Genomic DNA, 57,671 nt, shown 5'->3' with positions numbered 1-57,671 from the left:
ATTTTAAATCTGTTTTCGGATAACGTCAAATATGAAGTAGATGTATTTTGGAATTACTTGACTCCCGAACCTTCAATGCCAGATTACCGTTTTAAAGATGTTTTAACAACGGAAACACCAATTAATCAAGCAGTGAGTCGAGATAGTATTCCGATCGATTATGTCTTAAATCGTCTCCAAGAGACTACTGTTAAGAAGATTCTGGAAATTTTAGGTCGTCCTGATATTATCACTCAGTATTTTATGGAGCGATATTACTATTATCCAGTATCTCAATTTAGCAGTTGGGAACGCTTAGAAACTCCGGGAACAATTTACGCTTATTGGTCAAAATACCAAGTTTGGTTGCAAATAGAAAGCTATGAAAAAGGACGGCGTTGGTATAGCTTGATGGCAAAAGATTTAGCGCCATTAATTAACAAAGCTACTTACAATTTAGCGGTGATTCTTAGTGGATATAAAAGTCGTGTAGGACAGGTTAATAGCTTATTTCCAATTCGCAGTTTTCCGGGAGATATTCAAAGCTTTACTGATAAAGTTCAGCAAGAAATTATTGACCAAAGTCAATTAGCTGTTTTGATACATGGTGAACCGGGTACTGGTAAAACTGCGTGGACTCAAGCGGTAGCAAAAGAAATTTTGATGCCTTTGGGTTTTGTGATTTTTATTTTGGATCATGATGCAGTAGAAAATTTTATACCTCCGAGTTATTTGGAGCGAATTTGTCTGATCATTAATGAGGCGGATAATTTGGCTCAGGACCGGGGAAGTACGGCGGCTCAAGGTAATACTAGAACTGAGCATATTTTGAGTTTATTGGATGGTACTTTGTATCAAAGTGTGATTGAAGAAGGAGGTATTCAGCAACAACAAAAGTTTGTGGTTTTGTTGACTTGTAATACTACCGAAAGGTTAGATCCAGCAATGTTAAGGAAGGGAAGGATTGATTTGATGTATGAGTTTAATCACAAGTTTGTTTGAGTTTTTTGAACCGCAAAGAACGCGAAGGAGGAGAAAAAGGAGATTTGTTAGGTAAAAAAGATTTATTAGTTGTGATTTGAAAGGTAAATCTAGTGTGGATATTCGTAACCTGTTGAATCAAATTGCTGCACAAGAGATGCAGTTACAAGAGACTCAATTTCTTGCACCCTGCGTGCGTAGTGGTTTGGTTCGCACTAGGGTTGCCAATATTATTTATAGTTTTGCTCCCGAACCACAAAATTTTGAGGGGTGGGGAATTTTTCAGCCTGTTGATGGAAAGTTTGCCAAGGTGATTGATGAACCAAGTTTGCCACAATTGGCGGAGTATTTAAAGTTATTAAAACCTCTGCGGTTGCGCTTAGCTTATGCTTTGCAGGGGAAAACTTGGTTGGCTTATCCGGTGAATGAAAGTGATGCTTTACAACGTTTTGGTGTTGCTAAACCTTTGGCGGTGCATTTGGTGAGTGAGGGTGCTACTTTTGAACCAATTATTGCAAGGTTTGATGGTTGTTCTTGGTGGTTTGATGAGTGCGATCGCCGTCCCGATCCCCTAATCACTGAAACCCTAAAAGAACATCTAAAAAACTCTACTGCGCCAGCAGAATTAAGCTTTAAAGGTATGACACCGGAAATGCGATCGCTTTACCAATTAACCACTAAACAAACCCAAGAATTTGCCACAAAAATCGACGAAAAACGTCTGCAAAAAGCTTTAAAAATCGGTGGTGGAGAAATGCGTGAATTTCGCGATCGTCAAGATCATTGGGTAGTAGAATGGACAACTTCTGATGGTCAACGTCACACTTCAGCTATTTCTAAAAATGACTTAACTGTTATTAGTTCAGGAATTTGTTTGAGTGGACGCGATCGCGATTTTGATTTGCAATCTCTGGTTGGTGTAATGGAAAATCGGGATTAAGTACTGGGGACTGGGGACTGGGAAATAAATTATTTTTATTTCTCATGACTAATTTCCAATTCCCTATCCCCACTAATCCCTATTTTCCATCCCCAATCCCCAGTCCCTAGTCCCCAATCCCCAGTCCCTACTATGTCTATCTTCTTCCACGAACAACTATACAGAACCTCAGAAATAATGGCAAAAATTAAAGATTTTTCCATTACTATTTGTGGCGCAGGTGCGTTAGGTGCAAACATTACCGAAAATTTAGCACGATCGGGTTTTACTAACTTGAAAGTAATCGATCGCGATCGCATCGAAGAACGCAACCTTTCCACCCAACCATATTATCGCTCTGATGTTGGCGCTTTCAAAGCTAAAATTCTCGCCAACTCTCTTTATCGTGCTTTAGGAGTAAACGTAGACGCACAAACGAAAGAATTAACCGCTACAAATGCGGCGCAATTAATTTCTAGTAACTCCTTAGTTATTGATACCTTTGATAACAGTATCGCCAGAAAAGCAGTCAAAGATTACTGTGAAAAAGCTCATCTTTCTTGTTTGCACGTTGGACTAGCAGGAGACTACGCCGAGGTAATTTGGAATCAAGAATATCGCGTTCCTTCCCCTGCAAATGATGATGTCTGCGACTACCCTTTAGCACGCAATTTAGTTACCCTGGCTGTCGCCGTTGCTTGTGAAACAATTGTTACCTTCGTAGCTACAGGTAAACAAAACAATTTCACTGTTACTTTAGCAGATTTGGCAATCCAATCCTATCACTAATTATTCACAATAAAAAGTCCTGTAGTTACTAAAAACGACAGGACTAAAACACTAATTGGGGTAGAACAAAAGGAAATTACTTGCTAATATAATTCGCATTTCCCCAGAGTTTTAGTAACGTCGTTGTTGTCGATTGTTACCGCCCCAGCCGCCACCCGCAGAAGCTTTTCTATCTTCGCGAGGTTTAGCTTTATTCACTTTTAATTCGCGCCCCATCCACTCAGCGCCATCCAAAGATTCGATCGCAGCATCTTCTTCTGCATCTGTGGACATTTCCACAAAACCAAAACCTCTTGGACGATCTGTTTCCCGTTCTACTGGTAAGTGGACTCGCTTAACAGTTCCGTACTCTGCAAAGACATTTCTTAAATCTTCTTGAGTAACTGAGTAAGAAAGGTTGCCTACATAAATCGACATGAATGATCTCCGAAGCCAGAGTAGTCTAAATTACATATCAATTGAGATTCGGAGACAAGTCTGTCTATATTATCTGTAAATACTAAAAACACACGCCGTACCGAATTCAATCTCGCTACATCATCATAACATCAAATCAATAAATTTTTTGACTATAAAATTAAGTTTTATATCAATAAGTTAGCATTATTTAACCATGCTGGGATCGACATCTTTCAAGGTAGCGCAACCACTTAAAGCCATAGCTAAATCTAATTCATCCCTAAGCAGTTCTAAAACTTTTTGTACACCTAGTTGTCCATCAACAGCTAAACCCCATAATATAGGTCTTCCCAAAAGTACTGCTTTTGCTCCTAATGCTAAAGCTTTTAAAACATCAGTACCGCGACGAATTCCCCCATCCACCAAGATTTCTGCCCGATCTCCTACAGCAGCGACAACATCAATTAAAGCATCAATAGAAGCGATCGCACCATCCAATTGTCTCCCCCCATGATTAGAAACAATTATCGCTTTTGCGCCACATTCTACCGCCCGCAAAGCATCATCTCCCCGCAAGATTCCTTTTACTACTAAAGGTAGAGGCGAAATTGACTGTAACCATTCTAAATCTTGCCAAGTTAAAGCCGGGTTAAGCTGTTCTAAAAAATAAGTAAATAACCCAGACTCACCCGGATGATATGAAATTTCCAAATCAGTTATACTCGCTAAATTTGCCAGTTCCATCCCTGGAGGTAAAACAAATTGATTGCGTCTATCTTTTTCTCGTCTCCCTAAAACTGGTGCATCTACAGTTAAACATAATGCTTGATAACCTGCCTTATAAGCTCGTTCTACTAATGCTTTCGTCAAATTGCGATCGCGATGCACGTATAATTGAAACCAGCGCAAACTATCAACCGTCGCCACAGTTTCTAAAGTCTTAGTTGCCAAAGTACTTAATACCATTATCGTTCCCAAATCTCGCGCCGCTTTTGCCGTCGCCACCTCTCCTTCAGGATGCGCTAAACACTGAAAAGCCATCGGTGCAATTAAAATTGGCAGCGATAATTTTTCACCCAAAATAGTAGTACTTAAATCTCGTTGACTCACATCCACTAACATTCGCGGACGTAATTTATACCTATTAAAAGCCGCTCGATTATCCTTTAATGTTACTTCATCCCATGCCCCACTAGCATAATAATCAAATGCCATTGGCGATAAACGTGCTTGCGCTAGCGGTTCGTACTCAAATAAATTAATAAGTTTAACAGTCATTATTTCAATAATTCTCGGCTCATCATCAAATTATATCCTCGATCGAATTCCTATCAAATAAATTTTTGCTAACTTAGAACAGATAGTAAATTTAATCTAGTATATGCAAAAGTTTTTCTTAGCGATCGCCAGCACCACCACCACTTTTACCCTATTCCTCACCCTCCGTACATTCGCCATTCTCTCTCCTCAACCACCAGCCTTGCAAGTAGCTCAACAACCCAATTGTAAAGATCCGCAAACTCAATTAGAAATCAACACCTGTGCTGGCATAGAATATCGAAATGCCGACCAAAAACTCAATCAAGTTTACCAAAAATTACTCCTTAGATTACCAGCTTCCAGAAAACAAAAATTAATTTTAGCTCAAAGAGCTTGGATTACTTTTCGAGATGCGAATTGTGAATTTGAAAGAAGCCAATTTGAAGGCGGAACAATGGCTCCCGCAGCTAAAGCAGGTTGCCTAGCCAATTTAACAAAAACCCGGACAGCACAGATTGAAAAATATTTAGAAGCATCGACTTTATAAACCAGCATAAACTATAATATTCTTAGCTTTTTTAGCAAAGAAAACAGTCTTTTATGCCACAGAAACTCATTTGGGGAGTAATAGCTACTTCCACCTTTATTAGTACCAGTTTTTTCCTGGTAAACTCCCAAATCAATCCAATTTTAGCTCAGAATGTCCCCACTACCCAAGTCCTTTCCCAAATTAAAGGTAAAACGCAAGTACCGATATTTTTCCCCAATAAATTACCTTTTACCACCTCCGAAAAAATCTATTTTGACAGCGAAGTAACAGAAAAAGGCTACAGCGTTTCTTTCAATGCCATACCCAATTGTCAAGCAACAGCTTGTTATATTGGCTCAATTGAAGCCGAAAGAGGCGGCGAATTTATTCAGCCAGAAAGAGGGATAACTACAACATTTAAAAATGTGACTTTAGCCGGGGGAAATAAAGGAGTATTTCATAACGGCTGTGGCGCATATTGTACAGCTACCTTGGAGTGGAAAAATCAGGGAGTATTGTATCGAGTAGTTATTAAGAATGGAGAAGAAAAAGATGTAACTGCGATCGCTAATTCGGCAATTCAAGCCGGGAGACGTTAAATTTAAGTTAGGAAAATTAGGGAAGCGATCGCAAATTTCCCCTTAGCTGCTAAAGTTTAAGAATTGCGATCGCTCATTTCCCATCCATCGAGCAAAAACAGAATATCAAGGCTAAAACGCAGAATAGGAAAGCGTTTTAACTAATTTTACTTTAGGTTATATACCACTCTTTATTTATGCCTACTTACTTAATAAAAATGCACTTTACATTGTAAAATTTAGTAAAAAGACGCTACAGAAACTTTGTTACAGAATTTTACTATTTAAAAACTAATTATGTATATTTCCCAAAATTTCACCCCTATTTTGTTTAGCAACCACTAGAATTAAAGCTAAAATTCCCCATAAAACAATTATTAGTATGGTGTCTACCCATAGTAGTATTTCGTTATTTTATAAGACTTTAGTAGGTGCGATCGCTCTCACCTTACCCAGCCATCCCACCTTCATCTTACCAGCCGCAGCCCAGCCAATTATCCCAGCCAAAGATGGTACAGGCACAGTAGTAACGCCAAACAGCGGCAATCAATTTGATATTACTGGTGGAACTACCTCAAAAGATAATGCTAATTTATTTCATAGTTTTACTGAATTCGGATTAAGTCAAGGTCAAATTGCCAACTTCCTATCTCGACCAGAAATCCAGAATATTTTAGCCAGAATCAACGGTGGCAATGTTTCTTATATTAACGGATTGATTCGCATTACAGGAGGCAATTCTAACTTATTTTTAATGAATCCATCGGGAATTATCTTCGGAGCAAATGCTAGCTTAAACATTCCCGCAGCTTTTACAGCGACGACAGCGAATGGCATTGGATTTGGCAATAATTGGTTTAATGCAGTTGGAACTAATAATTATGCCGAATTAATCGGTAAACCAAACGCCTTTGCTTTCACAATGAATCAACCAGGAAACATTATTAATGCTGGAAATTTAGGAGTAGGATTAGGGCAAGATTTAACTTTACTTGCTGGCACGGTAATTAATACCGGACAACTAACAGCACCGGAAGGTAATATTACAATTGCGGCGGTTCCTGGTTCTAGTTTAGTGCGATTGAGTCAGCCAGGATACTTGCTTAGTTTAGAAATTGAACCAATGGGAAATAACGGCAATTTACCTAACAATTTCCCTTTGTCAATTGCATCTTTGCCGCAAATGTTAACCGGAGGAAGCGGGGTAAATGCCACAGGAGTAACAGTTAATCCAGATGGAACTATCCTATTAACTGGTTCTGGGATTAGTATTCCAGCAGATACAGGTATTACCGTTGTCACCGGGAATATTAACGCCAGCAGTTCAAAAACAGGCGGAACAGTACAAATTTTAGGTAATAAAGTTGGCTTATTGGCAGCAAATATTAATGCTTCTGGCGATAAAGGTGGTGGCAGAGTTTTAATTGGTGGTGACTTCCAAGGAAAAGGAACAATACCGAATGCTTCCCAAACAGTAATTAGTCAAGATTCTACGATTACTGCTAATGCTAATAATCAAGGAGATGGGGGAAGAGTAATAATTTGGGCAGACCAATTTACCGGATTTTTCGGCAATATATTAGCAAGGGGAGGAAAGGAAGCAGGTAATGGTGGATTTGTGGAAGTTTCCGGCAAGGAATTACTGATATTTAATGGGATGGTAGATGCGGGAGCAAATGTAGGAAACCCAGGTACTTTGTTGCTTGACCCGAAAAATATCACAATTAGTGATTCCACTTCTCCTATAGTGACTCTGCTTAATCCCAACCCTGTTACTAGCGGTGGCTTCGGCATTTCAGTTGCAGCAGTAGGCAGCGACCTGTTGGTTGGCGCTTGGCGTAACACATCTGGGGGATTTACAGGCGCAGGCCAAGCTTTTTTATTTGATAGTAGTGGAAATCTACTGTTGACTTTGGACAATCCCAACCCTATTACCAATAGTGGCTTCGGTTATTCAGTAGCAGCAGCAGGCAGCAATCTACTGGTTGGCGCTACTGGTAACACATCGGGAGGAATCTTAAAAGCAGGGCAAGCCTTTTTATTCAATAGTAGTGGAAATCTACTGTTGACCTTGGACAATCCCAACCCTGTCTTTCAGGGCTTCTTTGGTAATTCAGTAGCAGCATTAGGCAGCAACCTAGTTATTAGTGCTCCCTGGAACACATCATCGGGGGGCGTTTCAGGAGCAGGGCAAGCCTTTTTATTTGATACAAGTGGCACTCTGTTATTGACCCTGGATAATCCCAACCCTGTCATTAATGGCTATTTCGGTATTTCAGTAGCAGTAGCAGGCGACAACCTCCTAGTTGCCGCTTCTCAGAACACATCCGGGGGAGTCCCATTCGCAGGACAAGCCTTTTTATTCAATAGCAGTGGGAATCTGCTATTAACCTTGGACAATCCCAACCCTGTCACTTTTGGACACTTCGGCAATTCCATAAAAATAGTAGGCAACAACCTGCTGGTTGGCGCTTACGATAACACATCGGGAGGAGTCACAGAAGCAGGGCAAGCCTTTTTATTTGATAACAGTGGAAATCTGTTGTTGACTTTGGACAATCCTAACCCTGTCATTGATGGCGGTGTCGGCGCTTCCGTAGCAGCAATAGGCAACAACCTGCTGGTTGGCGCTCAAAATAACACATCCGGGGGAGTCTCACAAGCAGGGCAAGCCTTTTTATTTGATAGCAGTGGAAATCTGCTATTAACTTTGGACAACCCCAATCCTATTATTGGTGGCGGTTTCAGCTATTCAGTAGCAGCCGCAGGCAGCAACTTGATGGTTGGCGCTTGGCGGAACACATCCGGGGGAGTATCACAAGCAGGGCAAGCCTTTTTATTTTCTAGTTTTCCTCCGATTTTTGCAGATAACTCTAACTTAAATAGCACTATTTCCTTCAAAAATATCACCAACATCACCAACACTGGAACAGATGTAGTATTACAAGCAAACAATGACATCACCATAAATCAGCCAATTACTACCAACAACCCCACTGGAAATGGGGGTGCTATTACTTTCCAAGCAGGGCGCAGTATTCTGGTAAATGCTAACATCACCACTGATAACGGCAATTTAAATTTAATTGCTAATGAAACTGCGGCTAATGGAGTTATTAATGCTGAAAGAGATCCAGGTAATGCAGTTATCACTATCGCCTCTGGAGTGACGCTAGATTCTGGAACTGGAGATACAACAATTACCCTGAGTAATGGTGCTGGCTTAACGAATAATAGCTTTGGAGATATTACTTTATCAGGTACTATCAATGCCAACAATTTATCGATTGATAGTGCTGGTAATACCATATTGAACGGTAGTTTAAATGTTACTAACTTAACTACAGGTGCAGGTGGTACTACTAAAATTAACGTTGATATCACTACCACTGGCAACCAAACTTATAACAATGCTCTCACTTTAACTAACAGTATCGTTCTCACAACTACCAGTAACGGTAGTCTGACTTTTAATAAAACTATTGATGGAACAACTGCTGCTACAGAAAATTTAACCTTAAATAGTGGCACCGGAAACATTACTTTCAACCAAGCAGTTGGCAACACTACCCAACTGGGAAACATCATCGCCAACAGCAGTGGGGTCACCAATTTTAATGGCACTGTCAAAGCTACTACTCTCACCACAGATACAGATGGCACTACTAATATTAGTGGCGATATTACTACTACTGGCGACCAAAGTTACAGCGATGTTATCAGTTTAACTAATAGTGTTAGTCTGACGACCAATAACGCTAATCTTAACTTTAATAACACTATTGATGGAACAACTGCTGCTACAGAAAATTTAACCTTGAATAGTGGCACCGGAAATATTACTTTCAACCAAGCAGTTGGCAACACTACCCCCATTAACAACCTAATTATCACTAATGCCAATAACGTTACTACTAGTGCTATTACTGCTGCTAGCATTACTCAAACTGCAAGTAGTGGTACAACAAGTTTCCAGGGAGATTTAAACATCAATGGCGCTACAGGTATTAACCTCACTGGTAAATCATTCAATCTGAATGGCAATGTCACCACTACAAACGCTGGCGGTTTCACTATCAACAATAGCGAACCTTTGACTATTGATGCGAAGACAAATTTTAATTTAAATGGTGCGTTTAATCAAACTGGAACTGGTGCCGTTTCCTTAGCGGGAAATATTACCACAACTAATAATGATATTAACTTTACTGCGCCAGTAACCTTAACGGGAAATGTGAATTTGACTCCCGGAACTGGAACAATTTCCTTCGGTTCAACTTTATCAGCAGGCAATAATCCACTCTCTTTAACCGCCGGAGAAATAGATTTTAATGGTGCAGTAACGGGGAATAATACTATTTTACTTTCCCCTGCTACAGCAGAACAAAATATTGCTATTGGTGATTCTCAAAGTAGTGATGCTTTAGATTTAACTGCCACAGATATAGGGAATCTTCAAGATGGTTTTAGTTCAATTACTATTGGCAGAACCGATGGAATAGGAAGCATAATTGTTGCTAATTCTATCACTTTTAACGATCCAACAACTATTCAATCTTCTCAAGGATCGATCGCTCTCAACCAAAAAATAACAGGTACAGATAACGCCTCAATTACCCTCAACGCTGCTACCATCAACCTCAACGCAGATATCACCACCGCTAATCAGAATATTGCCATTAATGGTAATGCAATTCTCGGTAATGATATTAATATTAACTCTGGCACTGGTGCAGGTGACATTAGCTTTTCTGGCACAGTTGATGGCAATTACAACTTAACTGTTGATGCTGGAACGGGAAATGTTACATTTAATGATGCTGTTGGCAATACCAATCCTCTCACTAATTTAAATATCAACAGTCAAGATCTCAATATTAATTCCGTTACCAAAGTTGCCGGAAATATTGAACTTAAATCTACTGGCACACTCAACTTAAATAATACTGTAACAACTACTAATAATGGTAGTCTCACTCTCACAAATACAAAAGATTTAACTTTAAAAGCTGATAACTTTAATTTAGATGGCGCTTTTACTCAAAATGGTATTGGTTCTGTCTCTATTTCTGGGAATTTAAATACTACTAATGATGATATCAGTTTTAGTTCTCCAGTTACTTTAATTGGTAACACCAACTTTAATCCGGGAACTGCTAAAATTTCTTTTGGTTCTAGCTTGGAAGCAAGCAATTTTTCCTTAAATTTAAGAGCAGGTGAAATAGATTTTAATGGGTTGGTTAGTGGGACAAATACCTTAGCGATCGAACCAGCAACTCCCAATCAAAATATTGCTGTTGGTAGTTCGGTAGATAGCACAGATTTAGATTTAACTGCTGCCGAAATTGCTAATCTTCAAAATGGATTTAGTTCGATTACTATTGGCAGAACAGATAGCACTGGAACTGTCAATATAAATAGTATCACATTCAACGATCCGGTGATAATTCGATCGGGCAATGGAGCAATTAACCTGAATGGTAATTTAATAGGAATAAATAATGCTTCAATTACTTTAGATGCTTTAACAACTACCTTAAATGGAAATGTTACAACAGAAAATCAAAATATTGCGATCGGACAAGGCATTTTACTAGGTTCAAATGTCACAATCAGCACAAATACAGGCGATGGCGATATAACTTTTTCTGGTAAACTCGACGGAACGAAACAATTACAATTAAATGCAGGTACAGGTAATATCCGATTTAATGCTGCTGTCGGTAGTACCGATCCTTTAAGTAATTTGGATATTATTAATGCTAAAAATGTTTTTGTCTCTAGTGGAATTACAACTAATAATAGTTCCATCACTTTTAACTCACCTGTAATCCTCACCGAAGATGCTGTTCTCTCTACAGGAAATGGTAATATTACTCTTGGGAACACTTTAGATAGCGAAGCAGGGGAAACTAACAATTTAACTTTGAGTGTTGGCAGTGGTGATGTTAATTTTAACGGTGCAATTGGTGGCAGAACAAATCAACAACTTGGTGCTATCTCGATTGAAAGTGTTGCTAACTTAGCTGCTACTTCACCTATTAATGCTGACAGTTTGTACTCCACAGGAGGAACTGGAACAATTTCCTTACAAGGAAATATCATCACTACTGGAAATAATGGCGTAAATTTAACTACTAACGGTAATATCAATACGGCTAATATTACTTCAAATGGCAGCAATATTAGTTTGACTAGCAATAATGGTACTTTAACAACTGCTAATCTAGATGCTGCTTCGACTATGGGAAATGGCGGTGCGATCGCACTCTCTTCTCCTAATAATATTACCACAGGCAATCTAACCTCTAGTTCCTCTAATAATGTTGGCGGAAACATCACCGTCAACAGTCAAAATCGAATTGTAAACGCTGGAAATTTAGATGCTTCTGGTAATACTAAAGGGGGAAATATTACCGTAAAAGCACAAATTCAAATTACTACTAAACAGATTAATTCTAGTGCAGTTATCGGTGATGGTGGTAATATTTTGCTCGATCCAGATAACGATGTTCAAGTCGAATTTATCAACGCTCAAGGTGGAAGTAGCGGTAGCGGTGGTACGGTAGATATTACTACGAAAAACTTCTTCCGAGCAACGGGTAGTTTTAGCGATCGCAATGGACAAATTTCCAGTATTTCCACTGCTGGGGGAACTGGCGGTGGTGCAATTACAATTACCCATGCAGGTGGAGATGGAGGAAGTCCGATCGCACCTTTTATCATTGGAGATGCTAACAGTAATGGAACTGTTGGAGTAATTACTAGCGGAACATCTACCTTAACGCTAGGCGAAAATTTTCCCCGTTCTTTCTCGCGAGGTGATATTCGACTGGTGACTGACGACGGGATCGCACCGCAACCGCAACCCGAACCGCAACCGCAACCCGAACCACAACCGCAACCCGAACCGCAATCGCAACCCGAACCGCAATCGCAACCCGAACCGCAATCGCAACCCGAACCGCAATCGCAACCCGAACCGCAACCCGCACCACAACCGCAGCCGCCACCCGAACCACAACCGCAACCCGAACCGCCACCGCCACCCGCACCACAACCGCAACCCGAACCACCACCGCCACCGCCACCACCACAACCGCAACCCGAACCGCCACCGCCACCGCAACCCGAACCGCAACCACAGCAAGAAGTACAGCAGTTTAGCCAAGTAATTAGTCAAATAGATCGATCGCCCACATCCCAGGAAAAACCCACAACTCCAAAAATTACAACAAATTCCTCTGCCAGACTAGAACTAGACACAGCGATCGCTGCTGCTGAAGAAATTTTCATGGGAGAGTACAAAGCTTATTTAGGTCAATCAATTGTTAAGCAAACTTTATCAATAGCAGAAATTCAACAAACATTGCGAAAAAACGAACAGGAAACAGGTGTCAAAACTGGTTTAGTTTATATTGCATTCAATCGTCATAAATTAGGAATAAATAGTAATTTAATTTGTCCGTCATCTGAATTTAGCGGAAGTCTAGAGCAGACAGAAGAGCAACAGAAATTATGTACTCGCCACCCTGAAGATCGAGCACAAGTAATGTTATTAACTAGCAATAGCGAAAACATTAATTTGCCAATACCTGACACTAAACGACAGGAAGTAGAAGCTTTAGTTAAGGAAATGCGCTCTGGAATAACGACTCCTAATCGAGATATTGCTCCCGATCAATACCTGAATGCTGCTCAAAAATTATATCAATTAATCATTGCACCAATTGAGCCAACTTTAAAGAAAGAGGGAATCAAAACTATTGTCTTCATTTCAGATCCGGCGCTTCGCTCTCTGCCATTTGCAGCACTGCACGACGGAAAGCAATTTCTCATCGAAAAATATAGTCTTGGCATCATGCCCAGCTTTAGTTTAACAGTACCTCGCTACACTAATATTTCCCAAGCTCCGATTCTGGCAATGGGTGCATCAAAATTTCCTTATGCCCCAGAATTAAATCCTTTACCGGGAGTTCCGATCGAGTTAGTTAATATTACTAGTAATAACTCCTATCCAAATCAATCATTTATCAACGACAAATTTACCTGGGAAAACTTTATAACTCGCAGAAATACTGACAACTTTAAGATAATTCACTTAGCCACTCATGCTGAGTTTGAGCAAGGCGATCGCAACAATTCCTTTATTCAATTTTGGGATGCTAAATTGCGATTTTCGGAAAGAGAAAAATTGCAATTATTAGCCAACCAAGAAATAGAATTATTAGTTCTCTCAGCTTGCAATACAGCAGTAGGAGACGAACAAGCAGAATTAGGTTTTGCATCATTAGGATTACAAACTGGAGCCAAGTCCGCACTAGCAACTATTTGGTCTAGCAGCGATCTAGGCACAGTAGGATTAATGGTAGAATTCTATGCCCAATTAAAGCAAGGAAAAACTCGCGCTGAAGCTCTAAGAGAAGCTCAAATAGCTATATTAAAAGGAAACTTTTCCTTGGACTTGGAAAGACGACAACTTTTACTTTCTAGTGGTGAAAGACTATCGCTACCTCCAGAACTCAATCTCCAAAGAATAGACTTTTCTCATCCTTATTATTGGGCGGGATTTATGCTAATTGGTAATCCTTGGTAATCGCTATTTTAGATTACTATTTTTCCCGAAAACTTGGTAAATATTGACAGATTGTTCCCGTCCTTTCAGCTGTACACATTCAACAAATTCTGTAGAAAAATTATCTTTAATATATTGGTAGGTTTGTTCGTTAATTAAAATTCGACAACTGTTCCCCTGTAAGGATTTATTATAACTTTCCAAGCGAGCCGCTATGTTAACAGTATCGCCAATAGTTGTATAGTTCAATCTTTGACGAGAGCCTAAACTTCCGGCGACTACAGTTCCCGTAGCAATACCGACACGCATTATTACGATAGGAAGTCCTTTTTCTTGCCATTGTTGATTGAGTTGATGCAATTTTTCACCCATTTCTACAGCACAATTAACAGCGGCGATCGCATCTTTAGCAATTTCTTTTTCTGTAGTACTGGGAATAGGAACACCAAATACAGCCATTACCGCATCCCCAATAAATTTATCCACCACACCATCGTTATCTATAACTACCTGAGACATCACTTTCATATAATCATTGAGCCAAAACATTAAAGTTTCTGGATCGGTTTTTTCTGTAATACTCGTAAAACCTTTAATATCAGAAAATAGCACAGTCGCGGTCATTTTCTGCCCTAACAATTGTCCTTCTTTAACTAACTGATAGCGATCTCTCCAAACTGCTTGAGCAATTTTTGGGCTAACGTGCTGACCTAGTAAAGCCATTATTGTTAATCGATCTTTTCGCTCAACATAATTAATATAAATTGTGATCGTAATTCCCGCACCAACTAAAGCTAATAAAGAAGGGATAACTGGAATCCACCATCCGAAAAGAAAAGCAATATAACTACTACCAATAATCCCTACTCCCACCAAAAAAATACTAACTATTTTCCAGCGAATCCGTAATAAATTAAACCCTAGAATTGCTCCGATATACGACAAAAACCAAATCAACAATATTTCGCTTTTTTCCGACAAAGACTTAATTAAAGCACGCCCATCTAAAGCAGCACTAATAATTTGGCTACTCAGTTCCCCATGAATTTCTACTCCTGGTGTTGATTCAAAAGGAGTGAAAAAGTTATCTTTGACACTTTCTGCATTTGAACCAATTAAAACAATACGATCGCGAATTAACTCCCCAGAAACTCGATCGTTTAGTATATCACCGATCGAAACTGTGGGAAAAACTCGGCATTCCTTTTGTCGTTTTTTTCCTCGACATTTATGAGACCGAAAGTTTAATAAAATCTGTTGTCCACGCGCATCTATATTCACATAACCGCCGTAATTTCCTGACAATCGGAAAAACTTAGATTTTCCCAACTGATAAGTATTTAACTTTTTATCTATTTGTTCAGATTTAACTCCTTCTTTTTCTAAGTAAATCGCAGCTAATTTAGCCCCTAGACTAAAAAAAGTTTTTCCTTTTCTTTGAAAAGATATTAAACCGCGACGTACTTTACCATCAATATCAAATATAATAATGTTGCTAGTAGCAATTTGATTTAACTTTAGTAACTCAGGTGGAGGCGCAACTGAATATAGTGTTTTACTTCCACTAATTTTAGCAACTCCAATTAAGTTAGGCGTAGTTTTAAACACCGAAACTAATTCTTGATGTCCCGATTCTACAGGTAAATCTCGATAAATATCTAAACCGATTACTCTAGGCTGAAATTTTTTGATCTTCTGCAATAATTCTGCTAATTTGCGATCGGAAATAGGCCATTGACGCAAATCTTGAATATCTGATTCCGTCAGTTCAATCAACAAGATTCGAGACTCAGGTAATTCGTTTGGTCGCCAACGAAAAAAATTATCAAGTGTAGCTAACTCCAAAAGCTGCAAAAATCCCATTCCTCGTAATCCAATTACAAGTAAAGCTACTGTTGGTATGGTGATTAATACTCCCCGCCATTCACGCAAAAATTTCCGTAACTTTTGGAGTTTCATGTTCTTTCTTTTCACAGTTCGCTTTAATTAGTTGGTTTACAACAATCAATCAAGGGATAGGAAACTATTTCTGTTAAATTTTCTGCTTGGAGGAGTTCTTGCCACATAGTTGCTGCATTTGAATTCTTACCAGTTGTCGGTCTAAGTTCAGCTACAGTTTTCAGCGCATCGTACCAAAGATTGTTTTTTTGATAAACTCGCGCCTTTTCTAAAGGGTTAGGATTTCCTTGAATTTTAGCGATCGCTCCATTAGGCTCAACTCGCTTAATTAGCCCAACTCTTATTACATCTTCTGAGCGATCGTCATTCAATTTACAGTATAATGAAAAACGCCACTCATAATTGTTATTTATTTTTAAATATTCTCGATCTTTGGGAATTTGTATGCTGATAATACCGGGAACACCGCTTAACTCAAAAATTGTGCGATAAACTAATTTTTTGTCAGTGCGATCGTATAAAACAAATTCTCCCTTCTTAGCCTTTGTTTGCGGCACAAATACAAAAAAACTAGGAGATTTTTCCACCGTTAACCCCTCTTTGCGATCGGGAATTAATAACATTAACTCTGGCTTGACATCTGGATCTTGCAAACATCTTCCTCTAGTCGCACCACCGTCACTATTAACAGGCATATCGTCTGTATTTCTGATGCCGCCATCAACAGTAACAGGGTACTGGGAAATATCTTTGATTCCGTCAATAGCAGTAGAACCAAAAGCTAGCTTTAAAGGGAAAACCAGTAAGAAAATTGATAAATACAAGCAAAAATCTTTAGCAACCATTTAAAGTTTTCTCCTCCCGAAGCAATTTTCTGACAAATCACTTTCAAGACTGGTCGGTTTGCTCATACGTAGCCTGAAAAATATAAATCTTAGAACCCTGATGCCCCTACTTCGCTTACAGAATAATTCTTTTTTTTATATCCGACAAGGTAAAAGAGTTAATTAGCAATAATACTTATTGAGTCTAAACTTTGGCAAAATTAACTTCCCTCGCAACTGCTACCAATCTAGAACAGACAAGAAACGATTTGCCTGCAAAATTCAGCCACAGGGTCACACACTGAGGTAGTCTAGATCAAGTGATTTGATACGCTCCTTTGACAATAATTGCTTTATGTCCCCTGCTGTTTCCAGTCCGCCGCGCATTATTCGTATTGCCTCTCGCAAAAGTCAACTTGCCCTAGTGCAAACCTACTGGGTGCAAGAACAACTCCAGAAACACTTCCCAGATAGAAGCTTTGAAGTCCATGCCATGAGCACTCAAGGCGACAAAATCTTAGACGTTGCCTTAGCCAAAATTGGTGATAAAGGACTATTCACCAAAGAACTGGAACTGGGAATGATTAACAAAGAGACAGACTTTGCCGTTCATTCCTTAAAAGACCTGCCCACCAGACTACCAGAAGGCTTAATTTTAGGCTGCGTTACCGAAAGGGAAAACCCCGCCGATGCCTTAGTAGTGCATGAAAAATTCAAAGACAAGCAACTCGAAACCTTACCCGAAGGCGCAGTAGTGGGAACATCTTCCCTGCGGCGTTTAGCACAGTTGCGCCATCGCTTCCCTTACCTGACATTTAAAGACATTCGGGGGAACTTGAATACCCGACTAGCGAAGTTAGATGCTGGGGAGTTCGATGCCATAATTTTAGCAGTAGCGGGTTTACAAAGGTTGGGAATGAGCGATCGCATCCACCAAGTCATCCCCAGCGAAATCTCCCTTCACGCCGTCGGACAAGGCGCATTAGGCATCGAATGCCGTGCCGACGACACCGAAGTTCTCTCCCTGATCAAAGTATTAGAACACACACCAACCGCCCAACGCTGCTATGCCGAACGCGCCTTCTTGCGAGAACTAGAAGGTGGTTGTCAAGTACCCATTGGCGTAAACACCGTCATCGAAGGCGAACAACTAACCCTCACCGGAGTAGTTGCCAGCTTAGACGGACAACGACTAGTCAAAGATACTATTACCGGAAATGCTAACGATGCCGAACAAATGGGTACACAACTGGCACAGAAGTTGCGCCAACAGGGAGCCGCGGAAATTTTAGCCGAAATCTTCGCTGAAGTCGGACGGTGATATAAAGGTGATGAGTCATGAGTTTTTAATTCAATGACTGAGAACTCTACACTCATGACTCAGTAGTGCATTCGGGCAATTTACGCAGCTTGCTAGCAAATTCCCCAGCGAGAATGCAGTATTCTTTCTTGCTAAACTTCTGTAACGAACTATTTCAGGCAACCCCAAAAAAAAATGCGGATTCTATTTGTTGCAGCTGAAGCAGCCCCCCTAGCAAAAATAGGCGGTATGGGGGATGTCGTCGGTGCCCTGCCCAAAGTCCTCAGAAAAATGGGGCATGACGTTCGGCTCTTTATGCCTTACTATGGCTTCCTGCCGGACAAAATGGACATTCCCAAAGCCCCAATATGGAACGGCAGTGCTATGGGGCAAGACTTCGCTGTGTATCAGACTCTCTTCCCCAACAGCGATGTTCCCTTGTATTTATTCGGTCATCCAGCATTCTGGCCCCGACGGATTTATTTTGGAGAAGATGAAGACTGGCGGTTTACCTTGTTCGCCAATGGCGCAGCCGAGTTTGCCTGGAACTACTGGAAACCAGATATTATTCACTGCCATGACTGGCACACGGGTATGATTCCAGTGTGGATGAACGAAGATCCCACTATTAAAACAGTCTTTACGATTCACAACTTGGCATATCAAGGCCCTTGGCGTTGGCGTTTGGAGCAAATTACTTGGTGTCCTTGGTATATGCAAGGTGATAACACAATGGCAGCAGCAATTCTGTTTGCTGACAAAGTGAACACAGTTTCTCCTACTTATGCCGATCAAATCAAGACTCCGGCTCACGGTGAGCGGATGGAAGGTTTGTTATCTTATGTCAGTGGCAAGTTAAGCGGTATTCTCAACGGCATTGATACTACTAGTTACGACCCTGCTACAGACAAACACATCGCCAGAAACTTCTCAGTCGATAATATTGAAGAACGCCGCTTCAACAAAGTTGCTCTCCAAGAAGAAGTCGGTTTGGAAGTCAATGCTAATGCCTTTTTACTTGGCTTGGTGTCGCGGTTGGTAGAACAGAAGGGGATCGATCTGATGATTCAGATTTTAGACCGCTTCATGTCTTATACAGATTCTCAGTTTATCCTTTTGGGTTTGGGCGATCCTTACTACGAAAACCAAATGTGGCAAATTGCTTCTCGTTATCGTGGTCGGATGTCAGCTTATATCCTGCAAAGTGATTCTTTAGCCAGAAGGGTTTACGCTGGGACGGATGCTTTCTTAATGCCCAGCCGTTTTGAGCCTTGCGGCATTAGCCAAATGTTGGCAATGCGTTATGGTTCTGTGCCAGTTGTTCGGCGTACTGGTGGTTTGGTTGATACCGTTACCCACCATGAACCGACGGAGCACGCAGGTACAGGTTACTGTTTTGACCGCTACGAACCTTTAGACCTTTATACCTGTTTAGTTCGGGCGTGGGAAGCTTTCCGGTACAAGAAGGAATGGCGCGAACTGCAACAACGGGGAATGCGGATGGATTTCAGTTGGGATAAGTCCGCTGTTGAATACGAGAAGTTGTACCAATCTTTGATGATTTCTCCAGATCAACAACCAGAGTTAGCTAATGCTTAAGGTTCAGATGCAGTTGTGCTAATTTTTGTTGATTTTGGTTGACAAGTTAAGTGCGATCGCCTTTCGTGGTGCGATCGCATTTTATTTATGCTGGGGACTAGGGACTGGGGATTGGGTACTGGGGACTAGTAATGCACCATTTCACTATATTTTTATTTGGCGTTTGTTTCATTGCGATCGTTATCTTTATCCTCATCTCTATACTTATTAATTAAGCAGACAATTGCTAACGGAGTCACCGCAATACCGACAAACACATTGCAGGTGTAAAGACTAACTAAAACAGCCGCATTTGCTAAAGCATCTAGGATAAAATCAGTGTGCTTGCGCTTCATAAATGTGCCCTTCAAAACTCATATTTTTATGAAACAACACTCAATCACAAGTACAGTCACAAACAGATAAAACTAATTACCAATTTTTTCCCAACTTATTCCCAAGCTGTATTTAAGAACTTGTGATTTGCTGCGAAAACCGCCTCAGAATCAATTCTGAGGCTAATAGCTAAACTCCACTAAAGTGGACTGGAAATCATTAACCCTGTAGAGACGTTATATATAACGTCTCTACATTATTGGGAATTAAACCGATATGATATGATTCCCAGGCGAGCTTGGTAACTCAGCAGTTTGCTATACTGGGTAAAAATTGTTTCACCTTGAATATGTCTCGCTCTCTCAGGGTTCGTGTAGAATATATTGATAAAGTTAAACTGGCGCTTAAACGTAAAGGCTTTCCACGTCAGATAGACTTAGCTGAACAAATCAATATTTCTAAAAATACGGTTAACAAATTTTTCACTGGTAAAGTTATTGACCATTTAAACTTTATCGAAATTTGTACTAAGCTTTGTTTAAATTGGCAAGAAATTGCGGATTTAAGTGATTTTACTGAGACAACAGCACAAGAAACGGAAACTCAAACTGCACAACAAACGGTATCTGTCACGGTTGAAGTTAACAGTAATGTTGAGGCGAATTTAACAGATGACGACGTTACCGAGAGAAATGAAGCGACGGCAAAACGGGTGATTTTACAACAAGCAATTCCTAGTGTACCTGTTTGGAAGGGGCGCGATGAATTGCTGGAGAAATTAAAGGCTAAATTAACGGGTTTAGAAACTGATTCTTTGACGAGTTCGCCCAAGGTATTAGCAATAATTGGACAAGGGGGTATTGGTAAAACTAGTTTGGCGGTGAAACTTTTGGAGGCTGTTGGGGTTAATTTGAGATCCCCCCTAGCCCCCCTTAATAAGGGGAGGACTTGTGCTTTTGATTGTGTGATGTATTTTAAGGTGCAGGAGGGGACTAGTTTTGATGATGTGGCGGAGTTTCTGTTAGCTGGGTTGGGAATTGAAAGGGCGGAAACTTTGAAAAGTGCTGAGGAAAAAATTGGGAGAATTATTGCAGGTTTGGCAGAAAGTCGCTGTCTTTTGCTGTTGGATAACTTGGAAACTATTTTGCACCCTGCTAATGATTCTTGTAGTGCAGGCATCTTGCCTGCAAATGAAGAGGTAGAGGCAGGCAAGATGCCTACCCTACAAGCTAATGAAGAGGCAGGCAGGATGCCTACCCTACGGGCGCATAGAGCTATTGTGCCGGATTGGGGTAAATTGTTAAATGCTTTGGTTTATCAGCAGCATAATTCCCAAACAATTTTAACTAGTCGGGAAGTTCCGGCAGATTTGGCTGATTCCCGCTATGATGGGGCGGAACCTGATTCGGAATTGGTGCATATTGAAATAGTTTCGGGTGTGGATCTTGGGGCGGGTGTGGAGATTTTGCAACAGCGCCAATTGCGGGATAATTTATCAGATTTAGAGTGGGTTTCGCTTCGGGTTGAAGGTCATGTTTTTTTGTTAACTCAATTGGCGGCTATTGGTAAAGGTAAACCTGGATTTCTGCGGAAGCATCCCGAATTGGTGACGAAAAAAGCTGAACCGATTTTAACAGAACAGTTGGCAAGGCAAAGTGCTGCGGCGCGAGATTTACTCAAGCGGATGTGTGTTTTGCGCGTTCCTATCGATGTTCCAGGGTTGACTTTTTTGCGGTTATATACGGATGATATCGATAAAGATCACCGTTTTGAATTGGCAGCAATTTTAGAAGAACCTGCTGAATTGACTGAGGCAGAAATTAGGGAAACGGAAGGGATTTTAGAACGGTTAGTTGATAGTAGTTTGGTGCAGTGTCGCTACGATGAAGAGAAATGTGAGTTATTTTACGATCTGCATCGGGTGATTGTGGAGTTTTTGCAAGCAGATTGTCAAGAGGAATTGCCTAAGCTGCTGGAAAGTGTTTATAAGTTTTATTGCACTGGCAAGAATGTCGAAAATCCCCAAACTTTAGAGGATTTGCGCCCAGTTTTGGAAGCTCAATATTTTGCCTTTCAGTTGGGGAATTACAGCGAAGCTTACTATTTAATAAAGTCAGAATATCTCTACAGATGGGGAAACTGGAGTTTACTGCAAGAATTGTGTGAACAGATTTTACCCTATCTCGATGATGATGATCGTTCATACTGTCTCGGAGAAATAGGCTGTGTTCATCGTAATTCTGGCAGATGGGATGAAGCAGAAAAATGTTTTCTTGATGCTTTATCTCTTAGCCAAAAACAGGAAATTCAGGATGAAATTCCTACCTTTTTAGGGTATTTGGGAGATATTGAACGATTTCGCGGCAATTTGCATGAAGCAGAACGTCTGTATCGGCAATCTTTGGATTTGAGAACTCAATTAGGCGATCGGGCTGGGATGGCAGCAACTTGGCAATTTTTGGGATATATTGAACAAAATCGCGGCAATTGGGATGAAGCCGAACATCTCTTTCGGCAATCTTTGAATTTGAGAACTCAATTAGGCGATCGGGCTGGGGTGGCAGAAACTTGGAGACACTTGGGATATATTGAACAATTTCGCGGCAATTTGGATGAAGCAGAACGTCTGTATCGGCAATCTTTGGAAGTTAAAACTCAATTAGGCGATCGGGCTGGGATGGCAGCTGTTTGGGGAGTGTTGGGATATATTGAACAAAATCGCGGCAATTGGGAAGAAGCAGAACGTCTGTATCGGCAATCTTTGGAATTGAGAACTCAATTAGGCGATCGGGCTGGGATGGCAGCTGTTTGGGCATCGTTGGGAGATATTGAACAAAATCGCGGCAATTGGGAAGAAGCTGAACGTCTGTATCAGCAATCTTTGGAATTGAGAACTCAATTAGGCGATCGGGCTGGGATGGCAACTTCTTGGGGATTGTTGGGATATATTGAACAAAATCGCGGCAATTGGGATGAAGCTGAACGTCTGTATCGGCAATGTTTGGAAATTGAAACTCAATTAGGCGATCGGGCTGGGATGGCAGTTACTTGGGGAGTGTTGGGAGATATTGAACGAAAACGCGGCAATTGGGAAGAAGCTGAACGTCTGTATCAGCAATCTTTGGAATTGAGAACTCAATTAGGCGATCGGGCTGGGATGGCAGCTGTTTGGGGAGTGTTGGGATATATTGAACAAAATCGCGGCAATTGGGAAGAAGCTGAACGTCTGTATCGGCAATCTTTGGAATTGAGAACTCAATTAGGCGATCGGGCTGGGATGGCAGCTTCTTGGGGATTGTTGGGAGATATTGAACAAAATCGCGGCAATTGGGAAGAAGCTGAACGTCTGTATCGGCAATCTTTGGAATTGAGAACTCAATTAGGCGATCGGGCTGGGATGGCAACTTCTTGGGGAGTGTTGGGAGATATTGAACAAAATCGCGGCAATTGGGATGAAGCTGAACGTCTGTATCGGCAATGTTTGGAAATTGAAACTCAATTAGGCGATCGGGCTGGGATGGCAGTTACTTGGGGATTGTTGGGAGATATTGAACAAAATCGCGGCAATTGGGATGAAGCAGAACGTCTGTATCAGCAATGCTTGAGTCTTAGCACAGAACTAGGTTATCAAACTATGATAATAGGTTGCATAGGTGGTTTAGGTACGGTTGAACTTAAAAGAGGTAATTTAGATGCAGCAGAACCGCTGTTAAAAGAAGCTTTAGAAAAGATGCAAGAATTAGGAATGACTTCGAGTATTGCCGAGACTAACTACGATTTAGCCCAACTTTATCGTCAACGCAATAACACCGAACTCGCCCAACAACATTACAACACTGCCCATCAAATCTTTCAACAATTAAGTGCAGCAAAAGACTTAGAAAGAATTGAGAAAGAATGGGAGCATAATTAATCTAAATGAATGCAAAAACATTACTTGCTATCTTAGAAGCCAACAAATTTATGCGGACAAATGAAGAAATCGCTGCATTTGAAACCGCCTTAGCCGAATTTGCCAAAAATCCGAACAGCGAATACTTGCGAGAACTGCATTTAATTCTAAATGACGAATGCCAACAGCCAGAAGTAATGTTTAGCCTAATTCATTTCCTAGAATCTTTTGAAATCAAAGCCCAACTTCAGGCATTTCTTGATGTAGTTCCCCAATTAATACTTGACGCACCAGAATGGACAAAAATTATTCATTACCGCATTCTCAATGATGAATCAGCAACAACTATATATAAGGATATGTTGCAATCAGTTGACTTACCAACTCAAAATGTGGTCGAAAATTTGATTGAACAAATTAATCAGGAACATCAGCCTGTTAATGTGGGGTGAGAAATAGTCTTAGAAATTAAGGATAAGGAAAGTTATGATTTCCAAAACTTACTCACTCAGAGATGCAATTAATACTTTGAAAGAACATCGAGAAAAGCTAGAAGGCGAAATAGGTAAACAGAAGATCGATCGCTTATTGTTTAACCTCGAAGAAATTAGCTTAGATTTGGAAAGCATTTCCGAACAGATAATTGATGTAGCGAAAGGAGATAGCAAAAGAGAAAATCTTACAGAAATATTTGATTTTTTTCAGTATGGTTCTATACCTCACATTTTAGGACACTTGGAAGCGATCGAAGAACTACTGGAAAAAGAATCTAATGAAAGCGAAAGATCTGTTGATATTCCTTCGCTGCACCTGCCAAGTAACTAAGTATTTTCTGGCATAATCAAAGGAATCACTTCATTTCTATTCTTGCGGTAAATTAAAAAATCGCGATCGAAAGTTAAAATAGTACTTCCAGAATACTGTTCAGCCATCCGCACTAAACAAGCATCAGCCAAAGACATTGGTACAGACTGGTAACGAGTCATTAGTTCATTAATAATCTCAGCTTCTTCTTGCAAGCAGAAGGGTATTTGAATCAGTCCGCTGTTAACTAAAGCGATCGCCGCTTGCTGTCCAGGGTAAAAGTTTCGTAAGAGAAAACAAGCTTCTGAAAGTACTGCTTCACAAGTCAATAAAGGCGCTTTAATGGTTGTTAACTCTGTCGTTACCCATTGATGAAATTTGTCTCGACGATTGAGAGAAGCCACCAAAGGGCCAGTATCTAAAAGTACACGCTGCCTCATTCGTTTCCATACCTATCCAGATACTTTTTGTTAGTCGAAAGATCGCTTGGTGCATCAATACAACCTACCCATTTTTGGGCAAGGGTCAAAAAAGAAGCAGATTCCCTTTCGCTTAACTGTTGACTTAACGCACCCTGGATGTCGGGGATGCGGAGTGGGGGTGTCAAAAAAGAAGCAGATTCGCTTAACTGTTGATTAGAAGATTCTTCTGGCAAACTCTTAGATTGTAAAAATTCTACAAAATCTAAGACTTCTTGCTGTTTTTGTGGGGAAAGGGTTTGTAACTTTTGGATTACTAATTGTTCTATGCTCATAATTTTTGGCGCTAAAGCGCAACTACGTACTTTTTAACCACAGATTAACACAGATGTAAATGTAAATTTACTGTTGAATACAAACAGGAAAATCTAGTTGTAGGGTGTAACTTAATCTTTTCCCGGCAAATTCTTGAATTCACTCCAAAAACCCAGCCGGAGAAAGATGAAAAAACTCAGCTAATTTTTGCATTTGACTTGCCGTAAGTTCCCGTTCCCCACTCAGTACCTCAGACACCTGCGATTTACTTTCAAATATCCCAACCAAATCTTTTTCGGAAATATGATCTTCTTCCATCAAAGCTTTCAGCAAATTTATCCCTTTAAGCACTGGCATTGGTTCATGTTTTTGTTCATAATCATAAACTAAAGTGCCAAGCACATTCAAATAATCTCGGTCATCTTGGGTAATATTTCTGCGATCCAATATCGAATTAATCCGATTTTGAGTAGCGATTAACTCAGCCTCACAAGTAATTGGACGGGGAGGAAAAGTTGTAATTAATTCAATGTAATAGCTACTAGGTGTTTTCAAACCACTCGTCATTTTTCCAATTCTCCTTATCATATTCCGCATGAGTTAAAACATTGCGAATAAACACTATTTGGTACTCATAATCAACAAAAGTAATCAGACGATAATTATTTCCTCCAATATTAAAAACGGTAAAATTACCAACTAGATCGGCAGCAGGAAATACTTGACGTAATTCTACAAAATTTTGCCATTCAGCTTCACAGGTACGTTGATACCATAGCAATAAGCTAGACTCAGCGTTAGCATGATCTTCCCAAAATTCTCGCAATGCTTTTCGACTGATAACGCGCATTAGATCAATTACCTAAATGTTTGCTACAGATGCTTGGGAAAGGGCGGGTTTTGATTTTAATCATATAGCTGGGTATTTCAGACTTTTGGCTAAACCCGCCCCTACTTTATTTGTATCATTTAGTAATTAGCCAGATTATCCTTAACCAAAAACTTTGTAGAGACGTTATATGTAACGTCTCTACATAAGAAATCCCAATTCCTAGTCCACCTTCGATCGTCTCCCTCCTGCCTTCTTGCTACTGCACGCTACCTGGAGATGGTACGGGGATATTTACGGGTTGACTAGGTTGTACTATTCTTCCGGTGCCTGGGGGTACGGGGATGACGGCGGGTTTATTGCGATCGTCAGAAACTCCCGTTTCCCCTGGTGGTGGGGGTAGATTTGCCGGAAGATTGAAAGTTGGTTCTTGTCCGGTTTCTGGTACTACTAGCGGCGAGGAATTTTGATTGCTGGGTGAAGCGGGAGTTTCTGCTGTACCTACCATTTGCCGCAAGTAGGATTTGGGATCTTCTGCTACCCAGCCTAAATCGGAGTTATAGCGGATTTCAAAATGTAAATGGGCGGTTTCAATATCTGGATTCCCTGTGTTCCCAACGGTTCCTATTTGTTGACCTTGCCTTACTGGTTGTCCAGTAGTAACAGTAATACTACCCAAATGTGCATAGCGAGTTTGTTGTCCTTCTTGATGATTGAGAACTACTAAATAACCATAATCTCCGCGATCGCCAGCAAAAGCCACAATCCCATTCCCAGCAGCTAAAACTGGCGTACCTGGATTAGCCAGTAAATCTAACCCACTGTGAAAAAATACCTTGCGTGTACTGGGATGCAGCAGCCAACCATATCCTAAAGCTACAGGCGCTACTGTAGGTAAAGGATAACCTCTGAGATCGGTAGTCTCAATAAAATTATCGCTCCCGGCTGGCGACCAATTTACCCCTGGCAAAAAGACAGTTCGCAAATCTTCTTGACAGCCATTAGCTTCATATACCAACACATCTCGGACTCTATAAGCCGCCGCTACATCTCGCCAAGTTTGATTCGGTGGCACTTCTACCACTATGCCATTAAAAGGCGGAATAATGATTTCACTCCCCGCCCTTACCTCACCTCGTCTGATGCTGGGATTCATTCCCATCAAGGTAGCCGGAATCAGGTTATAAAGTCTGGCAATACTCTCAATTGTTTCCCCTGGCGCAACTAAATGTTTTTTTAGCCTGGATAAAGCTGGTACAGGACAGTTGAGGTTGCTAGGCTCTACTGCATTGGCTTTTATTCCGACAAGGGGAATATTGAGCGAGAAAAGTGCGAAAAGAAGGGTCAGTTGTCCTTTGTTAATTTTCATTTGCCAATTGTTCAATATCCTTCGCCATTTGTTATCGTCATTTTTCTATAGCCCTTTGTTCTGAGCTATTTTAGGTAGGACTGTCCCAGATCAGGCAGGTCGCCAGCAAAGAACAGGCTAAATTAGATTTAATTACTAGTTTGTGTTTGTTTGGGCATCATGAATTATGAGTTTATCTTTTAAACAACTGACTCTTTATTTAACTTTACTGAGTTTAGGGGGTGGGGCAGGGATCTTAGGCAACCGCTACCTACAATCAGAAAATCCTATCAGACAGACTGCCTCAATGACACCTGTAATTCCCCAACCTCTAACACCTCAGCCCAGTCCATCGTTAAGCAGAATCCCCATTTCACCGGGTAATGTTAATTTTATCGCCGAGGCTGCCCAAAAAGTTGGCCCCGCTGTGGTTCGGATTGATGCGGCGCGGAAAGTGGAAACTCGATTACCAGAATTGTTTCAAAACCCTCTATTTCGGGGGTTTTTTGGTAATGAAAAACCTGTGCCATCGGATGAACGGGTGGAACGGGGTACGGGATCTGGTGTAATTTTGTCTGGGGATGGGCGTTTGGTGACTAATGCTCATGTGGTTGCGGGAGCAGATATTGTCAGAGTAACGCTGAAGGATGGTCGCTCTCTGGATGGTCGTGTGATGGGTGTGGATCAACTTACTGATGTGGCGGTGGTGAAAATTGAGGCGAAGGATTTACCAACGGTAAGTTTGGGTAGTTCGCAAAATTTGGTTCCGGGAGAGTGGGCGATCGCGATCGGTAATCCTTTGGGTTTGGATAATACTGTGACTGTGGGCATTATCAGCGCCACGGGACGTTCTAGTTCCCAAGTCGGTGTCCCTGATAAAAGAGTTAATTTTATTCAAACTGATGCCGCTATTAACCCCGGAAATTCTGGGGGGCCTTTGTTAAACTCAAATGGCGAGGTAATTGGGATTAATACGGCGATTCGGGCGGGTGCTCAAGGGTTGGGTTTTGCGATTCCGATCGAAACTGCTCAAAGAGTCGCTAATCAACTGTTTGATAAAGGGCGTGTGGAACATCCTTTTCTAGGCGTTCAAATGGTGACTCTTTCTCCAGATATGAGACGCAAAATGCTGCAAGAAACTGACTTGAAAATTACTCAAGATCGAGGAGTCTTGATCGTTCGAGTTCTGGACAAATCGCCAGCGGAAAAAGCAGGTCTACGTGCAGGTGACATCATCGAAAAAATCGGCAACCTGACTGTTAAAGATACTACCGATGTTCAGCAAGTAGTCGAGTCTAGTGAGATTGGTACTGCCCTGGAAATGGAAGTGAACCGCAATGGTAAAAGACAAAAACTCCAAGTAAAAACAGGAGTTTATCCTAAACGGCTGAATTGAGATTGCGGACTTTAGATTCTCTAGTTAGTGTCTCTTGTGTTCTAGGCTAAGTAACTAGAGAATCTTAAATCTCAAATCCAAAATTAATCCGGTTTCACTTCCTAGAATAGCTACCGGGAGTACCATTAGTTTAAGGTGCTCAACCACCTGATTTTTCATCTTTGGCTGAGTCTGAGAGTGAATGCGACCCTAAAATGCTCTCTTCTAATTGCATCCTTTGTTCCATCTGGCGCAGAAAGTAGCCAGTCATCATCGCTGAAGCTAATAGTCCAGCCAAGTTTTCCCGATCTGTAGTAATTTCGACGTTAAAATGTTCCCCAGGCAACATCCCGACTAATCCTTGGACGTTCTGGGAAATAATTTGTTTGATTTCGGGACTGACTGACTTAGCTACACGCTCTAAAACCTCCGGCGATTGATGCTGGAGATAAGTCAATAACTCATTAGTTTGAGTATCTTGGGCGTTGCTGCTGAGATGGTTGGGGTTAAAGACCATGTGAATCCCACTTGTTTTACTACTACTAATTTAATCGATTTTGATCTGAAATATCGGGGACTGGGGACTGGGGACTGGGGATTGGGGATTGGGGACTGGGTAAGTTTTGAGGTTTCCTCTCCTCTGCCCCTCTGCCCCTCTGCCCCTCTGCCCCTCTGCCCCTCTGCCCTCTGCCCTCTGCCCTCTGCCCTCTGCCCCTCTGCCCCTTTGCTCAACTCTGTGCTGGTTGTTCGAGTACTTGGGGGAGTTCTTGGAGTTGGAAGTATTGGTAAAATTTATCTGTGACTTGGAGCCAGTACGATCGCCCGTCGGCTTGGCGGCGTTTGCGGACATAGCCTAATTCTACTAGTTCTTGTACTTGTTGGTAGGCTCCTGAACCTCTTAAGTCTACTAATTCTGTTTGGGAGATCGGACCTTTGAGGGCGATCGCTGCTAATGTACGTAAAGCTCCGACTCCTAGTTCTGGAGGGATTAAATTTTGCATCAGGTTGTGAAAGGTCGATCGCAGTTGTAAAGTGTAACCTTCTGGTGTTTCGACTACTTCTAATGCACTGTCTCGATGTGCGTAATCATGTATTAGTTCGATCAGTGCTTCTTTAACTTCGGTGCGATCGCAGCCAGCATACTCAGCGATTTCTGACAGGGAAAGTGGCTGACCTTTTAAATAAAGAATGGCTTCAATTTTAGTTGCTAAACGATGCGACATCTGATGTTTAAGTTAAATGTTACCATTTTCAAGAAACTGGTGTTTCTGGATATAGCATGATAGCATTTTCGCCATTGCTGACTACTATTTAAGCTAATTCTATTTTGTATTGATTACCCTTTTGTTGAAGTTTGAAACAACTACAGGATTTGAGAAATTTACTTAAGGTACTGCCTAAACCTAATTCTTTAATTACCGAACTGGGCGGTTTGCCATAGATATTGGTGAATTCTTTGCTTAAAGTATTAGGCGAAATATCTTCTTTGGTATTTTGCGACTTCATTTTTTTCATTAATTGAATCAAGGCTTTTTCTAATTTTTCTTTGCTGTCGATCGGTGCTAAAATATTTCCGTTGTTTGCGGTTCCGTTGCGATCGCTATTCCCTAAACCATTGCTATCATTGAGAACCACCTCTGGAGTTAAATTGTTGTTATTCCCTGATTTAGTTGCAGTTTTTGGTGCTTTTTCGCCAACAGTATTTTCTTGTTTGGCTATACTACATCTAGCTTGAAATAGTGCCGAGAAAACCGAGATTTTTGAGAGTCTTTCATCGATCGATTCTCGCTCTGACTGAAGCAAACTTTCTAATTGATTCATTAATATATCTAAACTGGGAATTTCTGTATTTAAGCTAATCGAGTAATGTTTAGTTTCTCCTGTGTGGCGATTTTCGACAATTAACTTTCCATCTTTACGGCGTACCCAATAAACAACTATACCATGATTTTGTAACTGATGACAAAGGTGCATAAATAAGCCATCAGAGGAACAAATAAATACTTCTTTAACGTGGGGATAGGTTTTAAAAATTGATGCGCCAAAAGCAATCATTTTGGCATCGGCGCTGTTTTTGCCATTGGGAACATGAATTAATTGATAACCGCGATCGTACAAATCAGCATCTTGTTTTGCCAGCGACGTATTTCGCCAATTGGCAAAAGCAAATTTAATTATCTGTGGGGATTGAGCTAAACTAACCAAAAACTTTTCTGCATTTAAGTCAATTTTTAGGTTTTCTACATCTAAAAGCAATACCGAAGGTACAGTTTCCGAAGCAGATAAAATTTCCCGATCGATTTGTATATCTGAGGGCAAAGTTTCTCGATCGTTTCTCTCAGTAAAAGCTGTGACTTCTGTCATTGATTCCGCTTCTAAATCTGTGCCAACGTCGGGCAGAGAAATTTCTGTAGTTGGCAATACAGAACTAGCTGTCTCTAAAAATTGTCGCCCACAATTTTTGCACAAATAATTTTGTCTGCCATTGCGACGACCATTTTTGCGGTAAGAAGTAGATTGGCATTGGGGACATTTCATGTTTATCCTCAAAGAAACTGTCCTGACTTAGTGCATCTTTCCCACATAATATAAAAAATGACGTTTTACAAATCTTAAAATAATGGCTAGAGATTTACGGGGATTTATTAAACTACTGGAAGAACGGGGACAATTACGGCGAATTTCGGCGTTGGTTGACCCAGATTTGGAAATTGCCGAGATTTCTAACCAAATGCTACAACGGGGTGGCCCTGCGTTATTATTTGAAAATGTTAAAGGTTCTCCTTTTCCTGTCGCTGTAAATTTAATGGGGACGGTAGAAAGGATTTGCTGGGCGATGAATATGCAGCATCCCTTAGAGTTGGAAGATTTAGGGAAAAAATTGGCGATGTTGCAACAACCAAAACCTCCGAAAAAAATTGCCCAGGCGGTAGAGTTTGGTAAAGTGTTGTTTGATGTGTTGAAGGCGAAACCAGGAAGGGATTTTTTCCCATCTTGTCAACAGGTGGTAATTCAAGGTGATGATTTAGATCTTAATCAAATTCCGATGATTCGCCCTTATTCAGGTGATGCGGGGAAGATTATCACTTTGGGATTGGTGATTACTAAAGATTGCGAAACGGGAACACCAAATGTGGGGGTTTATCGCTTGCAGTTGCAATCTCGCAACACTATGACTGTGCATTGGTTATCTGTGCGAGGTGGGGCGAGACATTTACGGAAGGCGGCGGAAAATGGGAAGAAGTTGGAAATTGCGATCGCACTAGGTGTAGATCCTCTAATTATTATGGCAGCTGCCACTCCCATTCCCGTAGATTTATCCGAGTGGTTATTTGCTGGATTATACGGTGGTTCTGGTGTTCCATTAGCGAAGTGTAAAACTGTAGATTTGGAAGTTCCCGCAGATTCGGAATTTGTTTTAGAAGGAACGATTACGCCAGGGGAAATGTTACCCGATGGCCCATTTGGGGATCACATGGGATATTATGGCGGGGTGGAAGATTCGCCATTGATTCGGTTTCAATGTGTGACGCATCGGAAAGATCCGATTTATTTGACGACTTTTAGCGGTCGTCCACCGAAGGAAGAAGCGATGATGGCGATCGCACTTAATCGCATTTACACCCCAATTTTACGCCAACAAGTCTCCGAAATTGTCGATTTCTTCCTGCCAATGGAAGCACTAAGTTACAAAGCAGCAATCATCTCCATTGATAAAGCATATCCCGGACAAGCAAGACGCGCCGCCTTAGCTTTTTGGAGTGCATTACCTCAATTTACCTACACCAAGTTCGTAATTGTCGTAGATAAAAATATCAATGTCCGCGATCCCCGCCAAGTTGTTTGGGCAATTTGTTCTAAAGTCGATCCAACCAGAGATGTTTTTATTCTGCCAAATACGCCTTTTGATAGTTTAGACTTTGCCAGTGAAAAAATAGGTTTAGGTGGACGCATGGGAATAGATGCAACTACCAAAATACCACCAGAAACCGAACACGAATGGGGCGCACCTTTAGAATCAGATCCCGGCATAGCGGCGATGGTAGAAAGACGCTGGGCGGAGTATGGTTTAGCAGATTTAGAACTAGGAGAAGTCGATCCAAATTTGTTTGGTTATGATGTGAAATAGATAGCTGAATTTACCCAAGTAATTGGGTGCTAATACCGTTTCAAGTCATTACATAGTTTCGGGTGGGTAGCTAGTCACTCCCACCCGCAGGGTAGATTGGGGAGAGTTGAAAAACTGTTCTCAATTAAAGCTATTTATCTTAATTCCACAACTTTTAAATAGCTTACAAAATGACATCATCTTATCCTGCCCAACAAACCCTTTATGACAAAGGCGGTATCCGAATCACTTCCACTTTATTGGAATACAAAAAGGTACACTATCGAATCCGTGATATCTATAAATTTCAATTAATTGAAGACAAAAAAACTGTTCAAGATTCTGACACGAATCAAGTAATTTTCGGATTATTATTTATAATAGTATCTCTCATACTTCATAATGTTTTAGGAATGATCGTAGGAATTGTATTGTTTATCATTGGTAGCAATAATAAAATTGAAGAAATTGATTACACTCTGCAAATTATTACTAATAAAGCTGAGGATATTAATATTACTCAAAAAAACAAAGATGAAATTAACGAAATCAAGAAAGCTTTGGAAAGAGCAATTTCTTTGTTGTCTTTTGGTCAATAAGGCAAGATTACCAATTCTCTGTAGAGACGTTATATATAACGTCTCTACAGCAAATTTGTATTAGAAGTTTAAAGTTTTGTCTTTTAAACGCAGATGATTTAATGAGATATTTCGATCGTGGCAAGAGATATAATGTTTCTAATGCGATCGCAGAGGTAAAACAATGCCTTCTCCATTTCCAGGCATGAATCCCTATTTAGAAAATCCTAGCTTATGGTCGGGTGTACATCACTGGTTAATTACTGAAATTGCCAGGTTTTTATCACCTAAATTACGTCCTAAATACATTGTTGCTGTGGAAGTACGAGTTTATGAAACTTTTGGGGAAAATTTGTTAGTTGGGGTTCCTGACGTAACTGTAAAACGTCAACGAAGTACAGTAAATCCCACTTCAACCAATGTTACTGTTGCTGCACCTCCAGCACAACCAATAACGGTAGAAGTTCCGGTTGCCGAAAGCATTAGACAGGGATATTTAGAAATTAGAGATGTGGATAAGAAAGAGGTAGTAACAGTAATCGAAATTCTTTCACCTGTGAATAAACGTCCTGGGGAGGGAAGGGAAGCATACACAGAAAAACAAAAGAAAATATTAGGGAGTTTGACGCATTTAGTAGAAATTGATTTATTGCGAAATTGGCAAGCGATGCCGTTTTCTAGTAATGGTATAGAAAGTGATTATCGGATTTTGGTTTGTCGTGGCGATCGTCGTCCTTCAGCAGATTTATATGCTTTTAATATACGAAATGCAATTCCTAATTTTCCCATTCCTTTAAGGTCGGAAGATGAAGAACCTGTGTTAGATTTACAGAATATATTGGATAATATTTATGATATTGCTGGTTATGATTTACAGATTAATTATAGTCGGGAATGTGTCGCAGCTTTATCAGAAATAAATGCAGCTTGGGTTGATGAAGTTTTGCAGGAACAAGGATTAAGATAATGATTGTGATGTTTGGCGATCGAACTTAGGCAGAGGTAAATAATGATTCAAGAATATATTCAGAAAGCAATGGAAGCGGCGCACTATGAAATGCTTGAGGAAGATGAAGGTTTTTATGGGGAAATTCCTGGCGCAACTGGCGTATGGGCAACAGGTAGAACTTTGGAAAGCTGTCGCCAGGAACTAAAATCCGGTCATCTATTGCATTCTGGCTCTGAAGGACAGCATAGTGAATTAACTGTTATTTCAGGTGACAGGTTAGATCAACTGAGAGATTTTTGCATTGCCGCAATAAGAAGTACGAAAATCTAAAAAATTGTAAGATTTATATGCTATTAGCAAGGAAGTATTTCTATGTTTCAATTCAAATATCCAGCAGTACAAAGTGACCCGCCTCTTTCTCCCAGAGAAACTTTGCCGACAATGTATGATTTACCTAGCGAAAACCCGGAGGAACCAGGATTGCCTGATGAATTTCATGATTTGCAACCTCAACTTTTGAGTTTTACTTTTCGTCCGCGACTGTTTTTTCCCGAACAATTGTTTTGCGGAAGTGACATGAATCTTTATTACGATGTGCGTCATCAAAACTGGTATAAACGACCAGATTGGTTTGGAGTTGTGGGAGTTCCCAGGCTTTATGATGGGGGAGATTTACGCCTGAGTTATGTAATTTGGCAAGAGGGAATTAGTCCTTTTGTTGTTGTAGAATTGCTGTCTCCGGGTACGGAAAAAGAAGATTTGGGAGAAACAAGTAGTAGTGTTAATCAACCTCCTACAAAGTGGGAAGTTTATGAGCGAATTTTGCGGGTTCCTTATTATGTGGTGTTCGATCGCTACACTGATACACTAAGAGTATTTAGTTTAGTTTCTGGTCGTTATCAAGAGTTAAATTTAACAACAGAATCAAAAGTTTGGATGCCTCCGTTGGAATTGGGTTTAGGATTGTGGCAAGGTGAATATCAAGGAATCAATCGTTTATGGTTGCGTTGGTATGATGAACAGGGAAATTTGATTTTGATGGATGCAGAAAGGGAAAAGCAACGTGCAGAAGTAGCGGAACAACGTGCTGAAGTAGCGGAACATCGGGCGGAAATTTTGGCTCAACGGTTGCGAGAGTTGGGAATTGAAATGTAGGATTTTTGGGAGTGCGATCGATTAACTTGATTTAAATTGAGAAGTGCGATCGTAGAATCAAACTCTTAGAATTCTACAGGGTTAATAATTGCACTTCAACTCCCAAAATATTAGCTGCATCTGCAAGTGTTTCGTCAGCCGTTACCAAACGCAGATTATTTGAAGCAGCAATTGCTAAATGTAGCGCATCTAGAGTGCGTAAAGGTGTATCAAAACGACCTATCCATTGCATCGCTTGCTGATAGTGAACTGATTCTAAATTGATCCGAGTATACAAACCTTCGTTGAGATGAATTTGAAATTGCTCAGTTATTTGTCTTGCTTGCTGTTCTGATATTTCTCCCATTCGCACTCGGCGGGATAATGCAGAAAACAGTTCTACTTCAACTAGCTGACTCAAGGCTGGTTGTTCTTCTATTACCAGTAATTCCCTAATAGCAATACTCAGCGCCTCTGGCAAATAGAAAGGAACAATAACACTGGTATCTAAGTAGATCAATAGCGATCCTCTTGTCTTAATTTGATTACTGTTTGACTCATAGGTTCACCCTTTAACTGAATAGAAGCGCGGAATTTATCCATTTCGCTTAACCATTGCTCTTTTGAGATCGGCGGTACTATTCTAGCTACTGGTTTTCCTGACTGTAGGAGTGTTACTTCTTCTCCTTTTGCTACTTTTTCCAGAATGGCTTGCAGGTTTTGGCTGGCTTCTTCAACAGTAATTTTAGACATTATAGTAGTGGTTATGGTACACCTTCAAGGCTACACCAATTGATCTGGGGATGAAAAGTGCGATCGCTTTTCTCGATCGATTAGCTTTAATTTGAGAAGTGCGATCGCTTCCATCTAACATCATAAGTCAGAAAATCCCAAAAATAGTAGTTGATTAGTTCCCGATCCGGTCAAAGTATAGGATACTGAAAGTCTGTCAATATTTTAGGCTCTATCTTGACTATGGATCTCCAGTTGAAAACTCAGATCAAGCAAAACTTAGAAACTTCTCTGCAAAAGTTCTTTCGCAACAAAGAAGTTAAACATTCCCATTTATTAGACTTGCTTTTTCCTCATGAAAGACGAATCAGGTCGTTAGTAGGTGGTTTAGAAACAAGTTTAGGTGTAGTTATTTGTAAACCGATCGCTGAAGTCCTAGCTAAGGCAAATGGTTTCATAGTCGAAGATAAAGACCTATTAATGCCTAACCCTTTTCCTGAACTTCTATCCCAAGAAGTTGAAGAACTTAAACAATCATTTAAAAATAATACATTAATGCCTACAGAAGAATATGTCAATAGGTTGAAAGAATCCGCACTGAAATCAGAGCGAGAAAATGTAAACTATGTTAATTCTGCTGCTAAAAAAACTGTAGATCTTTATTTATCTAAAGATGGAAAAGAATATGCTTTCGATCTCAAAAGTGTCCAAATTAATAAAAGAAGCGGTATCGATTTTAAACTACAACTAATTGATTGGTATTCCTATAGATTTTGTCAAGATCCTGCGGTAAATTTCACTGCTAAAATTGTCTTTCCTGTAAATCCTTACAAAGTAGATTGGTGGAAGCGACAAGGAGAAAAAGCTTATCCACTAGAAAAAGGCAAAGATGCTTGGGTGCAAGATGAATTTTGGGATTTTTGTTCAGGTAAAACAGACACTTGGGCGGAAATAATTGAAATTTTAGATGAGTTAGGCAAAGAGAATTTTGGAGAGCAATTTAAGGAAATATTTTATCGTTGAAGTGCAAAAAACTTAGTTTCAATAACTGATAAAGCACTAAGAATTGCTCGTCCCAAATGATATGCAAAATTAACGGGTACTGCATTGCCAATTTGTTCATATTTGGAACTTATACTACCCATAAATTCCCAATCATCAGGAAAGGTTTGAATTCTGGCATATTCTCTGACTGTAAAAGGTCTAGTTTCATCTGGATGACAGCGTTCTGTTTGCTTTTGTAATGGAGAAGTTGTCAGAGTCAAACTTGGTTCATTCCAAGAAATTCGGCGTGCCATTCCAGTTCTGCCACCTGTGAGATAATAGCTTTTTTTCATGTAACTTTTTTGCACATCTTCCGGCAAATCACGCCAGCAACCACCGGGAGGTACTAAAGCTAAAACGGCAGCTTTTTGGGGACTATATTTCATGCCTTCAGAAATAGGAACATCTTGCAAAGCATCCTTTAAAGTAAGAATTACCGGAGAAGGTTCCGGGAAACGAAATTGAATACTGGGAAGAGTGCCAACAATGATGATTCTTTCTCGCTTTTGGGGTACGTCGTAATTAACAGCATTAAGCAACTGATACTGAACTTTGTAACCTAATGATTCTAAAACAGATAGAATGATTTTTAAAGTTTTGCCTTTTTGATGACTGATTAAACCTCTAACATTTTCCGCTAAAAATATTTTCGGTTTTACTTCTTTAATACAGCGAGCAAATTCATAAAATAAAGTTCCGCGAGTATCTTCTAAACCTAAACCTTTGCCAGCATAACTAAAAGCTTGACAAGGAAATCCTCCGGTAACAACATCTGCACTCATTCCTTGAAAAGAAACTTGGGAAATGTCAGAGTGAATTACATTCCAGTTTGGGCGATTATGCCGCAGTGTAGCAATAGCATCTTTGTTAATTTCAATCAATGCTTTAGCGTCTAATCCTGCTTTTTCTAAACCTAGTGCTAAACCACCTGCACCAGCAAAAAGTTCGATGACAGTAGTACTACTAATTATTTCGGCTTTTTGCGGTTCAGTATATGGCAGAGGTGGTGGTTCAAATAAATTTAGCTGGATGTGCATGAAAGTAAATTTAATGTTGTTACAAGCTATATTTTATGATTTAAGCAGCTATATTAGCTAGTAAGCTGTTACGCATTTAAATCACTTATTAATGAGTAGGGTGCGTCAGACGGTAAAGCCTATGTAGAAAGGAAAATATCTAAATCTGACGCACCCTACAATATGACTTTTAAATGCGTAACAGCTTAACTCAACGATTGCAAGAATTGGGAATTGAAATGTAGATTGGAGAAGGCGATCGATTTAACTGGATTTAATAAGGTGCGATCGCTCCAGTTCTATTCCCAAAGTAATATGTAATCATGCTTAATCCATTTGATACAAATCCCTAGTATGACGCACTATCCCTACTAAATGTGGCAATTTATTTAGTAAAGGAACTTTGGAGCGCCAGAATTTTTATGTATCAACCAGAGGAATCAGAATTAAGAAAACCCGAAAAAACTACCGATATCCGAGTTACTGCTACTACAAAAATTTGGTCTTTAGCAACAGGAATGTTTGCTTTTTGGATGATTTTTTCACCAGCTAAAAGTAATGTTACTGTACCAGTTGTCATTGCTTCTAGCGCCGCAGCCGGGTCAGCTTTTGTCTGGCTTTCTGATGAAAAATTGTCAGATTCTTTAGAAGAAGAGCAAGTAGAAAAAATTGAAAGACGGCTGGATAAGTTAGAAACAATTGCGGCGGCTGAAGATTTTGAAATGTGGTTAACAACCAAATATATAGCATCAAGAAATTAGAACTAAAATTTAGTAGGGTGCGTCAGATAGTAAAATTTTGGAGATAATCACTAATTTTGAGTCTCTGACGCACCCTACAGCCTGATTAGTGCTGAAGCGCAACAACGTACCTGTACTTGTTAATTAATTAGAGATTCCTGCCTCTCGCAATCGTCGGTAACGTTTCGGTTTATTCTCAGGTAAAGGTGCAGCCATGAGTAAAACTCTATCTACTAGCCAAGGGGCAATTTTTTGACCCAAAACTGCTAAATGACTTTGCCATCCAATTAAAATTTCCGATCGTTCTTTTTCCAATCCAGTAATTAGAGATTGGGCAACTTTTTCGGTAGTGGTTGGTTGTACCCATTTGAACCATTGCAATTCTTTTACCATGTCGGTATCTGTTAGCGAAGGTAGCAAAGCTACTACGCGAATATTGTAGGGTGCTAACTCTCCTCGCAAAGCTTGGGTAAATCCTAAAATGGCAAATTTGGTAGCTGAATAAGTTGCCATTGTTGGTGCAGCGATTTTACCCATTAAGCTGGAAACATTAACAATTGTACCTTGTTTTTGGGCTGCCATGCGTCGGGCAATAATCCGCGTCATGGCATACATTCCCATCAAATTAATTGCGATTTCTTGCTGAACATTTGGCAAAGGAGACTTTAAGAAAGGTGATTGATGGGCAACTCCAGCACAGTTAATTAAAAGATGAATTGGGCCGTAATCTCGCCAAGCTTGGGCGATCGCAATATTCACCTTTACTAACTGCGATAAATCCAAAGGTAGCGCCACGACTTCCACACCTAAAAGCTCAATTTCGGCTGCAACTTCAGCTAAACGTTGGCGATCTCTGGCGACTAATAACAAGCGTTTTACGCCGTTTTTTGCTAGTTCTAGGGCGATCGCACGACCAATTCCACGAGAAGCTCCAGTAACTAGAGCCGTTTTTCCTTGAATATTCATAAAAACCTCCAGAGTAGAGGTCTCACACCACTTTTTGTCACCGAGTTGAAATATTTCGCTAACACAATCTCGGTAGGGAATGAGACAAAAATAACTCATGAATGACATCAAAAACTAAAGACATTTCTCAGAAACATCGCCAGGAACCTTATTTTCGTAAATTTTATCTGAGATCTGTCTTAGAGTTGGAATCAGAAAAGTTCAATGTTGATAGAAACTACCCAAAATAACCGAGTCAAGCACCAAAATTGTTAGCCATAGACATAGTAAACAACAACCAAGATGTTTCTCCTCCGCCTAGTGAAATGTAAACGTGGAGCCCTCAGAAAAACATCTTCAGGCAATTCTGGAATCACTCACAATGTAGAGCATGGGTAGTATATCTCCTAAAGTACGAGCGACATCAAGCCAGTCATAAGCACAGATTAGCAACTAAATCAAGAAATTGCAATATTTTTTTATGAAATTTCTGTGACGTTTATGTTACAAAAATGAGAAAAAATAATTGACTGAGTGCAAAGCTCTTGCTCAATCAGGAATCTGTAGGACGGGCATCTTGCCTGTCATCCCTAGTCACTACCAGTAACAGAGAGCTAGAGAGTATGATTTGTAGGAAGTTCAAAATAATTTGCCGGACAAAATCGGATGTCAACAGACAAATTACAATGGTATAAATCAGCCGTACAGTTGCGAGGTTCAGTTCTTCCGGCTGTTTTGCCCCGTGCCATATTTTGTGGCGCAATAGGCGTAATTGTTTCTGCAATGCACTATCAAGGATTAGCGGTATCTTTGCCTTTTCTGGGTAGTTTTATTCCCAATATTGTCTTAGGTTTACTGTTAGTTTTTCGGACTAACACAGCTTATGAAAGATTTTGGGAAGGACGTAAACTTTGGGGAATAATTACTAATACTACTCGGAACTTAGCCCGACAAATTTGGGTTTCGGTTGAAGAAAGAGAACCAGAAGACAGAGAGCGGAAAATTGCTACATTAAGGCTATTAGTTGCTTTTGCGATCGCCACTAAATTACACTTACGTTGCGAATCTATAAATCAAGAATTAGAAGGACTGATGAACCTAGAGCAGTATCAGAAACTCAAAGGCATGAATAATCCTCCCTTAGAAGTCGCTTTTTGGATTTCTGATTACTTACAATATCAGTACGAACGTAATTGTTTAAATAGCTATCAGTTAACTGCATTACAAACCTTAATCAATGAATTAGTAGATTGTCTAGGAGGCTGCGAACGTATTTTAAGAACACCAATTCCTCTGGCTTATGCCATTCATTTAAAACAGTTGCTACTACTTTACTGTTTGTCATTACCCTTACAAATGGTTGCTAATTTTGGTTGGTTTACTGGATTAGTTGTAATAATAATTAGCTTTACATTGCTAGGAATTGAAGAAATAGGGGTGGAAATTGAAAATCCTTTTGGTTATGATGAAAACGACTTACCATTAGATAATATCTGTGGCAATATGCGCCGTAATATTGAAGATTTAATTAGCTTGGCTCCCAGTGTTAGAAATGGGCAAGATTCTAAAACTTTTTCTGCCCAGCGATGGCAAATAGAAGGTTAGTAAAAGTGCTAACTTAAGTAAAAAAATGGACTGGACTACACCACTAAAATTCCTCCAAAATGACTTTATTCAACGCCTGAAAAAGCAAAAAGCTATGGCTCCCTCTTTGCTGGAAGCAAAAGTTCGCGGTTGTTATAGTGAAATGATTACTATTAGTGAAGAACAACTCACAGAAATTCAACACTTGTGCCAACATCAAGCCGAACAATTTGCTGAAAACCCACCTGAAGTACCTAATAAATATGAATTTTGGCTAGATTTTCAAGAACACTTCCAGCAAGAAGTTTATGAATATTTGCTGCGCGAACAACTAGTTGATGCTACTCTTAACTACTGCTTAGGAAATCAAGTGCGGAAACTAGAAATCGATCCCCTGGCTAATCTAGAATTAGATGAGGAAGGAAACTTAGGTAACGCAAGTAAGTTTACTTATATCTTAACTGAGATACCCAGAGTAAAAATCCAAGTTCATGTTTGCGATCGCCAAAGTTTTAACAGCCTCAAAAAAGACAAAGTTCGCTGGTGCGTCACCTCAAATGACCTAAAAAATTACCAAGTTTTACTATTTATGTGTTTATTGGGTTTTCCTGACACTTTCACCGCAGCAGAAATTCCCGCAATTTTCACAGGTTTTCTTCCCAGCAACCAAATTACATTTACTGGGCCAAAAACCTACCTAAAATTAACTGACTTACTTTATAGTGGAGGAATTGGTTGTTATTTCGCATCTTTTCAGAAAGCAAACATATCCCCAAAAGAACAAGTTTTCATCGCAGAAAATCTGCAAAACTTGCCAACTAATAATTCCTTAAATCAAGAAGTTGCTGGGTGGAAATCTGCCTACACTTTAACAGGACATAGTAACGCAATTAATAGTTTAGCCATCAGTTTAGGGCAAATTTTAGCTAGTGGAAGTCGCGGAGAAATTCGCCTTTGGGATCTAACCACTGGACAATTAATTAGCACTCTTTCAGAATATCCTTGGGTAAAAACTTGGGAAATAGACGAAATTAACGCTTTAGCTTTTAACCCGGACGATCGGACTTTAGTTAGCGGTGGTACAGACACAACTTTAAAAATTTGGCATCCGGGAGCAGAAGATTTAATTGATATTTTAGAACAGCATAATGGTGTAGTTCGTTGTTTAAGTTTTAATGCTAATGGACAAATTTTAGCTAGTGGTGGAGATGACAGAAAAATTTATTTATGGAACCGTCGCCAGCGAGAAGCATCTGGGACTATCTCTTGGGGTGATGGCGTTCCCCATTCCCTTACTTTTAGTCACGATGGACTTTTTATCGCCAGTGGTAGTTACCGCAAAATTAAAATTTGGTGCTTGCAAGATGAAACAGGATCGGAATCTCCTAGCGCCAAATTACTGCATACTTTAACTGCTCATTCTCACATTGTTACCGGATTAATCTTTTGCCCCGATCGGCAAACTTTAATTAGTAGCAGTCGCGATGGCACGATTAAACTTTGGCACTGGAAAACTGGGAAACTAATTCACACTATTAAAGAAGATACAGGTGCAATTTATGCGATCGCCCTCCACCCCAACGGAGAAATCATCGCCACAGGTAGCGAAGACAACACCCTCCGCCTCTGGCATCTAGCTACAGGAAAACTCCTGGGCATCTTCACCAGTCACACCCAACCCATAAACGCCGTCGCCTTCACCCCCGACGGACAAACCTTAGTCAGCGCCAGTCAAGATAAAACCATTAAAGTTTGGCAACGTAGTTGAAAGGCAGAACCCCCGCAAAAAAAAGATCGGAAAAAAACCAAATAAGGGGTTGACAGCTTAGGGGATAGTGGATATTATTATAAAGGTGTGAACGACAGGCGCGGCACACAAACGATACGCCCCCATCGTCTAGAGGCCTAGGACACCTCCCTTTCACGGAGGCGACGGGGATTCGAATTCCCCTGGGGGTATCGAAAAGAAAAACAAAGATAGGAAAGGCGAAAGAAAAAGAATTTCTTATCGCCTTTTGTTTATTTTAGGGGTAAATCTAATTTTAATCGTTGTTTGCCCCAAAGATTAACAATGCTTATTTTTCTGCTAATTTATCCAGCTTTTCTTTAAGTGTTAAATTGAATAAAGAACGTAGTAAAAACAACAGACACAACCCGGATAAAGCAAAAGCGATCGGCGCAAAAGCCCGATATTGTCCCAAAAGTAACACCGCACCACTGAGTAAAGTAAACCCAGTTAAACAAGCATAAATTAGGCTTTTAATCGCTAGGTGAATCCGTTTGAGAATGCGATCGCTAGCCTCAGACTTACTACGAAATTGTAACTCACCACTAGCAATTCTTTCCTCCCAGCGTTGCAGCACCAGTTGAGTTTTACTCGGTTGCTGTAACTTATATTTAATATAATCTCGCGTTTGTCTAGCTAATTCCCCAACACTATTAATTCGTCCTCTAGATAAAGTAATACTTTTCACAAAAGGTTGAGCCGCAGCAACTAAACTGTACTGGGGATCGAGAGTTCTTGCCACTCCATCCAAAGTAGTTAATGACTTGATAATATAAGTCATTTGTGCAGGTAATCGGAAAGGTTGTTGCTCAAACATTAGATACAACTCTTGGCGAATTTCCCCAAAAGCCTGCAAATCGATCGGTTTTTCCGTAAACTTATCTAATAAAAAAGCAATCAGTCTCTTCACCGGAGTCATATCAGCAACAGGCTCAATTAAACCCATATTAATTAAGCTGTCTAACACCGTAATTGTGTCCTTTCTTAAAACAGCAAAAAAAGTCTTTAGCATTTGATCTTTCGCCAAAGACTTAACCTCTGCCATCATGCCAAAATCATAAAAAATAATTCTTCCTGACAAACTAACAGCCATATTTCCCGGATGGGGATCGGCTTGAAAAAAACCATCAATTAACAATTGCTGTAAATAACAACAAATGCCGATTTGATTGATTCTTTTCACATTTAAACCGCAGGTTTCCAAAGTTTTCCTATCATCTATTTTAATTCCTGGGGCATATTCTAAAGTCAATACCTTCGTTGTAGTGTATTCCCAATAGACTTTGGGTACCCAAACATCAGGATTATTTTGGAAATTTTGGCGAAATCTGTCAGCGTTCTTACCTTCTTGAATGTAATCAATTTCTTGGTATAAAAGATTAAAAAACTCATTATAAATAGCTTCTAAATCATACTTAATTGTCCAAGGTAAATATCGCTGACAAAAATGTACTAATTGCCGGAGAATTTTGAAATCTAACTTAAATAAATTTTCTAATCCCGGACGTTGAACTTTCACAACTACCTCTTCTCCTGTATGTAGCCAAGCACGATGTACTTGACCTAAACTGGCAGCTGCGATCGGACGAAGTTCAAAATCACGATATAACACATAAATCGACTTACCTAACTCCAATTCAACTACCGAAATTGCCTCTTCTGCCGTAATTTGAGGAACCTTATCTTGCAATTCCGACAAAGCTTTCACATACTCCAAAGGCAACAAATCCGCACGAGTAGATAACGCCTGTCCAATTTTAATAAAAGTCGGCCCTAAATCCACTAAAGTTTCCTTCAACCACTCAGCCCGACGTTTTTTATCTATAGAAGACTTAGGAGAAAAAGTAGCATCCCACCACAAATAAAATATAAAAGTTATCGCAGCACTAAAAATATCGATCTGACGAGACAGCGGAGAATATTTCGGTCTTTGCCAGCGGGAAAGTTTTGGCGTATTTTGCTTAGCCGTTATTGCCATATAATTTAGTATCAGGAACTAAAGACTGGAGACTAAAGACTAGGGAAGCATAAAACCACACTCAAAGCCAACCAGCTTGAGGTTGAGTCAACTTCGGTTTTCGTCATTTAAGCTCACCAATCACCAATTCCTAGATTAAGTGATGAGAGTACAAAAGCAACATCAGAAAATCAAAGTATATTTATCCACCTGGCATTTGGGGTAAAGTTAACGTAAAGCAAGTTAACCATGACTGACGATCGCTCATCGGAGAGCTAGAAACAGTAATTGTCCCATTCAAATGTTCCACTAAACATTTGACCAAAGCTAATCCTAAACCAGTACCTTGAATTCCTCTTTGCATCACCCCTTCACCCCGCCGGAACTTCTCGAAAATATAGTCCTGCTCCGCTGGTGAAATACTAGAACCAATATTCGAGAGAGATAAAATAATTTCTGGCACTTTTTGATTCACTTCGTAAGTAGCACGCAAAACCACTTTTGTATCGGGTTCCGAGTACTTACCTGCATTGGTGAGCAATTCTTGGAGAATGCGGGTAATGCTCTCAGCATCGGTGTCGAATATTAGCGATCGCTTTGGTAAATGCACCTCCATATTTAATCCCTTCACCGACCACTTCTCAGTAAAAGACTGCTCTAACTTTTTGATAATCTCCCGAACATCAACCTTTTGTGGTTGCAAGCGCGATTTCTGCGTCTCCAACTCTTGTAAAGTCAGCAGATCGTTAATTAAATTAATCTCTAAATTACATTGTTGCTCTAAAATATCCAGATACCTTACCTGACGCTCAATTGTCAACCCTGGTTGACGTAACATACAAATTGCCATTCTCATACTTGCCAAAGGGTTTCGCATTTGGTCACTCATCGTACTGAGAAACTCATCTTTGAGCGCATTCAAACGACGTAACTGATCGATTTGTTGGCGAGTCTTTTCATACAGCTTAGCCTGAACCGACAAACTCCACTCCAACTGCGCCGTTCTTTCTTCCACCAAAGCAGAAGTTTGGCGCAAAGTCTGAAACTGGAGAACCGCAATACTCAGCTGAGCACTAACTAACTCCACCAACTCCAACTCCTCAGCTAGCCAAACACGAGATTGACGTTGTTGTAACGCCAAAAAACCCAATACAGTTCCTTGACTTTCCAAAGCAATCAACAGTAAATTTGGCATACTGTTAAAGTCAAAAACCGCCGCTACACACTCTCCAGAATCACTACAACCAATACAATGTTTGTTATTGAAAACTAACGGCTTAGGAGTATTGTGATAAGCCATTTGGCACAAATTACAGTCCGATAGCGAAAAAGACTGATTTATTGAACTTGGCGATTCCGAGGCTAAACTTGACCATTCATAAATCACAGTGGCTTTAGCTCTCGGAATTGGCTGTGGGGAACGGTTTTTTATCAGTGGATCTACGTATTTCAGTAATAAAATTAGACTCCGCTCGATTTGTAGAGTCCGCACTAAACCATCAACGGCTAGCTTGAGAATCGGATCTAGTTCCGTACAGCTACGGATAGCCATCGTTAACTGATTAAGCAAAGCTTGATGCCTTGATGTGTTGTCAAATTGTTTAGACAAATGAATTTGTGATATTGCCATTGCTGTTTAGTTTGACAAGGCTGAGAATTGTTGCTGTTTTCGATGCAGTCCGGCAGTAAGAACCAAATCCCAAAGGCAAAATTACCCGATTAACATTTAAACTGGTTTTAGAATAAATTAAGGTTAATTACAGTAGTTTGCTTTTGGTAACAATTACCAATGATAACTGTTCTCAAGCATTTAATCATCGGTAAATTCATCCTCCACTAACAACAAGTTCTCGAAGAGTTTTTTAGAAGATTAGCTAGCCAGATAAGTTTATTTGATATATTGATACTTCTGGTAGCAGGTTATTTATAAAATAAGCCAAGCTTATAGAAAGTGCTGAAAAGAACTTCCATCTGCTGACAGGACTGGCACTAGATTATCGTTTACCGGACAAATTTAGCATCCGTGTTTTCTCTATGATCGACTAAATTGGAGTACTCAGAACTGATATATTTCTACCTACGGCTGAACAGAGCGTTTCTTTTGGGCTTCTTTCAAAGCGATTTCGCTACTTTGGCGATACAAGACCTTTCGGTTTTGGGCTAATTTATAGCGATCGTCATTTGCTGGCACACTACTCATGAAATCCGAAGCCTTTTGCCACTTAGCAGCTATTTCTAACCACTGAGCCGGAGTTTTAGCCACTTGACCTGCCGCTACAGCTTGTTCTGCTAGTTTTACTGCTGCCACAAAGGGATCTTTCATGGGTAGGGAGACACTGGTTTCCTGAACCACAGGTTTAGCAGCAGAGATTTTCTGATTAGGGGATGATAGATTCGGCAAGGTGGCTGGGGAAGAATCTGACTTCTGCGCCGTTGTTTGACTGCCTTTTTGACTTAAATTGTGATACAAAGCCCAGCCAACTAATGAAATGGATAAACTGAATAAAGCGCCAACGATTATCCCTTGCCTCCATTGTTGTCGAGAGCGTTCCACTGGTGTTAAAGAAGCTTTCAAAGTCGGTTGTTTGCCCAAACTAAATTTTGGCTCCGACAGAGTTTCTGCCCAGCGATCCCAGAAATGACGCTTGGGTAACTTAATTTCCTCTACCCACAGCAATTGACTTTCCGGATCGCGGTTAATTTCTTCTACCCAGAGCAACTGCTGTTCTTGAATAATCCGACTATTGATTCGCGCCCTTCGGATATTGCGGGGGCTAATAGTGGTCAATATTTCCTGAATTTGCGGCACTAAGGTGGATTTTTCTAAGTTGTCCGCCTTTTCCGCTTCACATAGCAGTTGTAACAAGTCATTTTGCCGCACGGCTCTAGTTCTGACTCCGGTATCAGTCAGTTTGTCATTCAGTAGTTGAATGATGGCTGCTACGCTGCCGCTTCGTGCTTGCTTAGCAACGTTTTCTCTCGGATCTACCATTTTGGGATAAGCAGTTGTTCGCAAGTTGATCCTACAGTTTGGTTAAATGTTTATTCTAAAAGTAAATGCAAATAAACTTAACAGAGATTTTTTAGTTTAAGGTTACTATTGACCTCTGCAAATGGCAAGGTTAACACAGAAAGTACTCTTTTGCTTGAGGCACTCATGGGTAAAATTGTCGAAGTACTTCCCTCTGGGGCGGATTTAATTTCCCGAAGTCTCACCCTGGTTCAGGAAAAAATTACAGAAGCGATCGCCCAACGGGGAATTTGTACCATTGCCCTTTCCGGTGGCAGTACACCCAAAGCATTGTATGCAGCGATCGCTACTCAAAACCTGCCTTGGGAAAAAATTCATGTATTTTGGGGCGACGAACGCTACGTCCCACCAGACCATCCCGACAGCAATCAAAAAATGGCGCGACAAGCTTGGCTCGAGCGGGTAAATATTCCCAGCCGCAATATTCACCCCATGCCCACCGCTGCCGGAAATCCCACAGCTGACGCAGCACAACACCAAACCGAATTAGAAGAATTTTTCTCCCTATCAGCTGGAGAGTTACCAATTTTTGATATTGTTTTATTAGGAATGGGAGACGATGGGCATACTGCTTCTTTGTTTCCCTACACAGAGGCACTGCAAGTAAGCGATCGCCTAGTTACCGTAGGCAACAAAGACGGTCAACCTCGCTTAACCTTTACAGTACCTTTAATCAACAACGCTCGTTATGTGTTATTTATGGTTGCGGGTGTCAATAAACAGGCTGCTCTAGCCGAGGTTTTTGCCCAAGAAGCCGACGCGATCGCCTACCCAGCCCGACTGATTCAACCTCAAGGAGAACTTTGGTGGCTATTAGATGAATCAGCAGCCAGAAATCTCAATTTAGTTACCTCAGAATCATAATAAAATTTATTTAGGAGAGGAACTGGTAGCACCTAAATTCCACCACATCCCCTTGAAAATGACCTCTAGGTAAAAAACTACATGATTGTTTGTCCAAACTGCAATCACCAAAATCCAGATGGCGCAGTACAATGCGAAGCCTGCTACACGCCGTTACCAGCAACTACTAGTTGCCCTAACTGCGGTGCGCCAGTACAAACAGACGCTAGTTTCTGTGGTCAGTGCGGCTTTAGTCTCCAGAACGAAGCTGAAGCCGAAGCAGCAGAACCACAAACAGCTGCTCCCGCTACAGTAGCAATGGCTGCCGAGGCAGAGCCTTCAATCCCAGATTTGCCAGCACCCGATCCCTTGGTGCAGCCAGATCCCTTAGTGGTTAGTTCTTCTGTACCCGATCCCGAACCAGAAAATGTGAGTGTGGCAGCAAATGTCCCCCCATCTCCAGCACCATTTACCCCAGAGATGGCATCCCCTAGCAACCCCACACCAACACCAAATCAAGGCACTATTGCTCCGACTCGGATTCAGCAACAAACAGCTTTGCTGAATCACGTCCAAACTAAAACCAATATTGAATTGCCACAAAATTTATCAATTATTCATTTGGGAAAACCTAATGAGCAAATTCCCCCAGATATTGACGTTTCTGGATTTCCCAATTCCGAGGTAGTTTCCCGGGTTCACGCGGATATTCGCGTCGAGGGAGATGCCTACTATATTGAAGATGTGGGAAGCTCTAACGGAACTTACATTAACCATACGCCTTTACCAAAGGGTAATCGGCATCGATTGCGTCCTGGCGATCGCATTTCCCTTGGTAAAGGAGATCTTGTAACCTTCCTATTTCAGCTTTCCTAGTCGATCTGACCCAGAGTTAACCCTACCGATGTGATTACACTAAACCTACTACATCCGCTTCAGTCAATTCCCATTCAAAGCTGGACTTTTGAAGAGGAATCACTGATTCGGATCGGACGTGCCACCGACAATGATGTGATTCTTTATAGCGCCGTAGTCTCCCGCTACCATGTGGAACTGCGTCGTCAAGGTTCCCATTGGGAAGTAATTAATTTGGGTGCTAATGGCACATACTTAGAAGGTAAGCGCATCACTGAAGCACCGATCGGAGAAGGAGCAATGATTCGTTTAGCTCGCTCTGGCCCCCAAATCCAAATCCATCTAGGAAGCTCTGGTACAAAAGATGGACAAAAAATGACTTCGCAAAAACCAACATCAGCAGACAGCAAGCCGGAAAAATCCAGAGATACTTTAATTTATCCCAAAGGCGAACAACAAAAAGAAGATAGCACCCAAATTGATTATTAGTGGGAAAAAAAGGTGAGGGGGAAAAGGGCGGATTTTTTTCCCTCCTTGATCAAGATAGCGAAAACAGCATAACGTGAATTAATGTGGTGATGTGGCAATCATCACATCAATTTATTTCCATGCAGCTGAACGGCGCACCGCTTTACTCCCTATCTCTCAAAAGTGCAATTGACTCTCATACCCTGACAGTCTCTCCAGATACTCCTGTGATTGATGTACTACATCTGATGGCGCAGGTGCGAAGTAGTTGTCCAGTAGATACTTCGCCACAATTGTTAGAAACAGATGGGACTTCTGTGGAGGCTTTCAAAAGAGCTAGTTGTGCTTTGGTGATGGAAGATTCTCAGTTAGTCGGGATATTCACGGAAAGGGATATTGTGAGGCTAACGGCTATGGGAACGAACTTCCAGGATGTGAAGGTTGCTGATGTGATGTCTAGTCCGGTAATTAAGCTCACTGATTCGGATTCGCAAGATATTTTTACGGCTTTATCAGTGTTTCGGCAAAATCGGATTCGCCACTTACCAGTTTTAGATTCCCAAGGTCAACTGCTGGGACTGTTGACACCGAAGAGTATTCGCGCCTCTATGCAACCAGCTAATTTGTTGACGCGGTTGTGGTCTGTGGGTGATGTGATGACGACTCAGGTGATTCATGCACCAATGACTACTTCAGTGCTGAATTTAGCTCAGTTGATGGCAGAGTATCGGGTAAGTTGTGTGGTCATTACCCGGATTGAGGAGAAAACGACTTTAGATAGTGAGAATCATTTACAAAATTACATCGTACCGCTGGGAATTGTGACTGAGGGGGATATTGTCCAGTTTCGGGCTCTAGAACTGAATTTATCCCAAATGCAAGCTCAAGAGGTGATGAGTTCGCCGTTGTTTTGTTTAAGTCCTTCAGATTCTTTATGGATTGCTCATCAACAAATGCAGCAATGTCATGTCCGACGTTTGGTGGTGAAGGGTGTTCAGGGGGAATTGTTGGGTATTGTTTCTCAAACTAGCTTGTTGAAAGTTCTCGGCGCTACGGAAATGTATGGGGTGATTGAAGAGTTACAGCAAGCTGTGGATGAACGGACGACGGAATTAAGAGATGCTAATCAAAGGTTGCAACGGGAAATTTTTTCCCGGACATTGGCGGAAGTAGAATTGCAAAAGGCTCACGATGATTTGAAAAGGCAGGTTGAGGAACGCACTGCTGAGTTGAAAGCGGCTAATAAGTTGCTGAAACAGGATATTGTGAAACGGCAAAAGGTGGAGGAAGCTTTGCGCCGTCGAGAGGTGGAGTTGCAAGAAAAAGCGGCTCAGTTAGAAGCTACTTTACATCAATTGCGATCGACTCAAGCTTCGCTAATTCAAGCGGAAAAAATGTCTAGTTTGGGACAGTTAGTGGCGGGAATTGCTCACGAAATTAATAATCCAATTAGTTTTATTCATTGTAATTTGCCTTACGCTAGTCAGTATGCACGAGATTTATTAGATGTGGTGCAGCTTTATCAAAAGAATTATCCATCGCCCGTGCCAGAAATTCAAGTTAGGGCTGAAGAAATTGATTTGAATTTTGTCTTGGAAGATTTACTAAAATTACTGAGTTCGATGCAAATTGGGGCGGAAAGAATTCGTCAAATTGTGTTATCTTTGCGGAATTTCGCTTTGTTGGATCAAGCGGAAATGAAGCCTGTTGATTTACATGAGGGTATAGATAGTACTTTATCTCTGCTGCAAAATCGGTTGAAAGCTACTCCAGAACATCCGGGGATTTTGGTGATTAAGGAGTATGGGGATTTACCTCTGGTTGAGTGTTATGCTGGGCAGTTAAATCAGGTGTTTATGAATGTGCTGAATAATGCGATCGATGCTTTGGAAAAGGGTTATCCTGCTTGTTGTTCTGCGCCTTGTATTCGGATTCGGACTGAGTTGATTCAGGGTTTGGGGGAGGAGGCGGTCGCCGATCAATCTCCACGAAATTCTGCTGATTCGATCGATAAGTTTCCCTGGTTAGCTATTCGGATTCTTGATAATGGGCCAGGAATGACTAAGGATGTCAGGCGTAAACTTTTTGACCCTTTCTTTACCACTAAACCAGTAGGACAAGGAACTGGTTTAGGTTTATCAATTAGTTATCAGATTGTAGTCGAGAAACACGGAGGTCAATTAAAGTGTATTTCCGCACTAGGACAGGGTACAGAAATAGTGATTGAAATTCCTGTTAGGCAGAATAAATCTAGTTAGCAACCTTGTACTTTGGTAACTATACGATTGTAGTAATTGCCGAAGCATTCTTTAATTGATATGCTGGACATAAGCGGCGTAATGTCGTCAAAATTATACACACAAATATCTGCCCAATTTTATAGCGGTGATTACTTTAAATCTGTTACATCCTAGCCAGTCTACCCCGGTTCAAAGTTGGACTTTTGACGTTGAACCTGTAATTAAGATTGGTCGTTCCAAAGAGAATGATGTGGTGGTTCTGAGTTCTGTTGTATCTCGGAAACATATTGAGCTAGTGCATGATGGTTCGGAATGGGAAATTGTTAGTTTAGGTTCCAATGGAACTTATGTGAACGATCGTCCAGTGAAAAAGATTAAAGTTAATGATGGAATGATTGTCCGTTTAGGAAATTCTGGGCCAAAAATCCAAATTCAATTAGAGGTGGGAGATCCTGAGAAAGTTAGTCAGAAAACTGAGTCTAAGCGATCGTCTACCAATAATTCAGATCCGTCAAAAGATAAAATGACTTACTTAACTATTCCTCCAGAATAGTCGCGAAATAGTGCTTTTTCATCACTAATGCTACATTCACAAGTTCGGCTAAAATGTAGCATTACTGCCGAGGAAAGACCAGCCCATAAAGGTGTATCTACACTAGCTTTTCTTAATGCTTCGGCTGTCCAATCATTACAAGTTTTCAGGATTGAATAATTGCCATTCGCTGCATAAAACCCACTACTAGATAAGTGACCGTTGGCAATTCTAATTGGCTGATTCTGCGGGTTTAATTGAAAAGTATTTTGGATAAACTGCGTTAATTCTAAGTAATCTTTTCTAGTAACTTTGACACATTTAACTTCTCGATTTCGGGGGATTTCGGCAAATCCTTGGACAAGAATTGTGGAAGGAGTAGGTAAAAATAATGCTTTGATCGCAGTCACAAGATTTAATTCCGCCAAGGTGGGAGTTTGAATATAAAAATCCCTATCTCCCCAACCAAAAGTGAGATATTTATAATTAGCTGAAGTATCTTTGCCAATATCAGAAATGTTAATAAATTCCCGCCAATCAACTATTTCGTTGCTAACGGGAAGCACAATGTTTGTGTGCATTCCATCGTTAATAATGCAAACTGAAAAATTGCATTTTTCTTGGGTAATATTGCAGTTAATTACTGGAGTAAAATAACCAATAGCTAACAAGGTAAGCAAGGAAAGTTTACCCAAAAGAGAATAGTAGAAAATCCTTTTTAATCGAGGTTTTTTCTTTTGAATTGTTGATTTAGCTAGGGAATTGTTATTAAATATAGTCATGGTTAACAAAGATTAGTTTCTACCAGGGGATTGAATCTGATTGAGGATAGAGTAAAATTCAAGTATATTTTACTGTTATTTAAGAGGTTAGGAGGTAATTTATGAATACACAAGAATCAGTGATTAAGCAAAGTGAACTAATTAATATGTTGGTGCTCGATCGCCGCACCGCAGAAGAGTTAGGACGAGTAGACTCTTTGTGGTTAAATCCGCAAATTCATAAAGTATTAGGTTTAACTTGTAAGTCAGGTTTTTTGGGTAGCAGTAAACAGGGGGTAGTTTGGCAACAAATTGAATCATTTGGCGAACAGAGCATTTTAGTAAATATTAACCGGGATGAGTTTACTAATGTAGAAAAACCTGATGAAGTATATTCTTTAATTGGTCATGAAGTTTGGACGGATACTGGTAGTAAGGTTGGCAAGTTAGTAGATTATTTAATTGTCGCTGAAACTGGTGCGATCGCTAATTATTTGTTTAGTTCTAGCGGTTGGAAGGGAATTTTAGACGGTCTTTACATTTTACCTATTTCTAAGATTCAGAGTATCGGTAGTAAGCGGTTAATTGTGGAGGAAGCAACTTTTCAAGAACCACAGTTTTATTCAGAAGGTTTGAATCAAAAAGTAGGGCAAATTAAAGAGTTATTTCAGACAGATTTAGAGGAAACAAAACGCCATTTCAATTCTTTGGCGAAAGGAGCCCAGAGTATTGCGAAACAAGCAAAAGATAAGGCGAAAGATTTGGGCGATCGAGCAAAAGAACAACTTTCCGAGACTCAACAAAAATCGGAAAATCCTGCTTTACCGGAAGCGCCAGAGATTGTTGAAATTAAAGCTCAATTGATAGAAGATTCTGAGGATAAGGCAAAAGATTGAGTGGGGAAATTGGGGGAAGTGCGATCGGCATTTCTCCCAGTAAGTTGGAAAATATTTAGTTAGGAGAATTAGCTAATGACGGGAATTATCCAAGCAGTTGAAAAACGTTACTACTCCCCAGAGGAATATTTAGCATTGGAAGAAGCGGCGGAATACAAAAGCGAATATTACGATGGGGAGATTGTACCGATGACTGGTGGAACTACTAATCATAATCAAATTGCGGGAAATGTTTACATCGCATTAAGTCTTGCGTTAAAAGGACAAAACTATCGAGTTTTTATCGGTGATGTACGTTTATGGATACCTAAAAAACGAAGTTACACTTATCCAGATGTGATGGTAACTGCGGGAAAACCAGAATATTTTGAGCAAAGAAAGGATACTGTTACTAATCCTCAAGTAATTGTGGAGGTGTTATCTAAGTCTACTAAAGCTTACGATCGAGGTGGGAAGTTTCAGTTTTATCAGACAATTCCAAGTTTTCAAGAATATATTTTGATTGACCAAAGTCAGAGGTTTATTGAACAGTTTTCTAAACAGGAAAATAAGCGGTGGTCTTATTGTGTTTATGATGAGGAAGATTTGGCGTTAGTTTTTAGTTCTTTTGCGGTGGAAGTGTCTTTGGATGATGTTTATGATAAGGTTGATTTTGAGGCGGAAGAAATTGTGGATGAGTGAATAGGTTAGATTTTTTTTTACCGCAGATGAACGCAGATGTACAGGGGGGTTTTTGTGGGGGGTGCGATCGCTTTTTTTAACGCAGATGAATGCAGATGAACGCGGATGAACGCAGATGAGCAAAAAATTTATTGCTTTACTTATTTCTGTTTGTATTCTTCTTGGTAACGTTTGATAGCTGCTTTGAGTTTAGGGTTAAGTTCTGGGGGATTTTCAATTGCTGAGGTATCAATTTCCTAGTCTTTTTTGGAAAGTGCGATCGTTTCTGGTTGCAAAGGTGTTTCTGTCGCACTCTGCTAAACACTAATAAATTCTACTGGCAAGATGTCAACATTTCCCAAGTTATAGTTTAGTCGTTCAAACCCAATTACTTTACCATTGCGATCTTTCATCAGCAAAAGTTCTTCATCTGCTTCTTCTGCGATAAACTCCTTTTTAGGATCGTCAAACCAAACTGTCAGGGTTTTACCTAATTTATCGTAATAGATTTTCACGGGTTCCATACAGTTTCTCCTCTTTTGATTTTATCTGTTCGATAGGCGGTGATGATAAATCCTTCGCCATTTAAATGTCTAGCTACCACACAGATGAAATAAGGTGGATCGGATCTGTAATAAAGATATACTTCTGGATCTGATTGACTGCGGCGAATTTCTGTTGGTTGTTGCAAAGTTTGTTCGATCGCACTTTCTTGTCCCGCCATGTTTGGATGTTTGAATGTTACGATTTTAGCCCAGTAGGAAGCTGTAGTTCGGACTAATACGCCAAGGGGGGTAAGTATCTCAAAATAAGGCGGTTCTATTGGAGGTTGAGATGCGTCCATACTAGGTTGTTTTAATGAAAAATTACGATCGCATTTTATTTAATTTAACTTCAAACGATCAAAAGGATCTAGATGTTTAAATAGTAGCAGAGCGATCGCTTTATTCCTTTCCCCATATTTCTGGTAGAGGATTTACCCAAGAAATTGGTACAGAAATCACATCTAAAGTTTCCCCATTTTGAAATACTTCTAGAGTATATCCTGCTTCTGGTTGATGTTTTGTTGGTTGTAAATGATCTAATACAACTCCTTTATCACCTTTTTTCACAGGACTATTAGGAACATCTTGTTTGAGTTCTACCCACTGAAATAATGTTGCTGTTGTTATCATTCTCATTATTTTAGTTTAAGTGTCTGAACAACTAATTCTGGCTCTTGGTGTAAAAGTTGAGTTTGATAGGCGCGATCGACATTTAAGATGAAGCATTTTCTAAGAATTCGGTAATAGTGGAGATCGGTATAAAAACTGAAAGCTCATTATCTTTTAACGGAATAAAACCGTATTTCAAATAAAACTCTTTTACTGGCTGATTTTTAGCATCAACTATGACGGCAAATATTGCCACTTCGGAAGATAGGCGAACTGCTTTACGAAAGCACTCCATAAGAAGTTCTTCCCCTAGTCCTCTACCCTGCATTGCCAAAGCTACAGCAAGTCTAGATAAGCGCATCGCTGGGACAGGATAGCGGGGTATTCCTCGCTGATAATTTGCAGGTAGAGACTCTCGTTTAATTTCAGCCATACCTACAGAGTAATAGCCATATACATCTCTGTTTCCATCTTCAGAAATTGCCACAAAGGTTTTAGCAATTCCTCTTCTATCATTTTGCCTTGCATACTTTTTCAGATACTCATTTAACTCTGGTACACCGCAGTCAAAATTTTCCCTATTAACTGAGTCATCATCTATAGAGCAAAAAGTCCATTCCATTGTTTACCACTTGCCATATTTTTCTTGATGTTTTTTAATAGCTGCTTTCAGTGCTTCGTTAGGTTCGGGGGGGTTTTCCAGGGCTGAAGTAAAGATTTCCCAGTCTTT

55 protein-coding genes and 1 tRNA gene (2 of these 56 cut by a window edge) are annotated in these 57,671 nt (G+C 40.4%); 29 read left to right on the top strand and 27 right to left on the bottom strand.

What is annotated here, in order from left to right; all coding sequences use genetic code 11:
* The 3 genes from ACE1B6_RS02860 to ACE1B6_RS02850 form a co-directional block, all read left to right on the top strand.
* Positions 1-981 carry the 3' portion of an ATP-binding protein gene (locus ACE1B6_RS02860; protein WP_413255722.1) on the top strand. It extends 228 nt beyond the left edge of the window, so the window shows 981 of its 1,209 coding nt (coding positions 229-1,209); its start codon lies beyond the left edge, outside the window; its stop codon occupies positions 979-981.
* A 136-nt stretch (positions 982-1,117) separates the two neighbouring features.
* Positions 1,118-1,900: a hypothetical protein gene (locus ACE1B6_RS02855; RefSeq protein WP_459562961.1), complete on the top strand. Its 783-nt coding sequence runs from the start codon at positions 1,118-1,120 to the stop codon at positions 1,898-1,900.
* Between the two features lie 132 nt (positions 1,901-2,032).
* Positions 2,033-2,668 carry a ThiF family adenylyltransferase gene (locus ACE1B6_RS02850; RefSeq protein ID WP_413255720.1) on the top strand — a complete coding sequence of 212 codons (636 nt, stop codon included), beginning with the start codon at positions 2,033-2,035 and terminating at the stop codon, positions 2,666-2,668.
* A 111-nt stretch (positions 2,669-2,779) separates the two neighbouring features.
* Here ACE1B6_RS02850 and ACE1B6_RS02845 read toward each other — a convergent pair whose 3' ends face one another.
* Together ACE1B6_RS02845 and ACE1B6_RS02840 are read right to left on the bottom strand one after the other, a co-directional pair.
* Positions 2,780-3,085: an RNA recognition motif domain-containing protein gene (locus ACE1B6_RS02845; RefSeq protein WP_413255719.1), complete on the bottom strand. Its 306-nt coding sequence runs from the start codon at positions 3,083-3,085 to the stop codon at positions 2,780-2,782.
* Positions 3,086-3,271: 186 nt separating this feature from the next.
* Positions 3,272-4,345, bottom strand: coding sequence for an alpha-hydroxy acid oxidase (locus tag ACE1B6_RS02840; protein WP_413255718.1), 1,074 nt, complete (start codon positions 4,343-4,345; stop codon positions 3,272-3,274).
* 103 nt (positions 4,346-4,448) lie between these two features.
* On the opposite strand from ACE1B6_RS02840, the gene ACE1B6_RS02835 reads away from it, so the two are divergent.
* The 3 genes from ACE1B6_RS02835 (at position 4,449) to ACE1B6_RS02825 (ending at position 14,030) form a co-directional block, all read left to right on the top strand.
* Entirely contained in the window at positions 4,449-4,874 is a 426-nt protein-coding gene (locus ACE1B6_RS02835) for a lysozyme inhibitor LprI family protein (RefSeq protein ID WP_413255717.1), read from the top strand.
* 53 nt (positions 4,875-4,927) lie between these two features.
* On the top strand, positions 4,928-5,455 hold the full coding sequence (locus tag ACE1B6_RS02830) for a hypothetical protein (RefSeq protein ID WP_413255716.1): 528 nt from the start codon (positions 4,928-4,930) through the stop codon (positions 5,453-5,455).
* Between the two features lie 361 nt (positions 5,456-5,816).
* A complete protein-coding gene (locus tag ACE1B6_RS02825; RefSeq protein WP_413255715.1) occupies positions 5,817-14,030 on the top strand; it encodes a CHAT domain-containing protein in 8,214 nt (2,737 codons plus the stop codon).
* Positions 14,031-14,033: 3 nt separating this feature from the next.
* Here the strand turns inward: ACE1B6_RS02825 and ACE1B6_RS02820 are convergent, their stop codons facing one another.
* Both ACE1B6_RS02820 and ACE1B6_RS02815 read right to left on the bottom strand, forming a co-directional pair.
* On the bottom strand, positions 14,034-15,968 hold the full coding sequence (locus tag ACE1B6_RS02820) for a CHASE2 domain-containing protein (protein WP_413255714.1): 1,935 nt from the start codon (positions 15,966-15,968) through the stop codon (positions 14,034-14,036).
* Positions 15,969-15,991: 23 nt separating this feature from the next.
* Positions 15,992-16,753 (bottom strand): DUF928 domain-containing protein, encoded by a 762-nt coding sequence (locus tag ACE1B6_RS02815; protein ID WP_413255713.1) that lies wholly within the window; start codon positions 16,751-16,753, stop codon positions 15,992-15,994.
* Between the two features lie 334 nt (positions 16,754-17,087).
* Here ACE1B6_RS02815 and hemC point away from each other — a divergent pair, with 334 nt between their 5' ends.
* Both hemC and glgA read left to right on the top strand, forming a co-directional pair.
* Entirely contained in the window at positions 17,088-18,053 is a 966-nt protein-coding gene (hemC, locus tag ACE1B6_RS02810) for a hydroxymethylbilane synthase (protein ID WP_413255712.1), read from the top strand.
* A 174-nt stretch (positions 18,054-18,227) separates the two neighbouring features.
* Positions 18,228-19,631 (top strand): glycogen synthase GlgA, encoded by a 1,404-nt coding sequence (gene glgA / locus ACE1B6_RS02805; RefSeq protein WP_413255711.1) that lies wholly within the window; start codon positions 18,228-18,230, stop codon positions 19,629-19,631.
* Between the two features lie 152 nt (positions 19,632-19,783).
* Here glgA and ACE1B6_RS02800 read toward each other — a convergent pair whose 3' ends face one another.
* On the bottom strand, positions 19,784-19,966 hold the full coding sequence (locus tag ACE1B6_RS02800) for a hypothetical protein (protein ID WP_413255710.1): 183 nt from the start codon (positions 19,964-19,966) through the stop codon (positions 19,784-19,786).
* A 329-nt stretch (positions 19,967-20,295) separates the two neighbouring features.
* On the opposite strand from ACE1B6_RS02800, the gene ACE1B6_RS02795 reads away from it, so the two are divergent.
* The 3 genes from ACE1B6_RS02795 to ACE1B6_RS02785 are packed head-to-tail and all read left to right on the top strand — an operon-like array spanning position 20,296 to position 24,663.
* On the top strand, positions 20,296-23,859 hold the full coding sequence (locus ACE1B6_RS02795; protein ID WP_413255709.1) for a tetratricopeptide repeat protein: 3,564 nt from the start codon (positions 20,296-20,298) through the stop codon (positions 23,857-23,859).
* Positions 23,860-23,864: 5 nt separating this feature from the next.
* Positions 23,865-24,290, top strand: a complete 426-nt coding sequence (locus ACE1B6_RS02790) for an Imm30 family immunity protein (RefSeq protein WP_413255708.1) — start codon at positions 23,865-23,867, stop codon at positions 24,288-24,290.
* Between the two features lie 34 nt (positions 24,291-24,324).
* Complete coding sequence (locus ACE1B6_RS02785) at positions 24,325-24,663, top strand: hypothetical protein (protein ID WP_413255707.1); 339 nt, start codon at positions 24,325-24,327, stop codon at positions 24,661-24,663.
* On the opposite strand, the gene ACE1B6_RS02780 is transcribed toward ACE1B6_RS02785, so the two are convergent.
* The 5 genes from ACE1B6_RS02780 to ACE1B6_RS02760 form a co-directional block, all read right to left on the bottom strand.
* On the bottom strand, positions 24,660-25,082 hold the full coding sequence (locus ACE1B6_RS02780) for a type II toxin-antitoxin system VapC family toxin (protein ID WP_413255706.1): 423 nt from the start codon (positions 25,080-25,082) through the stop codon (positions 24,660-24,662). The genes ACE1B6_RS02785 and ACE1B6_RS02780 overlap by 4 nt on opposite strands.
* Positions 25,079-25,396, bottom strand: coding sequence for a DUF2281 domain-containing protein (locus ACE1B6_RS02775; protein ID WP_413255705.1), 318 nt, complete (start codon positions 25,394-25,396; stop codon positions 25,079-25,081). The genes ACE1B6_RS02780 and ACE1B6_RS02775 overlap by 4 nt, the downstream gene beginning before the upstream one ends.
* A gap of 139 nt (positions 25,397-25,535) precedes the next feature.
* The gene (locus ACE1B6_RS02770; RefSeq protein ID WP_413255704.1) at positions 25,536-25,943 is read right to left on the bottom strand and encodes a helix-turn-helix domain-containing protein; all 408 of its coding nucleotides are present in this window, start codon (positions 25,941-25,943) and stop codon (positions 25,536-25,538) included.
* The gene (locus ACE1B6_RS02765; RefSeq protein WP_413255703.1) at positions 25,918-26,226 is read right to left on the bottom strand and encodes a type II toxin-antitoxin system HigB family toxin; all 309 of its coding nucleotides are present in this window, start codon (positions 26,224-26,226) and stop codon (positions 25,918-25,920) included. The genes ACE1B6_RS02770 and ACE1B6_RS02765 overlap by 26 nt, the downstream gene beginning before the upstream one ends.
* Before the next feature lie 238 nt (positions 26,227-26,464).
* Positions 26,465-27,574 carry a LysM peptidoglycan-binding domain-containing M23 family metallopeptidase gene (locus ACE1B6_RS02760; protein ID WP_413255702.1) on the bottom strand — a complete coding sequence of 370 codons (1,110 nt, stop codon included), beginning with the start codon at positions 27,572-27,574 and terminating at the stop codon, positions 26,465-26,467.
* A 166-nt stretch (positions 27,575-27,740) separates the two neighbouring features.
* On the opposite strand from ACE1B6_RS02760, the gene ACE1B6_RS02755 reads away from it, so the two are divergent.
* On the top strand, positions 27,741-28,949 hold the full coding sequence (locus ACE1B6_RS02755) for an HhoA/HhoB/HtrA family serine endopeptidase (protein WP_413255701.1): 1,209 nt from the start codon (positions 27,741-27,743) through the stop codon (positions 28,947-28,949).
* A 139-nt stretch (positions 28,950-29,088) separates the two neighbouring features.
* Here the strand turns inward: ACE1B6_RS02755 and ACE1B6_RS02750 are convergent, their stop codons facing one another.
* The 3 genes from ACE1B6_RS02750 to ACE1B6_RS02740 all read right to left on the bottom strand — a co-directional run bounded on the left by ACE1B6_RS02750 (position 29,089) and on the right by ACE1B6_RS02740 (position 31,466).
* Complete coding sequence (locus ACE1B6_RS02750; RefSeq protein WP_413255700.1) at positions 29,089-29,445, bottom strand: DUF760 domain-containing protein; 357 nt, start codon at positions 29,443-29,445, stop codon at positions 29,089-29,091.
* Between the two features lie 211 nt (positions 29,446-29,656).
* Positions 29,657-30,151 (bottom strand): SMC-Scp complex subunit ScpB, encoded by a 495-nt coding sequence (scpB, locus tag ACE1B6_RS02745; protein ID WP_413255699.1) that lies wholly within the window; start codon positions 30,149-30,151, stop codon positions 29,657-29,659.
* A gap of 88 nt (positions 30,152-30,239) precedes the next feature.
* Positions 30,240-31,466, bottom strand: a complete 1,227-nt coding sequence (locus ACE1B6_RS02740; RefSeq protein ID WP_413255698.1) for an IS1/IS1595 family N-terminal zinc-binding domain-containing protein — start codon at positions 31,464-31,466, stop codon at positions 30,240-30,242.
* A gap of 82 nt (positions 31,467-31,548) precedes the next feature.
* On the opposite strand from ACE1B6_RS02740, the gene ACE1B6_RS02735 reads away from it, so the two are divergent.
* The 5 genes from ACE1B6_RS02735 to ACE1B6_RS02715 all read left to right on the top strand — a co-directional run bounded on the left by ACE1B6_RS02735 (position 31,549) and on the right by ACE1B6_RS02715 (position 35,718).
* The gene (locus ACE1B6_RS02735) at positions 31,549-33,057 is read left to right on the top strand and encodes a UbiD family decarboxylase (RefSeq protein WP_413255697.1); all 1,509 of its coding nucleotides are present in this window, start codon (positions 31,549-31,551) and stop codon (positions 33,055-33,057) included.
* 170 nt (positions 33,058-33,227) lie between these two features.
* Entirely contained in the window at positions 33,228-33,635 is a 408-nt protein-coding gene (locus tag ACE1B6_RS02730; RefSeq protein ID WP_413255696.1) for a DUF6232 family protein, read from the top strand.
* Positions 33,636-33,798: 163 nt separating this feature from the next.
* Complete coding sequence (locus tag ACE1B6_RS02725; protein WP_413255695.1) at positions 33,799-34,581, top strand: DUF4058 family protein; 783 nt, start codon at positions 33,799-33,801, stop codon at positions 34,579-34,581.
* Positions 34,582-34,623: 42 nt separating this feature from the next.
* Positions 34,624-34,893 (top strand): type II toxin-antitoxin system HicB family antitoxin, encoded by a 270-nt coding sequence (locus ACE1B6_RS02720; RefSeq protein ID WP_413255694.1) that lies wholly within the window; start codon positions 34,624-34,626, stop codon positions 34,891-34,893.
* Positions 34,894-34,935: 42 nt separating this feature from the next.
* Positions 34,936-35,718 carry a Uma2 family endonuclease gene (locus ACE1B6_RS02715; protein ID WP_413255693.1) on the top strand — a complete coding sequence of 261 codons (783 nt, stop codon included), beginning with the start codon at positions 34,936-34,938 and terminating at the stop codon, positions 35,716-35,718.
* A 73-nt stretch (positions 35,719-35,791) separates the two neighbouring features.
* On the opposite strand, the gene ACE1B6_RS02710 is transcribed toward ACE1B6_RS02715, so the two are convergent.
* From ACE1B6_RS02710 to ACE1B6_RS02700, 3 genes are read right to left on the bottom strand one after another with little or no spacing between them, the layout of a single operon-like run.
* Positions 35,792-36,217: a type II toxin-antitoxin system VapC family toxin gene (locus ACE1B6_RS02710; protein WP_413255692.1), complete on the bottom strand. Its 426-nt coding sequence runs from the start codon at positions 36,215-36,217 to the stop codon at positions 35,792-35,794.
* Complete coding sequence (locus ACE1B6_RS02705) at positions 36,214-36,450, bottom strand: type II toxin-antitoxin system Phd/YefM family antitoxin (RefSeq protein WP_413255691.1); 237 nt, start codon at positions 36,448-36,450, stop codon at positions 36,214-36,216. Before ACE1B6_RS02705 ends, ACE1B6_RS02710 begins: the two co-directional genes overlap by 4 nt.
* Positions 36,443-36,574, bottom strand: coding sequence for a hypothetical protein (locus tag ACE1B6_RS02700; RefSeq protein WP_413255690.1), 132 nt, complete (start codon positions 36,572-36,574; stop codon positions 36,443-36,445). Before ACE1B6_RS02700 ends, ACE1B6_RS02705 begins: the two co-directional genes overlap by 8 nt.
* 98 nt (positions 36,575-36,672) lie before the next feature.
* On the opposite strand from ACE1B6_RS02700, the gene ACE1B6_RS02695 reads away from it, so the two are divergent.
* Positions 36,673-37,452 carry a TdeIII family type II restriction endonuclease gene (locus ACE1B6_RS02695; protein ID WP_413255689.1) on the top strand — a complete coding sequence of 260 codons (780 nt, stop codon included), beginning with the start codon at positions 36,673-36,675 and terminating at the stop codon, positions 37,450-37,452.
* Here ACE1B6_RS02695 and ACE1B6_RS02690 read toward each other — a convergent pair.
* A complete protein-coding gene (locus ACE1B6_RS02690; protein ID WP_413255688.1) occupies positions 37,443-38,510 on the bottom strand; it encodes a DNA cytosine methyltransferase in 1,068 nt (355 codons plus the stop codon). The two genes, ACE1B6_RS02695 and ACE1B6_RS02690, sit on opposite strands and share 10 nt — an antisense overlap.
* 401 nt (positions 38,511-38,911) lie before the next feature.
* Between ACE1B6_RS02690 and ACE1B6_RS02685 the strand changes: the two genes are divergently transcribed.
* The gene (locus tag ACE1B6_RS02685; RefSeq protein WP_413255687.1) at positions 38,912-39,250 is read left to right on the top strand and encodes a hypothetical protein; all 339 of its coding nucleotides are present in this window, start codon (positions 38,912-38,914) and stop codon (positions 39,248-39,250) included.
* Positions 39,251-39,373: 123 nt separating this feature from the next.
* Here ACE1B6_RS02685 and ACE1B6_RS02680 read toward each other — a convergent pair whose 3' ends face one another.
* The gene (locus ACE1B6_RS02680) at positions 39,374-40,195 is read right to left on the bottom strand and encodes an SDR family NAD(P)-dependent oxidoreductase (RefSeq protein WP_413255686.1); all 822 of its coding nucleotides are present in this window, start codon (positions 40,193-40,195) and stop codon (positions 39,374-39,376) included.
* 645 nt (positions 40,196-40,840) lie between these two features.
* On the opposite strand from ACE1B6_RS02680, the gene ACE1B6_RS02675 reads away from it, so the two are divergent.
* The 3 genes from ACE1B6_RS02675 to ACE1B6_RS02665 all read left to right on the top strand — a co-directional run bounded on the left by ACE1B6_RS02675 (position 40,841) and on the right by ACE1B6_RS02665 (position 43,717).
* Positions 40,841-41,779: a bestrophin family protein gene (locus tag ACE1B6_RS02675; protein ID WP_413255685.1), complete on the top strand. Its 939-nt coding sequence runs from the start codon at positions 40,841-40,843 to the stop codon at positions 41,777-41,779.
* A gap of 25 nt (positions 41,780-41,804) precedes the next feature.
* On the top strand, positions 41,805-43,526 hold the full coding sequence (locus tag ACE1B6_RS02670; protein ID WP_413255684.1) for a WD40 repeat domain-containing protein: 1,722 nt from the start codon (positions 41,805-41,807) through the stop codon (positions 43,524-43,526).
* A 118-nt stretch (positions 43,527-43,644) separates the two neighbouring features.
* A tRNA-Glu gene (locus ACE1B6_RS02665) sits at positions 43,645-43,717 on the top strand.
* A 116-nt stretch (positions 43,718-43,833) separates the two neighbouring features.
* Here the strand turns inward: ACE1B6_RS02665 and ACE1B6_RS02660 are convergent.
* From ACE1B6_RS02660 to ACE1B6_RS02650, 3 genes are all read right to left on the bottom strand, one after another.
* Complete coding sequence (locus tag ACE1B6_RS02660; RefSeq protein ID WP_413255683.1) at positions 43,834-45,522, bottom strand: ABC1 kinase family protein; 1,689 nt, start codon at positions 45,520-45,522, stop codon at positions 43,834-43,836.
* A 181-nt stretch (positions 45,523-45,703) separates the two neighbouring features.
* Positions 45,704-47,131 (bottom strand): GAF domain-containing sensor histidine kinase, encoded by a 1,428-nt coding sequence (locus ACE1B6_RS02655; protein WP_413255682.1) that lies wholly within the window; start codon positions 47,129-47,131, stop codon positions 45,704-45,706.
* A 447-nt stretch (positions 47,132-47,578) separates the two neighbouring features.
* On the bottom strand, positions 47,579-48,517 hold the full coding sequence (locus ACE1B6_RS02650) for a hypothetical protein (RefSeq protein ID WP_413255681.1): 939 nt from the start codon (positions 48,515-48,517) through the stop codon (positions 47,579-47,581).
* A 141-nt stretch (positions 48,518-48,658) separates the two neighbouring features.
* Here ACE1B6_RS02650 and pgl point away from each other — a divergent pair, with 141 nt between their 5' ends.
* The 5 genes from pgl (at position 48,659) to ACE1B6_RS02625 (ending at position 53,491) form a co-directional block, all read left to right on the top strand.
* Positions 48,659-49,396 carry a 6-phosphogluconolactonase gene (gene pgl, locus ACE1B6_RS02645; RefSeq protein ID WP_413255726.1) on the top strand — a complete coding sequence of 246 codons (738 nt, stop codon included), beginning with the start codon at positions 48,659-48,661 and terminating at the stop codon, positions 49,394-49,396.
* A gap of 81 nt (positions 49,397-49,477) precedes the next feature.
* Positions 49,478-50,251 carry an FHA domain-containing protein gene (locus tag ACE1B6_RS02640; RefSeq protein WP_413255680.1) on the top strand — a complete coding sequence of 258 codons (774 nt, stop codon included), beginning with the start codon at positions 49,478-49,480 and terminating at the stop codon, positions 50,249-50,251.
* 30 nt (positions 50,252-50,281) lie between these two features.
* Positions 50,282-50,719: an FHA domain-containing protein gene (locus ACE1B6_RS02635; protein ID WP_413255679.1), complete on the top strand. Its 438-nt coding sequence runs from the start codon at positions 50,282-50,284 to the stop codon at positions 50,717-50,719.
* An 89-nt stretch (positions 50,720-50,808) separates the two neighbouring features.
* On the top strand, positions 50,809-52,956 hold the full coding sequence (locus ACE1B6_RS02630) for a CBS domain-containing protein (protein ID WP_413255678.1): 2,148 nt from the start codon (positions 50,809-50,811) through the stop codon (positions 52,954-52,956).
* Between the two features lie 127 nt (positions 52,957-53,083).
* Positions 53,084-53,491: an FHA domain-containing protein gene (locus tag ACE1B6_RS02625; RefSeq protein ID WP_413255677.1), complete on the top strand. Its 408-nt coding sequence runs from the start codon at positions 53,084-53,086 to the stop codon at positions 53,489-53,491.
* Here ACE1B6_RS02625 and ACE1B6_RS02620 read toward each other — a convergent pair.
* Positions 53,467-54,252, bottom strand: a complete 786-nt coding sequence (locus ACE1B6_RS02620; RefSeq protein WP_413255676.1) for a DUF2459 domain-containing protein — start codon at positions 54,250-54,252, stop codon at positions 53,467-53,469. The two genes, ACE1B6_RS02625 and ACE1B6_RS02620, sit on opposite strands and share 25 nt — an antisense overlap.
* 101 nt (positions 54,253-54,353) lie before the next feature.
* Between ACE1B6_RS02620 and ACE1B6_RS02615 the strand changes: the two genes are divergently transcribed.
* Both ACE1B6_RS02615 and ACE1B6_RS02610 read left to right on the top strand, forming a co-directional pair.
* Positions 54,354-55,127, top strand: coding sequence for a PRC-barrel domain-containing protein (locus ACE1B6_RS02615; RefSeq protein ID WP_413255675.1), 774 nt, complete (start codon positions 54,354-54,356; stop codon positions 55,125-55,127).
* 75 nt (positions 55,128-55,202) lie between these two features.
* Positions 55,203-55,808, top strand: coding sequence for a Uma2 family endonuclease (locus tag ACE1B6_RS02610; RefSeq protein ID WP_413255674.1), 606 nt, complete (start codon positions 55,203-55,205; stop codon positions 55,806-55,808).
* Positions 55,809-56,104: 296 nt separating this feature from the next.
* Here the strand turns inward: ACE1B6_RS02610 and ACE1B6_RS02605 are convergent, their stop codons facing one another.
* The 5 genes from ACE1B6_RS02605 to ACE1B6_RS02585 form a co-directional block, all read right to left on the bottom strand.
* Positions 56,105-56,311, bottom strand: a complete 207-nt coding sequence (locus ACE1B6_RS02605) for a DUF2283 domain-containing protein (protein WP_413255673.1) — start codon at positions 56,309-56,311, stop codon at positions 56,105-56,107.
* Complete coding sequence (locus ACE1B6_RS02600) at positions 56,299-56,631, bottom strand: DUF4258 domain-containing protein (RefSeq protein ID WP_413255672.1); 333 nt, start codon at positions 56,629-56,631, stop codon at positions 56,299-56,301. Before ACE1B6_RS02600 ends, ACE1B6_RS02605 begins: the two co-directional genes overlap by 13 nt.
* A 100-nt stretch (positions 56,632-56,731) precedes the next feature.
* On the bottom strand, positions 56,732-56,968 hold the full coding sequence (locus tag ACE1B6_RS02595) for a DUF4926 domain-containing protein (protein ID WP_413255671.1): 237 nt from the start codon (positions 56,966-56,968) through the stop codon (positions 56,732-56,734).
* 76 nt (positions 56,969-57,044) lie between these two features.
* Positions 57,045-57,563 (bottom strand): GNAT family N-acetyltransferase, encoded by a 519-nt coding sequence (locus ACE1B6_RS02590; RefSeq protein ID WP_413255670.1) that lies wholly within the window; start codon positions 57,561-57,563, stop codon positions 57,045-57,047.
* Between the two features lie 3 nt (positions 57,564-57,566).
* Positions 57,567-57,671 carry the 3' portion of a type II toxin-antitoxin system TacA family antitoxin gene (locus ACE1B6_RS02585; protein WP_413255669.1) on the bottom strand. Its footprint extends 186 nt past the window's final position, so only the last 105 of its 291 coding nucleotides appear in the window; the start codon falls outside the window, past its right edge — the gene reads right to left on this strand; its stop codon occupies positions 57,567-57,569.

Source organism: Floridaenema fluviatile BLCC-F154 (assembly GCF_041929135.1).
GTDB lineage: Bacteria > Cyanobacteriota > Cyanobacteriia > Cyanobacteriales > Aerosakkonemataceae > Floridanema > Floridanema fluviatile.
Note: the sequence above shows the minus strand (reverse complement) of the source record. Positions and strands in the feature narration are given on the sequence as shown.

Coding starts and splice junctions, on each gene's coding strand:
- ACE1B6_RS02855 (WP_459562961.1), top strand. CDS start 1,118: ATGCAGTTACAAGAGACTCAATTTCTTGCACCCTGCGTGCGTAGTGGT.
- ACE1B6_RS02850 (WP_413255720.1), top strand. CDS start 2,033: ATGTCTATCTTCTTCCACGAACAACTATACAGAACCTCAGAAATAATG.
- ACE1B6_RS02845 (WP_413255719.1), bottom strand. CDS start 3,085: ATGTCGATTTATGTAGGCAACCTTTCTTACTCAGTTACTCAAGAAGAT.
- ACE1B6_RS02840 (WP_413255718.1), bottom strand. CDS start 4,345: ATGACTGTTAAACTTATTAATTTATTTGAGTACGAACCGCTAGCGCAA.
- ACE1B6_RS02835 (WP_413255717.1), top strand. CDS start 4,449: ATGCAAAAGTTTTTCTTAGCGATCGCCAGCACCACCACCACTTTTACC.
- ACE1B6_RS02830 (WP_413255716.1), top strand. CDS start 4,928: ATGCCACAGAAACTCATTTGGGGAGTAATAGCTACTTCCACCTTTATT.
- ACE1B6_RS02825 (WP_413255715.1), top strand. CDS start 5,817: ATGGTGTCTACCCATAGTAGTATTTCGTTATTTTATAAGACTTTAGTA.
- ACE1B6_RS02820 (WP_413255714.1), bottom strand. CDS start 15,968: ATGAAACTCCAAAAGTTACGGAAATTTTTGCGTGAATGGCGGGGAGTA.
- ACE1B6_RS02815 (WP_413255713.1), bottom strand. CDS start 16,753: ATGGTTGCTAAAGATTTTTGCTTGTATTTATCAATTTTCTTACTGGTT.
- hemC (WP_413255712.1), top strand. CDS start 17,088: ATGTCCCCTGCTGTTTCCAGTCCGCCGCGCATTATTCGTATTGCCTCT.
- glgA (WP_413255711.1), top strand. CDS start 18,228: ATGCGGATTCTATTTGTTGCAGCTGAAGCAGCCCCCCTAGCAAAAATA.
- ACE1B6_RS02800 (WP_413255710.1), bottom strand. CDS start 19,966: ATGAAGCGCAAGCACACTGATTTTATCCTAGATGCTTTAGCAAATGCG.
- ACE1B6_RS02795 (WP_413255709.1), top strand. CDS start 20,296: ATGTCTCGCTCTCTCAGGGTTCGTGTAGAATATATTGATAAAGTTAAA.
- ACE1B6_RS02790 (WP_413255708.1), top strand. CDS start 23,865: ATGAATGCAAAAACATTACTTGCTATCTTAGAAGCCAACAAATTTATG.
- ACE1B6_RS02785 (WP_413255707.1), top strand. CDS start 24,325: ATGATTTCCAAAACTTACTCACTCAGAGATGCAATTAATACTTTGAAA.
- ACE1B6_RS02780 (WP_413255706.1), bottom strand. CDS start 25,082: ATGAGGCAGCGTGTACTTTTAGATACTGGCCCTTTGGTGGCTTCTCTC.
- ACE1B6_RS02775 (WP_413255705.1), bottom strand. CDS start 25,396: ATGAGCATAGAACAATTAGTAATCCAAAAGTTACAAACCCTTTCCCCA.
- ACE1B6_RS02770 (WP_413255704.1), bottom strand. CDS start 25,943: ATGACGAGTGGTTTGAAAACACCTAGTAGCTATTACATTGAATTAATT.
- ACE1B6_RS02765 (WP_413255703.1), bottom strand. CDS start 26,226: ATGCGCGTTATCAGTCGAAAAGCATTGCGAGAATTTTGGGAAGATCAT.
- ACE1B6_RS02760 (WP_413255702.1), bottom strand. CDS start 27,574: ATGAAAATTAACAAAGGACAACTGACCCTTCTTTTCGCACTTTTCTCG.
- ACE1B6_RS02755 (WP_413255701.1), top strand. CDS start 27,741: ATGAGTTTATCTTTTAAACAACTGACTCTTTATTTAACTTTACTGAGT.
- ACE1B6_RS02750 (WP_413255700.1), bottom strand. CDS start 29,445: ATGGTCTTTAACCCCAACCATCTCAGCAGCAACGCCCAAGATACTCAA.
- scpB (WP_413255699.1), bottom strand. CDS start 30,151: ATGTCGCATCGTTTAGCAACTAAAATTGAAGCCATTCTTTATTTAAAA.
- ACE1B6_RS02740 (WP_413255698.1), bottom strand. CDS start 31,466: ATGAAATGTCCCCAATGCCAATCTACTTCTTACCGCAAAAATGGTCGT.
- ACE1B6_RS02735 (WP_413255697.1), top strand. CDS start 31,549: ATGGCTAGAGATTTACGGGGATTTATTAAACTACTGGAAGAACGGGGA.
- ACE1B6_RS02730 (WP_413255696.1), top strand. CDS start 33,228: ATGACATCATCTTATCCTGCCCAACAAACCCTTTATGACAAAGGCGGT.
- ACE1B6_RS02725 (WP_413255695.1), top strand. CDS start 33,799: ATGCCTTCTCCATTTCCAGGCATGAATCCCTATTTAGAAAATCCTAGC.
- ACE1B6_RS02720 (WP_413255694.1), top strand. CDS start 34,624: ATGATTCAAGAATATATTCAGAAAGCAATGGAAGCGGCGCACTATGAA.
- ACE1B6_RS02715 (WP_413255693.1), top strand. CDS start 34,936: ATGTTTCAATTCAAATATCCAGCAGTACAAAGTGACCCGCCTCTTTCT.
- ACE1B6_RS02705 (WP_413255691.1), bottom strand. CDS start 36,450: ATGTCTAAAATTACTGTTGAAGAAGCCAGCCAAAACCTGCAAGCCATT.
- ACE1B6_RS02700 (WP_413255690.1), bottom strand. CDS start 36,574: ATGATGTTAGATGGAAGCGATCGCACTTCTCAAATTAAAGCTAATCGA.
- ACE1B6_RS02695 (WP_413255689.1), top strand. CDS start 36,673: ATGGATCTCCAGTTGAAAACTCAGATCAAGCAAAACTTAGAAACTTCT.
- ACE1B6_RS02690 (WP_413255688.1), bottom strand. CDS start 38,510: ATGCACATCCAGCTAAATTTATTTGAACCACCACCTCTGCCATATACT.
- ACE1B6_RS02685 (WP_413255687.1), top strand. CDS start 38,912: ATGTATCAACCAGAGGAATCAGAATTAAGAAAACCCGAAAAAACTACC.
- ACE1B6_RS02680 (WP_413255686.1), bottom strand. CDS start 40,195: ATGAATATTCAAGGAAAAACGGCTCTAGTTACTGGAGCTTCTCGTGGA.
- ACE1B6_RS02675 (WP_413255685.1), top strand. CDS start 40,841: ATGTCAACAGACAAATTACAATGGTATAAATCAGCCGTACAGTTGCGA.
- ACE1B6_RS02670 (WP_413255684.1), top strand. CDS start 41,805: ATGGACTGGACTACACCACTAAAATTCCTCCAAAATGACTTTATTCAA.
- ACE1B6_RS02660 (WP_413255683.1), bottom strand. CDS start 45,522: ATGGCAATAACGGCTAAGCAAAATACGCCAAAACTTTCCCGCTGGCAA.
- ACE1B6_RS02655 (WP_413255682.1), bottom strand. CDS start 47,131: ATGGCAATATCACAAATTCATTTGTCTAAACAATTTGACAACACATCA.
- pgl (WP_413255726.1), top strand. CDS start 48,659: ATGGGTAAAATTGTCGAAGTACTTCCCTCTGGGGCGGATTTAATTTCC.
- ACE1B6_RS02640 (WP_413255680.1), top strand. CDS start 49,478: ATGATTGTTTGTCCAAACTGCAATCACCAAAATCCAGATGGCGCAGTA.
- ACE1B6_RS02630 (WP_413255678.1), top strand. CDS start 50,809: ATGTGGCAATCATCACATCAATTTATTTCCATGCAGCTGAACGGCGCA.
- ACE1B6_RS02620 (WP_413255676.1), bottom strand. CDS start 54,252: ATGACTATATTTAATAACAATTCCCTAGCTAAATCAACAATTCAAAAG.
- ACE1B6_RS02615 (WP_413255675.1), top strand. CDS start 54,354: ATGAATACACAAGAATCAGTGATTAAGCAAAGTGAACTAATTAATATG.
- ACE1B6_RS02610 (WP_413255674.1), top strand. CDS start 55,203: ATGACGGGAATTATCCAAGCAGTTGAAAAACGTTACTACTCCCCAGAG.
- ACE1B6_RS02605 (WP_413255673.1), bottom strand. CDS start 56,311: ATGGAACCCGTGAAAATCTATTACGATAAATTAGGTAAAACCCTGACA.
- ACE1B6_RS02600 (WP_413255672.1), bottom strand. CDS start 56,631: ATGGACGCATCTCAACCTCCAATAGAACCGCCTTATTTTGAGATACTT.
- ACE1B6_RS02595 (WP_413255671.1), bottom strand. CDS start 56,968: ATGAGAATGATAACAACAGCAACATTATTTCAGTGGGTAGAACTCAAA.
- ACE1B6_RS02590 (WP_413255670.1), bottom strand. CDS start 57,563: ATGGAATGGACTTTTTGCTCTATAGATGATGACTCAGTTAATAGGGAA.